Source organism: Saprospiraceae bacterium, assembly GCA_016719615.1.
In the GTDB taxonomy this organism is placed as follows: Bacteria; Bacteroidota; Bacteroidia; order Chitinophagales; family Saprospiraceae; genus Vicinibacter.
Genome location: JADJYQ010000001.1, coordinates 1 through 57,671, shown reverse-complemented (window position 1 = coordinate 57,671; position 57,671 = coordinate 1). Strand labels below are relative to the sequence as shown.

Sequence of the window (57,671 nt, the reverse complement as noted above, 5' to 3'; positions counted from 1 at the left end):
TAAAAATTAAATTTATCAAACCAATTCCTACAGATTGAAGAAGAGAGGCTTCTTGTCCCAAACCCGTCAATTCAAAAATTCGGGGTGCGTAATACAGAATAGCATTGATACCTGAAAGTTGATTGAAAAACGCAATAAAAAATGCAAGCAAAATGGGCTTCAATAAAGTTTTGGTAAAGAATGGTTTTTTGTATTCTGCATTTCCGGTCGATGCAGAAATACTTTCGACCAAGTCTGCAATTTCCTTTTGATCAATACCGGGATTCATGTTTGAAAATATTTCTCGTGCTTTCTTGTTGTCTTTTCTACGAAGGATCAACCATCGTGGACTTTCAGGCAAGTTCATACATAAGAAAATATAAATTGCCGATGGGATCGCCAGCACTCCCAACATATATCTCCAGGCATCGGGACCTAAATGACTTAGTAATGCATTTGAAATGTAGGCTATTAAAATTCCAAAAACGATATTGAATTGAAACATCCCGGTAAGTTTTCCTCGCTTTTCCGGTGGCGATATTTCGCTAATATATAAGGGTGCTGCTATGGTAGAGATGCCAATTCCCAGCCCACCCATAAATCTGAAAATGATAAATGTATAGACATCGGTTGCGAGGGCTGTTCCGAGGGCAGAAATCAGGTATAGAAAGCCAACGAGTATGAGTGCATTTTTTCTTCCCCAAAGTTCTGTTGGAAATCTTCCGATAAATGCTCCAAGCAAGGTACCCCAAAGAGCCATGCTGATGGTAAGGCCATGCATAAAGCTGTCGAGATCCCAAAGTTTTTGAAGAGTTTGTTCGGCACCTGAAATGACAACAGTGTCAAAGCCAAATAAAAATCCGGAAAGTGCGGCAACTACGGCGCAGTAGTATAAAATATATTTAGGACTGATTTGAAACATTTGTTTAGTGTTAAATGGCAATGACCAAGATGATGAATTATTTTTTCAAATATACTTTCAGATCTACACATTTTACATCGCTGGTGTCTTTATAAAATATGGGTTCTGCTTTGTTATCCCCTTTTACTTTGAGGGATTCAATATTGAGACCATGTGTATCGTCGATTACCATCGCCGGGCGATAATCCGGTTTTTTAATTTCGAGTTCAATATTTTTAAAGGTCAAGCCCTTTACATGTCTAACGTAAAAACCCCATGCGGGTAGCTCTCCAAACATGGAAAATTCAGGATAGCTTGTTTCGAGTTCCGGGATGTCTTTGATGCGATATAAAGGCATGTGGGCATAAGCTTTATTCCCTCTGCCCGGATAAATAATTTTTACATTTTCTATGGTTACATTTTCTACAAAAACTCCGGGGTTTCCTGTAATTGAAGAAGGCAATACATTGTGAAAGGTGGTAAAACCAGGACCTCTGATCTCGTAATCGATATCAGGTGTTTCAAAAGGTACCGTCACTTTCATATTTCTGATGGTTACGTTGCGCAAAGGGCCTGCTTTTTCGGCACCACGTACTCTGCCAATGCGCATGAAGATGGCATTGCCCGTATTCGTTGCGACAATATTTTCAACCAACACATTTTCAATAAAACCGCCCTGTGTGGCTTCAATGGCAATAGCTGAGCGATACGTATCGTAAACTTTAATATTTCTGATCACTACATTTCTGGCCCCACTAACGAGAGATGTACCAAATTTGATGGCTGAAGCACTGGATCTGATTTTGCAATCGGAAATGTAAATATTCTCGTTGATTTGTTTCAAACTAAAATCTTCTGATTTAATGCAAATACCATCATCTGAAGCGTTGATATCGCAATTTGTTATTCTAACATTCTGACAATCTACAATATCGATTCCGTCGTTGTTCCAGTAGGCATCGCTATCGACGGTCATCCGATCTATGACAATATGATTGCATTGTTCGAATGACTGGACCCAACTGGAAGCATTTTTAAGGGTAACATCTGTTAGCCGGATTTTGCTGCAACGAAAAAACTCAATGATCTGCGGTCTGAATTCGTGCCAGACTCTTTTTTCAGTAAAATGGTAATGTCTGCTTTCAATTTTCCCGGCATAAAATAAACTGTCGGTATGTAGCCCCAAAGCAACGCCACTGCCATCAATAGTGCCTTTACCAGTAATTGCAATATCTGTTACGTCTTGAGCCAATAACAAAGCTAACCACTTATAGACCCTCGAATAATCCTTTAAATCTGTACTCCCCATCAAAACAGCCCGTTTTTCCAAATGTAGGCTTACCCCACTTTTCATATAAAGTGAACCCGAAACAAAAACTCCTGACGGGAAAATCACGACACCACCGCCATCGGAATGTGCCTGATCAATTGCCTTTTGGATGGACCTTGTATTAAGGGTGATGCCATCGCCAATGGCACCGAACGACCGGATGTCGTAGTGTTTTGAGTATAAGGAGCAAGAAATTAAATAGAACAATAAAAGTAAGTATATTCTGTATGGCATATCGTTCATTTACTATACAAACATAGGTATAGTTTTACTCAAAGTGGTATCGAGTTTGGATGGCTTTATTGAATATTCAAGTAATGAAATTAAACGGATTTGTATACCATCAATTCTTCATTTCAACAATTCTAATTGCTACCTACAAAATAATAACTTCTTGCCTTTAAAAAAATGGCAAATCATCCTATTCCATTTTCATAAACCTCCCTACAAACTTCTTAGCTCCTAAGGATCCCCCTTTTATAATATATTGACCTGGCAAGAGCGACCGTACGGATATCTCTGCATGTTTTGATCTTAACAATCCCGAGCTCACCCATTTTCCATCGATATCAAACAAATTATAAAATAATAATCCTTGCGCCATCGCTTCCGGCAGTTGCAGCCTTATCTGTTCTTTTGCAGGGTTTGGATAAACTCCTATCTCGATTTGATCTTCCGGTAGATTAGATGCTGACGTGAGTGAATCGATGCTGTATTTAATCAGCACAGCATCTAGTGAACCGTCAGTAGTATCGTTTTTGAGTATGGTATCATTAATCATTAATTCCCTGCTTCCGAACATTCCAAAAATATATACACTGCGCCCATCAGATGCTACCTGTTGTTCATAATCATTATTCTCTCCACCATATGTTGTCCCTGTTATAATTTCACCATTATTATTTGCCAATAAAATAAAAGAATCTGAACGCCCTTTATTGCTTAACTGTGCGTTTCCAGCTTGAAAATTCTGCGTTGAGTAATTGCCAGAAATAATCAGATGATTAGAACTTATTAAATGAATGCTCATATTATCGGCTAAACCTTCAATCTTTCTCTCTATTGTTTTAGCCCATTGACATTCTCCGGTTTTATCATACACACTATAAAAAATATCAAAAAAGTTAGATCGGACTTTATCCTTATGTAAATATATATTTTCAGAAAACTTTAAAGTATCACTACCAAACATGCCACCCAGGTATATATTATTTTCTTTATCAAAACTTATGTCATTATATGCACAATATTCAACATCCTTACCTTGTACAGATTTTAACCAGATCGTTTCGCCATCTCCATTTAATTTAAGTATATAAACCTCATCCTGGCCAAAATCTTCCTGCAAATAAACCGTCTCCGCATTGCGTACTGTAAATGAATCAACTGTTAATTCTCGACCGCGGAACATCCCGTATACTATAATATTATCCTCACCATCTACTTTGACATCGCCAAAATATCCATCTACATTATAATATTTTTTGATCCAGATCGGATTAAAATCCTGGTCTAATTTGAATAATAATAAATATCTTCCTTTTGTAAGATCTGAGTTGAAAATCGTATCCTTATTTTTGTCGATAATACTTTTTCTCGTTTGAGCAGGCAAGTAATAATTGCCCGATTTATCTATTGCGATGCCACCTTGGTTGTTTAAGGTACCACGAATGACTTCTGCAAAGGTTTGGTATTTTAATAACTCCCCCTCCTCATTTAATTTCAAAATAAATGCAAATGAATTTACATTAACACTTGAATATAGTTTCACTGTATCCAAGTAAATTTCATTGCCCTGGTGAAAACCGGATATGATTACATTATTGTCCTGATCTATGACTATGCCATAAGCTTCGATTCCTATAATGTTTGTTTTGAGTGCCCGCCCCCATAAGAGCTCACCTGATGGGGAATATTTCAACAACACAGCATTGCTGGGATAATTTTCAGGATTTATCCAATCAAAGAAAAATCTATTGTCAATGGAAAAATGAGAGGAGTACACCTCACAGAAAAGATAGAGGTCTCCTTTCTTATCCACTTTCATGACGCGATCTATTTCATCTTTACTCCCTCCAAATGACCGCGCCCACTCAAACTTAAATTGTTGGGTGAATATGAAGGAATGACTAAACATTATCAGCCATAATAAAAATGGCTTTAAATTTTTCATAGTATCAGAGTTTTAAAAAAGTGGAGGTCAAATCATTTTGACCTCCACCTATGTTTCATTAATGACTTACAACAAACTTGAACAATTTCCTTTGTCCGTTTTGTTCAGCCGAAATAAAATACACACCGTTGGGCAAATGCCCTACCGGCAGGCTGGCTGCATAAGGATCTAATCGCTTTAGCTCAACATCCAAAGATTTACCTAAACTGTTAATCACCCGCAAATCATCAGGCCACTTCTTTTCACCAGAAGGCTCTGTACGAATGATCAATTCATCCCGAACAGGATTAGGACTTAATTGCAGTTCAAAATTCTTTCTGAGTCTGGTTTGTACTCCTCCAAAATTATTGCTGCAGTTTTCCTGAGCATAGTATTCGCCCAACAAAGTCAGACAGAGATTTTGGGCATCAAATACTGCACGACCACCATAAGCATAACAATACTGCGCTATCGCCCGAAGATCATCTTCTTCAGTCATCGTTAAAATCTCTGCCCTCCAGATCTTCAGGATGATATCATTGATCTTCTTTTCGTTGAGTTCATCCAGAGTAGTGGCAGACAGATTGTTGTTGGTCATTTGAAAATCGTTGATCGTAGTCAGGTTTGTTTGCTCGTTAGACTGCATCTGGCTTGAGATGCTCTGGATCAAATCCTCCATTTGCAACTCGATACTGCCCATCTGGTTGAGCAGGTTTTCAATGATCACAGGATCGCTTTCATTCAATAACTGCAGATCCAAAGCCGTTAATTGACCGGCTAGGCTGTCGTATTGGGCATACAGCGCATTCAATGCAATGGCCTGAGCCTCGAGCACCAGCAGAAAATCCTTCATTTGACCACGCAGTGTTGAACTTTGGCCGATGAATCCATTGGTATGTGCAGTGTAGAATGCTGCAATATTGGGATGCCCGTTGATCCAGGCTGGCCACAACAAGATCAGCTCGTAAATCGACTGTTTCAAACTATTGGCTAAAGGCAAGTCCAGACTATCAAACAAATCGCTCGTACCCAGCAGTTCGTCATAAGCAAGCGCTGCTAAAGAATCATTGATGTGGTATTGCAAATAATTTTCGCCGCCTGTTCCTATGGAACATTCCTGTGGAAATCCGGCAACAGGACCTTCTAGTTTAAATAAAACATCAACAATATATTCCGGCAGATGGACAGAAGGTTTAACCTCATCAATTGGAGCCCAAAACTGGCATTGAGCAGCATTAAAAGAGTTTGGGTGCCTAGCCTTAACAGAGCTCACCACGGGCAGCCATGAATTGTACATTTGATGATGCTGAATCCCGGTCAATGCGTTAGCATTATACAAAGAGCCTTCCTGAGAGTTGCTCTGAAATTTGTTTTCCGCGATAAAAGAGCCTGTGATAGCCTGACAATTTCCGTTGAAATGTATGCCAATCACATTCGCATTACAAGTATTGTTTACAATATCATTTTCCGGAGATATGTTAAACAAGAGGCCTTTAGTACCAAAGTTGATCCCATTGCACTGGATCAGTGAACCACCGCTGTTTGAAAATTCGATGCCGGGTTTGGGTGAGCCCATGGTCAGCGTATTGTCAGTCACACTGGAAGTCTTCCAGTTGCTCACATAGATGCCGGCTCCGGGATCCAGACCCACTGCCGTTATTTCATTAAATTTTAATACGGCATTTTGCTGGTTATCCACATCTGCCAAAAGACTGATGCCCATACAACTGCTTCCTCCCGATGCAACAGTGATTTGGTTGTGATCTGCCGTAAATTGGTTGCCAATACTACCCGTAAGTGATACTTTGATACCAAAGTTAGTTGCACCTCCGTTGGTTGCTATCTGATTGTTGTTGATGGTTCCGCTAAATTGACTTTGATCAATGCTGACATCATAGCCTCTGAATATTTCTGAAAATTTAAGGCTGGAATTTGGTTGTGGAATAGATGCTACCGCCGTTAAGGTATGAGATCCTCCACCACTGATCTGATCTCTAACGGCTGTCGGTATATTTTGAAATTCCAACAAATCCATTGTGAGATTAAAAGGATTCGCCAGGTTTTTTACAAACCATAATCCAGTGTTATCAACATCGTGTATATAAAAATTCCTGACAGACAAATTGGTATTGATGGCATGAATGCCGTACTCGAAATTTTTAATAATATTTCTCGATCCGGTCACAGGAAAATTGGTCGGTAAAGAGGTAATACCATTCATGTCGAGATATATTCCGGTACCTTCATCACAACCACAAAGTACCGTGCAGTTCTTACAGCCCTCAAACGTATTGTTGTGAAAATTTACGAAGCGGGGCCGATGTCGAAATGATCTTATTCCATTTACATTTTCAAGAAAATCATTGTCGGTGAAATTCAAAGTGGCTCCTATACTAATATACGGACTCAGAAGTTCAAGCATGATCTCAGCATCAGTGATGGTTGCAGAAGTCCAATTTAATGTAGCCCTTGGATTTGCTTTAATCCCAACCCACCTGCAACATGGAAATCCAATATTGACTCGTCGGGCGGTTTGAATTGTGGTCCCGTTAAGCCCAAAAGTCCTGTTGTAATTCACAATAATTTGAGAACTCCGTGCCATATTCCAAATACCTTGATTAAAATTGGAATTGATATCGACGATTAAATTACCCTCAATATACAAAGGAGCGGCCGGGTTACTTGCATTTTGAGTTATAAAATCAAAGACCGTGATTCCACCCTGGTTGCTTAATACATCCGACATTTCGAGGTCTTCTCCAGCTTTTCCGAGATAGGCCCCCGGATAAAAGGGCAAACATTTAGTCACCTCATCAATAATTTGGTTATCACATAAGATCTGATGAGTTACACAAACCTGACCGCTTGTATTGACATAATTAGTAAATACATGGTCAGGAGGAGCGCCATTGGGAGTGCCTGTATTAATCACTGTACCGTCTGAGTAAATCCATCTATTTACAGTCATGCCCGGTCTGTCACAGACAGGTGCACATTTATACACATTGCCCATACAGGACAGGTAATTGGTGATGGTCTGAACATCAAAAGAAAAATCAGCGCTCTCACAACAATCACAGGGCGGCAGATCGATCCATTCACAACAGGTGTAAGGATGATCTTCAATTGTATAAGTGACGCAAATGTAATACGGACCTCGACCAATGAAGTTGTGTTCTACCATTTTGGTTGTAGTTGAGACCGGTGGACTTTGATCGCCAAAATCCCAAACGTATTGCGGTGAATCATAAGGCGAATTGAAACTAAACTTAATGCAACATTCTTCTCCAGCCGGCGGGCACTCTTCCCAGGAAATGGGATCGGGCTCGCATTCTGGGCAGGGTGGTACAAACACTTCAAAGCAGCAAGTTTGATAATAATATTCATCAAAACGAAGCGTGACACATACCTGATAGGTTCCCGGTACTGAGTACAAATGAACAATTGATTTTTCACTAAAGGGATACTGAATGGCATCGCTCCCATCACCAAAAACCCAGGTGATATGATCTGCATTAAAGTTTGGGTTGATGCTAAAGGTTACAGAACAGTCTGAATTAAATACGGTACTAAAATTCCATAAACTACAATTCGGGTTGCAGGATGCATAAACATTTTTGGTACAAGATTCTGGCAGTCCTTCTGACGGAAGGAAAGTATGATCAATTTGAATATACCCATTAGCGGATAAAGTGCATTGAAAACAAACTTTCCGGCCGGTAAAATTGGTTTGAGCACATGACCCGCCGATAGCAGTGATGACCCATTCATGAGTGCCGGGAAAGTCCAGACCCTCAACACAAATTTCTTTTAATCCGTTTTCCAGGCAGATCGCCTTTGTTACAATAAATTCGCAACTGCTGGATTGAGCAGTTGTTTTGTTGCTTACCAAAATAAATAAGGCCAGCAACGGAATGAAAATTAATTTTTTCATTGTACATGATTTAAATTGTTAAATAATATGGTACCCAACAATTTCATAATCATTAAAATTAGCCTAAATTGCAGTCTATTTTCGCGAGTAGAAGGCCTGCATCCCCAGTCGATGGGTGATCGTGGGCTTTTTTAATTATATGAAACTGAAAATAAAACCGAAACGGGTGTTACAATATGTTCAATGGGGTATTGGCTTAGGTTTCATCCAAAATCGCTTAAATTTAAAAACTTAAATTTTATTTATTATAAAATTAGATGAAAAAAAAAAAGTACTTAACAAATAATTAACACTTTTAAACACAAAATAGCTCATTATCCCAGGACTCATTTAGTAATTCTATTCCAAAAATATTATTATGTTTAAATGAATATTTAGTTTTGTTTAAATGTTTCCATAATATTTGAGTTATTGTTTGCATTTTATTATTTATTCCACTATCACAATAAAAAATTTACCCTCTTATCCCAGTCCATGCTTCATCATTTCAACACCACTCATTTGTTCATTTCCATTTTCTTCACATTGTTGGTCTGTTTCATATCTTGCTTCTCTAAATCATCTGAAAGTCCACGTTTCCACAGAGCATACATTTCAATGAATCCACAAAATGAAGTCTTTCCAAACAGTTGCATTGATCCTTTCAAGATAAAAACCAAAGCCCTGCTTTCCACCCGCTTCCAAAATCTAAATGATTTTAAAAAAAGCGTTTCAATCCAATATGCAGAAACATATTTACAACAGGACAGCTCACTAAAACGGCCATCTACGGTCACTTTAAAGTATGTGAGTAACGGAGAAAAGATTACAAGAACATTGACATCCGGTTTGAATCAGGGGGATTTGGTAAACATTCAAAAGCAGGATTATTTTTCAAAAGCTAAATTTATTTTTAGACATCCAAGTGCAGTCAGGCAAAGAAATGAATTGGAAAAAATGCATATCCTTAGTCGCAGAAGAGCCGACATTTTTGGTTCAAAGGATGTTGCCTTTTACGATCTTGCCGAAACAACATTCCGCCATATTCATACACCGGATTTAGCCTATCATACGGCCAAAGACAGTTCGGAAAAAGGTTTTATAAATACGTTTAATCACGTCACGGCTCAAGCCCTCATTACTTCCTTTTTTTCTGAAGAACTAGCCGATCTAATTGGAGATATGCACGAAAGACTTTACATGCCAGAACTTACCACGGGTATATTTAAGGAAAGTCAATTGAAAGATTCAATCAACAATCCGGTAGATAATTATGTAGATATTCTGAATAATGAGATTGGACAAAAACTCGGTCTAAAACTGAAAACCAAATACGGACTGGATGAAAAAACAATATGCTCACCATCATTGCTGACCGCTTACCTCAACGACCTTCAAAGTTATTACATGTGGGCTTTGGAAATTGGCATGGAGCCTTTTCGGGAAACAGATCCGGTGGTGATCAAATTCTCGAAAAAAATCAATTCGCTGTTGGAAACACTTTAATGAAATTTTGCCTCGAGACGCACTATAATAGAATCTTTTACCGCAGTACTGTCGCGAATCACATGATAGTTTGTTATAATTTCCTGCACTCCTTCGTTAGATTCTTTGCTTAACAATTGAAACCAGTCATCCTGTATGATAACATTGCTCAGTATAGTTCCAATGAGATTTGCTTTTCTGAAATCGGGGTCTTTCAAATTCGATTTCGATAAATTGGCATGACTAAAATCAGTGCTGATAAAAAATCCATTACTCATATCTGAATCTTGAAGCAGCGCATAACGCATCATCGTATTTATATAAGTAGCATATTTTAAATTGGATTTGCAGATAGTGGCATTCGAAAAATCGGCGCTATCCAATCTGGCATAATTCATTTTAGCCTCATTAACTTTTGCCCAATTGAGTTTAGCGCCTATAAAATTGGTCTCCACCAAAGTTGTACGATTCAAATTAGTAGCTATCAGATTTGCCCCGCGAAATAAGGCATAATCTAACTGTGCTCCTTCCAGATTGGCCTGCTCCAAATTTGCGTAACTCAGATCTATTCCCTGCAAGTTTTGGCCGCGCAGATCTGCGTTTCTCAGATCCGCATAGGAAAAACTTAGTTGGTCTTTTATATTTTGAAAAGTAGCAGAGTCCAATCCGGAATTTAAAAAAGCAAGTAACAACATCCCCCGCATCGAACTCAATTCGCGATAGGATTTGCTTTCAGAATCCCATTGCTTCTGTACTTTAAATGTTGAACTCAATGATACCAGTCGCCTGGTCATTTGTTGCAATACAAAAGTGTCTTTTGTTTGAACCCTCATTGAATCCATTGTGTGGATTAATTCAAGCAACAAGCTGATCTTATTCTTTTGATCATCGAGACTCGCCTGCATTCTTAATTCTGCCAACTCCGTTTCGAGCTGATCCAATTTTCGCATTTTACTTTTATTCCATGCGTATCCAATGTATCCTGCTAATAAAATGAGGCCTGTAAGAATAAAAAGCACCCAAATATTCCTTACAAACGCTTGTTTATTTTTATTATGATTGCCGGAAAGAATATTTTGAATGGACAGATTTTGATTTGAGTTCTTAAAAGAATTTAAAATAATTAGGAAGAGAGTAAGCAACACCAGTCCGGCGACAAATCCCAGGTAAAAAGTATATTTCACTTGTAGGTATGGGATTTTAATAAAACCCAAAAACCAGCCCAAAAGTGCGGTCAGAAATAGAACTAAAACTGTAGTCAAGTTTAATTTCATGATTTGCAAAAAGAAAACTTCCCGGTTTCAAAAATTAAAAAACATCCGGGCACAAAAGTAAAGCTTAATCATTAGAGTCAAGCATCTGTAATACAAATCCAATAAACAATTCTTGTACAAATAATGCATATTTGTTATCATTGCATAATGAGTATGTTACAGATTATTTTTCTAAGCTTGTATTTATTGCCCGGGATTTCAGCATTTGTAAAGCCAGCTGAATCCAATAGGTCAAGGCCACCGAATTCCTATTACCAATCCTCAAAACCCATGGCTCGCTGGTTTTGGTTTGCAACCGAAATTAAAGAACGCGACGTCAAATATCAATTGGATTGGGCAAAAGAAAACAATTTTGGCGGACTCGAAATTGCATGGTTATTTCCCTTACACCGATATCAATTCTGGTATCAAAGAGATTTCAATCGCCATTACCCGGTCGATACCAGTGCGCAAAAATGGTTGAGTAAAGAATGGATTGAAATTGTTGCCTACACAAAACGCTATGCAGATACGATTGGAATGGCTTGTGATTTCACTTTTGGAAGTGCCTGGCCTGTTGCCGGACATAATATTGAAAAACAGTATGGCACTCAAATTTATGGCGATACTTCCTTTAGCCAGTTGCTAACGTTTTCATGGTCGTGGCCTGAAAATATGCGCGTCATCAATCACATGGATCCAAAAGCATTTGAAATTTTTGCAGAGCCCATACAAAGGGCTTTTAAAGATATCTTAAAAGGAGCTAAAACAGTATTGTTTACCGATTCATGGGAAATTAAGCTCAATAAGACAAATAAATTATGGACTCCGGGTTTTGATAAAACATTTAAAGAAAAATTTGGCTATGACATCATTCCATATATGGATATGGGACTGGATTCTTTTCCCGATGTACGTTACGATTATATGATGTTGCTTGATGAATATGTAACCAAAGGATTTTACATTCCTTATGTAAATAAGTGCAAAGAAATAGGTGCCTGGTCGCGGGTACAATGTCTGGGCGCGCCGGCAGACATCATGACGACCTATGCCCTACCGGATATCCCGGAATCTGAAGCGATGTTAAACGATCCGAATTATTCTAAAATTGTGAGCTCAGCCGGATGTTTAGCTTCTAAACAAGTAGTTTCGTGTGAATCCTTTACCTGTATGTATGGGTTTCCTAATACGTATCTTCGTAAAGAGCAAACTGCAGATTTAAAAATGGTTGCCGATGCTTTATTTGCCAATGGGATCAATCATCATATTTATTGCGGAATGCCTTTTAACCCAAAAGGTTCAGATACCATTGATTTCTTTGCCACCTGTTATATCGGTCCCGGAGGAAGTCTGACGGAAGAATTACCGGCATTCAATGCCTATGTAGAAAAAGTGTCGGGTATTTTGCAAAAGGGAAAAACATATACGGATGTTGCGGTGTACATTCCCTATGAAGATGCAGTAATGAAGGGTCCTTTACCGAAGGAGCGCCAACGGGTTTGGGTCTGGGGTGAATATGAAATGCGGTATGTTCATACTCCTGAAGAAGTTGCCGGCTATCATCCAATGTGGATCAACAGACATTTTTTGGAAACGGCAAAATTAAAAAACAAACAGTTGTTAGTTGGAGATGCTCATTTTTCACTTTTGTACATTGATGTCAAATATATGGACATTCGTGCGTTAAAAAGGGTTTTGCAATTGGCTCAAAAAGGTCTGCCCATATGTATCAAACAAACGCCAGCACAACCAGGTCTATCCAAATCATCTGCATTTTCCAAAATGCTCAAACAACTTTATGAATTAGAAAATGTTTTCTCAAATTTTGAACAAAACTATAATAAACAAGCACTCATTCAAGGCAACAGTTTACCGGAATACTGGTGCCGAACTACAAAAGACGGAACCAAGTATTTATTTTTAGCACAATGGCCTTCAAAGAATTTGCAATATCCGGTCTATTCCGGACAATCGTTAGTAACGGAATCGAAAATCATGGATTATAAAATTTCAGCGAACGGAAAAACACAAAATATTAAAATCGAATTTAAACCCTACCAATCGGTCATGCTGGAAATTACACCCGACGGCAACATAAAATTTATGGATATTTCATTTACCCCAAAAACTCCGATAGTGCGGCCTAGAGAAGTTCAGAAGAGTTATTTTTAGGATGTGCATTGGGTTATTTGGTGGATGGGTTGATTTACGGAATATAATTATTTGCGGAATGGGATTATTTACGGAATGGGTTGAAACCCCATTCCTAGTTATAGGGCGGGGTTGATTCATGGTCGGTTTTTTTGGTTTTCGTTTCCAATTTTTAATTTTTGGGTTTGCGTTTTTGAGTCCGGCTGAAGCCGGCTTTGGGTGGGGATGTTTCCAATTTGATTCGGATTTCTTAATAGCTTACAGCTTCAACTGGAAAATTGGGATGCGTACTGATTGGGATGGATTCATTTTACGGTATATAATTATTTACGTAATGGGTTGAATTTGCGGAATGGGGTTATTTACGGAATGGATTATTTACGGAATGGGTTGAAACCCATTCCTAGTTATAGGGCGGGGTTTATTCATGCTCGAATTTTTTGGTTTGCGTTTCCAATTTTTAATTTTTGGGTTTGCGTTTTTGAGTCCGGCTGAAGCCGGCTTTGGGTGGGGATGTTTCCAATTTGATTCGGATTTCTTAATAGCTTACAGCTTCAGCTGGAAAATTGGGATACGTAATGATTGGGATGGATTCATTTTACGGAATATAATTATTTACGGAATGGGGTTATTTACGGAATGGGGTTATTTACGGAATGGATTATTTACGGAATGGGTTGAAACCCATTCCTAGTTATAGGGCGGGGTTTATTCATGGTCGGTTTTTGGGGTGGCGTTTTCTGTTTATAATTTTTGGGTTTGCGTTTTTGGATCCGGCTGAAGCCGGCTTTGTGTGGGGATGTTTCCAATTTGATTCGGATTTCTTAATAGCTTACAGCTTCAACTGGAAAATTGGGATGCGTACTGATTGGGATGGATTCATTTTACGGTATATAATTATTTACGTAATGGGTTGAATTTGCGGAATGGGGTTATTTACGGAATGGATTATTTACGGAATGGGTTGAAACCCATTCCTAGTTATAGGGCGGGGTTTATTCATGGTCGAATTTTTTGGTTTGCGTTTCCAATTTATAATTTTTGGGTTTGCGTTTTTGGATCCGGCTGAAGCCGGCTGAGAAATCTAGAATTTTTAGCTTTATAAATAGCACCATTTGTTTTAAAGAATGGGGTTGCACTAATATTGATCAAAGATTATTAATTCTTGAATCCAATATGCATGAATGGTTAACTTTAATGAATCCGGCTAAAGCCGGTTGTAGTTAAATTTTATCTTAAGAAAAGAAAAGGACTTTGATTAGAAATGTAAACTCTTAAAAAATATTAGATTTTATTTGAGCGCATTTCAATCAAAGTCCCTTCTTGAAAATTCTATTTTACATCATGAATAGTTTTTAAAAACTATTCATTCTTTACAATCCGAATACTTTTCATATTTTCTGGCGTAATATAAATCAAGGTATATAATCCGCTCTTCAAATGGCTCATGTCTACAGAAAAAACATTGTAGCCTTCGTTTACAGCGTACTCTTTTGACCAAATGATTTTACTATGAATATCAGAAATTTGGACGATGCCTGTAGTTGAAAAAGAATGATTCATTTCTATTGAAAAAATATCATAAAACGGATTAGGGAAAATAGAAAGTAGGCTAGCAGTCTTAATTGCTTCGGGTTGTAACTGACAAGGCGTTGAAATCGTTATTTTCTTTTGCAAGCCAAGGCCACATGCATTTTCAACCTTAACGGTGATGTCACCGCCTTGATTTCCGATCAAAACTTTAATGACATTGGTGGTTGCTCCACTAATGATAGTGGTGCCCGGTGGTACTGTCCAATGATACTTTATTGCACCCGGGATATTTGCAATATAATAATTCTGGGTAGCACCAACGCATGGATTTAATTTTCCGAAAATCTTATTAGCAGCTGCTGGAATTCCATAGACCGTCAAGTTTTTAACTTTGCCCGATCCGCAAATATTTTTTGCAGTGACCTGAATGCTGCCGCTTGAAAATACCGGAAAACTAATACTCGCAGCGGTGTCTGAAGAATTTGGAACTTTAGTTACTACCGCACCCGCAATATCTGTAGCCCATGTATACGAACTTGCATTGGCTACTTTATTAATTTTAAAAACTGTAGTGGCCATACAATTGGAATACAGGTTACCTGAAATATTTCCGGGAATTCCCGGCACATTCATCACTTGAATCACAATAGATGCTGGCATTGACTTGCATCCAAATCCATTGGTCACCGTCAGATTGTAGGTTCCGCCTTTAGAAATATTTATTGTTTTTGTTGTTGCACCTGTATTCCAGGAATAAATGCTTGCTGTCGTATTTGCAGTGAGGTTCATCGTTCCGCCAACGCAAATATTGGACGAGCCGTCTGATGTGATATATGCCAAAGGCATTGGATTTACGGTAATATTCAATGTGGAAGCGGCTCCCTCTCCATATACATTCTTGCCTACCACTACAATTTTACCTGAGACCGCAGTGTTGTTTACTTTTACCGTAATGCTATTTGTTGAACTACTTCCTGTAAATCCGTTTGGAAGCGTCCAGATATAACTTGTAGCATTGAGGATAGCAGGAACGGTATACGTAATGAAACTTTGCCCCTGACAAACCGTGGCATTTCCTGAAATAGCGCCTGCACAAGCCGGAAGGTTTTCAAAAAGCACCTGATAAAGTATTGCAGTGACGCCATCTACGCCTGATGGATTTGAATTTGACAATCCGCATGCAATCACTTTCATGCATGGGTCGTAAATCATTCTCGTTCTGTAACCTATTGTATTTCCGCCATGACCCCAAACGGATTTATTAAAAGCAGCCAACAAAATTTTACTAATACCCAGGCCATAATTTCCAGGAGATTTAAAATCCGTCATTTGGGCTAAAGAATTTGAATTGATGACTTCGCCATTCATCAATTTAGAATACCACATGAGCATATCTGAAGGCGTTGAAAATAAAGATCCCGCTGCACCAACTGCTGAGTGCAAAGAAACCAGAGAAGTATCGTGATAATCAATTGAATTATACCATCTGTGGGCAATGACTCCCGGAATGGCTTCTTCCAGATCATAATATGTGTTGTTCATTTGCAATGGTGTAAGTATATACTCCCGGATCAATTTTGAAATGTGCTTTCCGGTAGCCTTATCAGCTACCATCCCGGCCAGGATGTAATTTGTATTCGAATAATAGAAACCTGCTCCCGGCGCAAATTTTTTGGGGCCAATCCACGAAAGAACTTCTTGTGGTGTCCATTTTCGACTTGGATTTTTAAAAATGGAATCTATTTGCGCCTGTGTACTGAACATATCTTCAACACCACTGGTATGGTTGAGCAGTTGCCGAATGGTAATATTTGGATCTACATTTTTATAAGTCGGTAGCCATTTGCTGAGTTTGTCTTCCAGCGTTATTATATTTTTCTCAGCTAACACAAGCATGACCACGGCCGTAAATAATTTGCTATTACTGGCCAGGCCTAATTTCATATCGGTAGTAAGAGCTTGCCCTGCAAAAGACACACCACTCGCCCCGGTCCACATGCCCTGACCCGGAACATAAACACCGGCCGAAACCCCTTTTGTAATTGGATTCCCGGCAACCAGTTCATTTAGCTTGTTTTGTAATTTAAGTGCCAGATCGGGATTGAAATTCTGTGCCTGAGCACTTTTGTCTAAAACTAAAATAAATAATGCAAAAAATAATTTCTTCATAATTCCATATTTAAAGTGAATAAATAAATACAAGAAAAAAATATGGCAAGGTTAGAGGATTCATTCTTTTTCATTGATCTTAAGTATGATTTCCAATCTCCATATTCCAATTCAGCTGTGATTGCTTGAAAGATGAATCCCACAGCAAACATCCACATTAAAATGGATTCGTCAAACTTGAATTGACAAGTGGTAAAGACTGTTGTACAACTGGAAAGAAATGAGATGAATTTTTACTTTTTGGCAAATTGCTTCAGAAATTTTTCTTTCTTTCGTTTTGAAACTTCGATCTCCTGGCCATTGCTCATAATGACAGAACCCCCTTCACCGCGAAGATACTTTTTAGCTTCATTGAGGTTGATCAGGGAGGAATGATGTACCCTGAAAAAATTAAAATCCTTCAAGAGGTCTTCATATTCTCCGAGGTTTTTGGATGTCACTATTTTCTCACCAGTTTTAGTATAGAAAATAGTGTATTGTCGGTCCGATTTCAAGTATAAGATATCCTGAATTTGAATAAAGTTCAAACCATCAGACGAAGGTAAGGCCAATTGGTAGTGGTCGGTTTTCGCAAGCTGCATATTTTGCATAAAAGTTTCCAAACGCTTGTTCATCTTTTGATGTTGACCGTTTTGTTCGACCTTTGCCACCGCAAGTTTGAGTTCTTCGATGTCTATAGGTTTCAAAAGATAGTCCAGAGCCGAAAACTTAATAGCCTTTAAAGCATAATGTTCAAATGCAGTTGTAAATATGATTTCAAACTGGATTTTTGAAAAGCGGTTTAATAAATCAAAACCCGTTTCCCGCTGCATTTCAATATCCAAAAAAATGACGTCTGGTAAATTGTTTTGAATTAATAAAAAAGCATCCTCCACCTTTGTAGCTATTCCCAACAATTTAACTTGAGGACAATACTCCCCGATTAAATTAACCAGCAATTTTAAACTTCTGGGTTCATCATCAATTAATATAGCTCGAATCATGACATGAATTCAACAGGCATTTCAATAACGACCCGCGTTCCCGCAGGAATTCCATCTTCATTTTTCAAATCCTCAATTTTAATTTGCGCTTTTTTATTTGTGATTGTCTCCATCATTTTGATCCTATCTTCGGTTACCTGTAAGCCCAGCGAATGGTGCGCGTTCACTTTCCTTTTTTTAATTTCTCCGGCGGCAGCACGGCCAATTCCATTGTCTTCAATGATACAGATGAGTTGACCAGATTGCCGGTTGATAGAAATGTTGAGATGCCCCGGTTCCAACTTATTGAGTAAACCATGAATCACTGCGTTTTCGACAAATGGATGCAACAACATTGAAGGAATCTCTGCTTCAGCTAAGTCCATATCATCTCCAATCTGAATATGATAAGTGAATTTATTGGCAAAACGCAATGACTCCATTTCAAGATATAATTTCAACATTTCCGTTTCCGATGCTATTGTAATATGTGTTTTACTGGAATTTTCAAGTACCAAGCGCATCAATTTTGAAAACTTGGATAAATACTTATGCGCGTCTTCTTTGGCAGATTCAGAGATCAGATGCTGAATGGAATTCATAGAATTGAAAATAAAATGGGGATTCATCTGAGCTCTCAAGGCTATAGATTTTGCCTCTGCAATTTTTTTCTCAACTTCTGCTTTTTCTTTTTCTTGTTTTTGAATTGTTTTTATTTTTTGAGAATATAGTACCGATCCAGACAATCCTATCAGTAAAACAATGAATATTCTGAACCAAATGGTCTTCCAATAAGGTGGATGGATTGTTAAATTTAATATGGCTCCTTCTGCATTCCACATCCCATCATTATTGGATCCCAGGATTTTCAGCTGATAATTTCCGGGAGGAACATTTGAATATTGACCCATTCTATTCCCGGCGTTATAGTTGATCTTCTTATCATATCCAATAAGCTGATAGCCAAATTGATTTTTAGCAGGATTATTATAATTCAGCGCTGTCATCTCAAAGGAAAAATCATTCTGATCATAATTCAGATTGAGGCTTGTTCCATTTCCGATAAAATCCGCCACTGGAGTATCCCGATTTTGCAATTTAAAACTGGCAAATTTAATTGGCGGTAAAAATGAATTGTATCTAATAGTGGAAGGATTAAAAATATTAAAACCATTGATCCCCCCAAAACAGAGTTCGCCTGAAGCCAAACGGATTCCAGCGAATGTATTAAACGCCTTACTTTGCAATCCATCTTTATCAGTGAAAATTCTTAAGCTTAGAATATTCATGTTTTGATCCAAAGTAAAATGCACTAAACCCGATAAGGTGCCGACCCAAAACTTACCATCTTCATCTAAGACGATCGATTTTATATCGCCGTTTAAAACAGCATTTGTACTTTTCAATTTCCGTACTGTTTCTTCTCCGCTTTTTTTGTAATAAACACCCATATCAGATGCCATCCACAATGTACCGGAAGAATCCTCTTCAAATTGGTGCACCGTATTCGCATGAAAACCTCCTGATTTTCTATAAGAACTTATCAGATTAAACTGATCATCTAACTTAAAAAATCCAGATTTGGTTGTAGATACCCACATTGATTGTTGACGGTCTTCAAAAAGAGTTGCATAAAAAGCATGGTGTAAATTTTCAATAGCCGGAGTATTATGCCTGTTTTCGAATGTTCCTGACTTCGGCACAAAACGGCAAACTAATTCAGCGGTAGCCAACCACACTTCACCATTCTTTCTGATTCTCACATCTAACACCAGTCTGCTTGCAATTCCATTCACGTTTTCCTCCTGGTATGGATACCGGGTCCATCGATTCAGATCAGGCTCAAAATAGTTAAGGCCATTCTCAGTTGCAATCCAAAGGTTATCCATCGAATCTATGTCAATACTGTAAATACAATTATCAGTAAGGGAATTGGAATTTTTAATATCGTGCTTGTAACATTTGAATGTGTTGAGCGCTCTGTTATAAAACATGAGTCCGCTTTTGCTACCCATCCATAAATTATGGTTTTTATCCTCATGAAAACAACTTATATCATTTTCACAAAGAGAATGAAGTTTACCCGGTTGAAGCATGAAATTCATAAAATTCTCACGCACTTCAGGAATTCGATCAACACCCTTACTTGCGGTCCCGACCCATATCATTCCAGACCGATCTTCATATAAACTGATCAATTTATTTTCTGCTAGGCTTTTAGAATTGAAAACATCATGCTGATAATGTTTCCAAACATTTAGCTTTGAATCGCGATAAATTAATCCGTTAAAAGAGCTCGCGATCCAAATATTATTTTTGGAATCGCAGATGATCGAATTCATTCTGAGCGCAGCCTGGTTCATATTTTCATCAGAGAAAATGACCTTTGTATATTTTTTAGAATACACATCAAAGCGGTACAGTCCACTTTCATAATAATTGATCCAGATCGTGCCACATTGGTCAATACATAAGTACTTACTTTGATTTGCAGTGCGCGATTTAGTTTGCTTCGGATTCAAAAGGAAAGGTGTAAAATGTTTACCTGTCAGCGAGAATTGATATAAGCCGGCAAGTGTGGCCAACCACAAATTTCCACTGCGATCGGAAACCATATCAATAATTCTATTCCTGCTATAAATTTCATATGTATTACCAATGGTATCATTGTAAAATCTGGTAAAATCATGTTGGACCTCGTCAAACCTCACCAATCCACTGCGCGTTCCTACCCAAATATTTAAATGCTCATCTTCAATGATACAAAAGACATCATTACTGGGAATGCTTCTGGTATTCCCAGCAATATATTTGTATGTGGTGAAACTTTCATTAACAGGATCACAAAGAATCAAACCATTTGCCCCAAACCATAACCTCCCTTTGGAATCTTTAAATGAGCATCCTAGACTGGTATTTACGATGTTGTTGGAATCAAGCTTATTGGGATAAAATAACTTTGATGTATATCCATTGAACTTGTTTAAACCATCGTTGGTTGCAATCCAAATGTATCCTTCATCATCCTGAACGATACTATTAATTGTATTGTTGGAAAGCCCATTTTCAATATTCAAATGTTGAAAACTCGCATTGTCGACTTGCGACAAAAGTTGAACAGGGATTATAAAAAGCCCATAAAAGCCGATAATTAAAGTGCGCAAGTCTAAAATAAGTGAAGCAAAACTCATTGCCCGTAAAGCTACAAAGTTATGTCATGATCTGCTATAGGCTAATTGGATTCCAATTGATAAGTGGGTGCTTCTAATTGACAATCGGAAGCATTTTTATGCATTTTGAAAAAAATAAAGTATAAATGCGAATATTATATTCGTGTTCAACTTTTAGATTTAAAAAATATCCAGATTTGTATTTATTATTTTAAAATAAAATCTCTTCGACAGAGGACAACCAATTAGTGCCTCAAAGAATTACTTCGAGCTTACTTGTTGCTTATGAAAGTATATTTAGATTCCAAGTTAGATTTACGGAATGGAATTATTTTTTTTTGGAATGGTTGATTTACGGGATGGTTGATTTACGGAATGGGTTGAATTTACGGAATGGGGTTATTTACGGAATGGGTTGATTTACGGAATGGGTTGATTTACGGAATGGGTTGAAACCCATTCCTAGTTATAGGGTGGGGTTTATTCATGGTCGGTTTTTTTGGCTTGCGTTTTCAATTTATAATTTTTGAGTTTGCGTTTTTGGATCCGGCTGAAGCCGGCTTTGGATGGGGATGTTTCCTATTTGATTCGGATTTCTTAATAGCTTACAGCTTAAGCTGGAAAATTGGGATACCCAATGATTTGGATGGATTCATTTTACGGAATGAAATTATTTACGGAATGGGTTGAATTCACGGAATGGGTTATTTACGGAATGGATTAATTACGGAATGGGTTGAAACCCATTCCTAGTAATAGTGTGGGGTTTATTCATGGTCGGTTTTTTGGCTTGCGTTTTCAATTTATAATTTTTGAGTTTGCGTTTTTGAGTCCGGCTGAAGCCGGCTTTGGATGGGGATGTTTCCTATTTGATTCGGATTTTTTAATTGCATACTGCTTCAACTGGATGATTGGAATACGTAATGATTGGGATGGATTCATTTTACGGAATATAATTATTTACGGAATGGGTTGAAACCCATTCCTAGTTATAGGGTGGGGTTTATTCATGGTCGGTTTTTTTGGTTTGCGTTTCCAATTTATAATTTTTGAGTTTGCGTTTTTGAGTCCGGCTGAAGCCGGCTTTGGATGGGGATGTTTCCTATTTGATTTGGATTTGTTATTAGCTTCCAGCTTAAGCTGGATGATTGGAATACGTAATGATTTGGATGGATTCATTTTACGGAATGAAATTATTTACGGAATGGGTTGAAACCCATTCCTAGTTATTGGGTGGGGTTTATTCATGGTCGGTTTTTTGGTTTGCGTTTCCAATTTATAATTTTTGGGGTTGCGTTTTTGGATCCGGCTGAAGCCGGCTTTAGGTGGGGATGTTTCCTATTTGATTCGGATTTTTTAATTGCATCCAGCTTCAATTGGAAAATTGGAATACGTAATGATTGGGATGGATTCATTTTACGGAATATAATTATTTACGGAATGGGTTGAAACCCATTCCTAGTTATAGGGTGGGGTTTATTCATGGTCGGTTTTTTGGTTTGCGTTTCCAATTTATAATTTTTGGGGTTGCGTTTTTGGATCCGGCTGAAGCCGGCTTTGGGTGGGGATGTTTCCAATTTGATTTGGATTTATTAATTGCATCCAGCTTCAACTGGAAAATTGGCAAGGTTGATGGACGGGATGGGGTTATTTTACGGAATGGAATTATTAAATTGACAGATGCAACATCAGAAAGTTTGGAGTAAATAAATTATAAACTTGCCAAATGGGCGCAAATTATTGATTTATATAAAGCTGACCGCAAATTAGAATAGTTAGCTAATGCTGGTAGGTTATAGTTTCATTTGTACATTTTGGAATTCGAGCTTACAAATATTTCGGATTAAGTGCTATTTGCAGCTCTTGCTTTTAGAATATATTTTATACTTATCACATAGATTGTTCATTAAATGTATCTGGAGTTGATTACATGGAACTGTTAATCATCCTCAATCAAGTATTCCAGGAATAATAGTTATGTTCTTCATCCAAAACAAAATCAGTCTTAGGGTAAAGTTTATTTCCGATGAAGTTTGATTTTGCAGTTTCGAGAATCAAGCCAGCAGATTGTGTATGAACAGCCAATTCTTTGGCTTTATCAATTAATAAAACGGAGATCCCCCGACCCCGGTAATCAGGATGAACATATAAATCATTCAGCAGCCAAAGTCTTTTCATACGAGTTGACGAAAATATGGGATATAGTTGAACAAAGCCGGTTAATGCTTTATCCTGAGCTTCCGCGACAAATATTTCAGATTCCTTATTCACGAGTCTGTCTCTAAGGAATTCACCCGCGGCTAGGACATCTGTCTCTTTTTCATAGAAGACCCGATATTCATCAAATAGTCTTGCCAACTTGCCCAAATCCTCAAACGTTGCCTTTCTCGTTATCATTTATTAATTGTTTCGCCACCTAATGGGCCATAAAACATAACCCAGCATAAAAAATCATCAGTGAAGTTTACAAACCTATGCTCAACTCCTGCAGCTACAAATATAAAATCCCCTGATTGAAATGAAGTCATCTCAGTTCCATTTATAAAATCTCCCCTTCCGGAAATAATGATATATACTTCATCCCGGTCATGCGGCATTTGTAAATCAACTATAATATGCATTTGAAATAATTTAGAAAATGCTTATGTTCTTGTTGTTCCTGAAATTGTAGAATTCTGATGACAATACTCCATAACCCAAACGATTGAAGGTCATTCTACTATATTTAAAACAAGATTGGTAAAAAAAACCACATACACCTATCAGTTGATTGAAGCATTATTTAATCAAAAGAAACCGTCCAGTACTGCCGGCACGACTTACATTCCAAATTTACTATTATTAAATTTTCATTATTCTACAATAGTTCTGAAAGTTAGATTTATTCTTGGTTTATGGATGCGCTTTGTGGGCGGTAGACGATGTAACCAAAATGACTGTGTCGTGTCTTTCATTACCAGTAAACTTCCATGGTCCAGAATCAATTCGATTTTTTCCTGGCTTGTTTTATGTTTAAAAGCAAATTTTCGGTTTGCACCAAAACTTAACGAAGCTATGGCCCCATTTTTTTCAAATCGGTTTCGCCATCACTGTGCCAGGCCATTCCCTCATCTCCGCTGTGATATAAGTTTAGCAAACATGAATTAAATGTTTCGCCCGTTTCTTTTTCAGTGATTTCTTTAAGTTCCAATAATTCTTGAGTCCAGGGTAAAGCATATTTTGCGACATTAGAATAGATATATTCAAATGGTTTTTCACCGTACCAGGCCACTTTTCGCTTTGTAATAATTTTCTTTCCGAAAATGATGGCCTCATCATTTCGCCATTCAATAGTATTGAACAACTTTTCAAAATAGTCATCGGCAGTTCCTGACGCAAATATCTTTCCGTAATAGTTTACCGTGCCATCTTGCGGCAAGTAATTTTTTGATTTGTCAAAAGTGTCCTCAAATAATTCCACTCTTCTAATTTAAGATATTTTTTAAGTAATTTAAAGTTTAGAGACCGCGCTTCTTTACTCCATTTCTTTGTCAAATGAACTCCAGTTTTCACATTTGGATATATTTCATCCAGCTGAATTTCTAAAATAAATTTACTGCATTTTCATGAATCTTGAAATTATACACAGGAATGCCAAAATCCAGGGCCGAACACCCTGCTTCATTTATACACAATACAATATCTCAAGTCGATTTAAATTCTTCTTTTAGTATTCTAATGGACAATGCCTTATTGGTTGATTGTAAATTCCCTCAGATTGTTTTTAACCGTATTATTCCATTCCTCTTTTAAAATACTTAAGACGATGCTGTCACGTCTATTGCCGTTTGGTTTACAGGTGTTGCTTCTTAACACACCTTCAATGACACAACCAATACTTTTCATAGCATTGATACTTCTTTTATTCTCATTATCGGCTCTAAATTCTACCCTTTCGAAATTCAATACATCAAAAGCAAATTCCAAAAGTAAATATTTACAATTCTTGTTTAGTCCCGTTCCCTGAAATTGCTTTCCGTACCATGTATATCCAAGTTGTAAGCTTGCATGTTCATTTTGTATGTCATAAAACCTGGTTGAGCCTGCATATTGATTTGTTCGTTTATCGAAAACCGTAAAAGGATATTCTTTTTTGTGCTCGCGGCCCTTTATTGCTTTGAGTCCATATACAATTTCAATTTTTCAGGAGTATAAGCTTGTTGCAAAGAATATTCCCATAAATTGGGTTCATTGATTGAAAAATGGACTAAATTTTCAAAATCCCCTTCTTTGAGTGGTGTCAATCTTACCACTTTATTTTCGAGCACATATTCCTGATCAAAGCTTATCATAAATCTCCGTGTTACTTTAATTTTATTGCATCTATGCAAAAGGCGTCAATAGGGGTTTGCGGAATTTTGCTCGCTAAAGCTGGAAACCCCTTCTTGAATGCAGGTTTACTGATTGATTCCCGCTTCTATTTTTTCAGCTTCGTTTCATAAATTTGGATCCATTGTTCCACACTTACTTTCTGCATTAGATCCCCAATCAATTTATAAGGAATTTCATCAAACTTTTTAAAGCGGATACAACTTTTTCCCATATCCAGTTTTTGTTTGCTATGCTTTGGATATTCCGTTACGAACCAATTCAATAATTTAGGGTCAGCATATATTCCCATATGATAAAAATTAATTGAATTTTTTTGGGAGGCAAGCCCTGCAAAAGGAAGCGGTTCACTTGGCTTACAATGGTAACCCCCCGGATAGATCTTATGCGGAACTACATAACCCAATCCACCATAACTAATAGCTGCTTCAAATCCTTTAGGCAGATTTTTTAAGATAACATCATGCAGTTTATTAAAAGCCTCGATTCTTTCATCCGGAAGGCTTGTCAGAATTTCATTTACTGTTTTTCCTTCTGCTTTCATTTATATTATTTAACGATGTTGGTCCAATAAAATTACATTCCCGTCAGGGTCCGTTAAGGTAAGACTGGCAGGACCCGTTGTTTTTAGGTCAGCCTGACTTGTGAGCGTGAGGCCGCTGTTGAGGAGGTGTTTTTGAATTTCGCGAATGTCATCAAAGTTTTCAATATTGCCGGCGTTTTCATCCCATCCCGGATTAAACGTCAGAATATTCCCTTGAAACATTCCCTGAAAAAGTCCGATAAGTGCGTTGTCGTTTTTCATGATGAGGTATCGGTGCTCCATACTCCCGGCAAATACCTGGAAACCCAATTTTTCGTAAAACTCTTTTGAAGTCTTTAAATCTTTTACACTGAGACTGATTGAAAATGCGCCTAATTTCATGTGGTTTGGTTTTTCTGATTTAGTCGTTATCGAAATACTATTTAATTGGTTTTGGGCCTTAACTGTATTGTACTCCATTCCTGTCGCAATGATTGCGAAAAGTACAACAATGATAAAATAAGTTTTTTTCATCGGGTCGTTTTTATATTTATTTTATTAATATTTCTTTATTCTTATGTATTACATACGGTAAGCGTTAAGGAAACATTTCTGTTTGGCACACTTCGCCACATTGAATAATCTTGAATCCCTATTTTTTCAATCCAATAAACCAGTCGATCAATTCCTTTTCGTCAACGATACTCCAGGAATGCGGGTATCAATGCAATAGCTCATTCATGGCCTGATTCAGACGTTCAATATCCCGATCGTTAATGTATAAGTGCGGTGCAATTCGAATGGATTTGGATCTTTGACTAATGTAGATATTTTTAGTTTTAAGTTCTGCTACCAGATTCCCAGTATATGCATCCGGAATGCGTGCTCCTAAAATATGCGGGCTTCTTTGGGATTTATCCAATAACTGAAAACCCAATTTGTCTAAATTCAATTCTATGCGCTGAGTAATAGATAGTAGGGTTTGTGCTATATTTGGTATTCCCCAGGTTTTAATTTGTTCCAGAGCTGCAATAACACCAGGTAAAATCGTTGGAGTACATTTTTCGCCCATTTCAAAGCGTCTTGAACCAGACATATATACATCGGAATAATTGACCAAATTAGCAAAATCTTCCGCATTTTCCCGACCAATCCAAGTTTCTTCGAGAGGCCTTTCATTACGCCATTTTTGATCTATATAAAAAAGACTAAACCCATACGGACCCAAAAGCCATTTGTAACCTGCAGCAATAAGAAAATCAGGTTTAATCTCGTTTATTGAAAAAGGAATTACTCCCAATGTCTGTGTTGCATCAATCATTAAAATAGCATTTATTTCATCGCATTTATGTCTGATGGCTACCAAATCTATTAAAGCACCATTTGTCCAATGACAAGAAGATAGGGCCACGGCTTTTACAGAATGGTCCATATTATTTAATATTGCTGCTGTCCAGTTTCCATCAATGGGAGTATCTACTACATCTAATATGATTCCAATCTCCTTTGCAGCGCGTTGCAATGGAAACACGATGCTCGGAAATTCCTCAGCAACTATCAAAACGCGATCCCCTTTTTTTAAATTAGTTTCTAAAATCCTGCCAACGGTACTCATTCCATAACTTACGGAAGGGATGACTGCAAATCCATCCACATCTCCACCAAATAATGAGCAAGATAATTCTCTGATGATCTCAGCCTCCTTGAAAAAATCTGCCGGTACTCTTTCCCAGGGATGCTTTTTTGAATCAACGCCGAAATGTAGTCTTTTTGTGGATTCCAATAATAAAGGTGAGTAGTAAGCACAATTGAAATAAGCTATCTGATCCGGAATATCAAACAGTTCTCTTTGCGAATGAATAATGCCCATATGTTTAAATATCTAGTTTATAAAGGACAAATATTTTGTCGGGTAATTTTAATAAATTAAATAATATACCTCACACCTTGAAATCAAAATTAGACTAAATATTTTAAACGACACCCTTTGTATTGAGTTTTTGAATAAATATTTATAAACGACATTGGCGTTTAATAAACACTTATTATTTCAAATCAAATCGCGCTTACTTGCACACCTACTTTCGACAAAATATTATAAACCCTTAGGTTCTGTTTTGTTAAACATGTATCTCGCAATTTTCCATTCGCCATCTACTTTTTCAAATACAAAAAGCTCTCGGTTTGCTTCCGGAATTTCCACACCATTTGCAAGAATTTTAACTGTTCCTTTTGAACTTGTTACGGCAAATGCCATGTTTCCTTCCACTTCAATTTCTTCAATAAAAAATTCAATGTTCAGCTGAATTTGGGAAAATACAAATTCATAAGATTTTAAAATTCCTTCTGAGCCTATTCCGGAGGGAGCTTCTGTTGGCATAAATATCCCATCTTTGGTGTAAAGCGATTGGGCCAATTTGGCATCTGAGGTGTTCAATGATTTTTTATACTCACTCAGCAGGACTTCTATTTTTTGCTTTTCAACTTTACTCATGATTTCACTATTTTCTGTTTTATTTTTATTTGTTTCGCCCGATTCTTGTTTTGGATAACATGAGGCCATAAATAAAATGGCAAGAGCAGATATTGTTAAGTTTTTCATATTTAATTTTGTTTAATCCATTCTTCAAAACTTGTGAATTCTGCATTAGCTATTTCTTTAGCCAGCTGTATTTGAGGATCAGTTCCTTCACCCATATAACTGTGAGCTTCAAAATAGGCCATCATCTCAGAAATCTCCTTTGCTCCTTCAAAGAAAGTTGAAAACAATTCTCCGGGAACTTGCGTAAAACTATACTCTTTACCATTTGCCCGGAATGCTGCAATAATATCATTGAAACTGTTAAGTTCTGTTGCCAATGAAAGGTAAGATCCTTTACTCAGTTTTTCCGGGTTTAGGAATGCACCTATAACCACTTTGCCCAAATCTTTAATGTCGGCCATGTGAATTACTTTTTTAGCCGGGTCAATGGGAAGTGTCCAACCTGTTGATCCATCTGCTTGCGGCAGAGGTGACAACATTCCAGTAAAGTTTTGAAAATAGAATGGCGGCTGTACAAATGTGTAGTTTTCAAAGCCAGCATCCCTTACCAAGGCATCTACTTTAGCTTTACCGGTAAAATGTGGAACATTAAACTTGCCATTACTTATCTTTTCCACATCTGGAAGCGTTGACCATATAAAATGATTCACTCCTGCATCCTTAGCTGCTTGAATGGCCATCTTCCCTTGCGCTATTTCGTCTGCTCCTTCCCAAAAATTAGTTACCACAAAAACTCCGTGTGCGTTTTTAAACGCTGTAGTTAATGAAGCTAAATCTGTAAGATCGCCCTGTGCAACTTCATCTGCGGGACCCGAATACTTTTCAGGATTCCTCGTAATCGCTCTGGCCTTAAATGAGCCTTCTTTAATAAGTGAGTCTATAACTCCCTTCCCTTGTAAGCCTGTAGCGCCTATTACGGCAATGATTTTCTTTTCCATTTTTATATTTTTTAATTATTAACATCACAAAGATGGGATGATAAAACGAGTCGTACCTATAAGCTATATTAAGAAAAAGCCTTAAACTAGTTTAAGGCTTTGCGAGCTTTTTACGAATAGTACTCAAAAACTCTGGAGTTACACCAAGGTAAGATGCAATCTGGACGTTGGAGATAAGATTAAAAAATTGGGGATGCCTCTCGAGAAAATCTAAATATCGCTCTTCAGCTGTTGAACTTATATTTTGCAAAACTCGTCGCTGCAAACTGATCATGGCATTTTCGGCGAGCACTCTAAAAATGCGATTGAATTTAGGATAATCCACGAAAAGTTTCAGTTGATCTTCTTTCTTAATCTGGAGTACCATTGAGTTTTCAAGTGCTTCAATATTCAATTTCGATGGAGTGTTGCTATGAAAACTTCCAATATCTCCAATCCACCAATTTTCGATAGCGAACTGAAGGTTATGTTCTTTTCCATGCTGGTCAACCAAATACATTTTAAAACAACCCTCAATAACGAAGGTGCTGTGTTTGCAAATTTCTCCCTCCTGAAGAATAAACTGCCTTTTTTTAATGTTTCGCGCTTTAAAGCTTTCTTCAACAAAAGCTATTTCCCTCTCATCTAATGGAAGCAAGCGATTGAAATATTCTATAAGGGTTTGTGTCTTCATGGTGTATTTATTCAACGCTTGTTAAAAAGCTGATTATTTATGCGCTATGAAAATGATGTGTGTTTCAAATTCGTTTCCAGATTTTGCATATTCAACGTTAAAAACTTTTATATTCTCAAAATGGTTTTTTTGAAGTTGAACCCTAAGGTCTTCTTGATTGTAAAAATAGAAATATGATCTTTTGCCACTGGAATCCACCTGAAAACCGGATTGCCCTTGGTCTCCTTCGACAAAGCTTAAATACAACAGTCCATCTGCATTCAAAAGTTGATAACAGTTGGCAATCAGTTTTTGGCTGTCTATAGGCGAAAGGTACGGCAAACAAAAACCACAAACGATGCCATCATATTTTACTGTTATTTTATCCAATTGTCTACAGTCCATTACAGCAAAACTTGCGGTTGGATTATTTATTCTCGCAAGTTCTATCATATTGGCTGCAATGTCAATTCCGAAAATATCAAAATCGGGTCTTACAGATAAAAGATACTTTGCAATGTTTCCCGGTCCACAAGCAATTTCCAATATTTTCGCATGATCTCTTGCAATGGAATTACAAATAAAATCATAAGTGTCATTATACAAGTCCAGGTCCATAAACTTGTCTTGATATTGGGCTGCAAGTTTGTTCCAGGTTTCAAATGTTTCTTGATATCTGTCCATTAGATTGTCGGTCGCTAAAATGATGATTTAAGGATTGGTATACATTCGGTCCAAGCTCTAGGAGACAGCTAATTTACAAATTTTTTTTGAATTCATAGCAGCCATCTCGAGCTGATTCATCGGGAGTAAAAAATTAAACCCTGCTCAGCAGTAATGAACGAATAGAGTTTTAACCGCTGCTGCTATTAAATGCTTACTACGATTGCTATTGCAATATATGTTTCATTCAGCAGATCCTCGATTCTTATCACCCACAAATCATTCAAAAACCAATTCCAGTCATCGCGCGAAATTCCCATAGATTAAAATTCACTTCAGGTTTCCATATATAAACTACGGCTGCTTGCGCAATAAAACTTAGTTGCTATGGGAAGAAATTTTTTCTCGTTAGTTTTAATTCTGCGATATCATTTAAGTTCTGAAAGAATTATCTTTTTCTGCTTAAATGTATTCTTCATTGCCTTTTCTCTGACTTTAGGATCATCGCTGTTAATAAGGTCAAAATATTCAACAGGAACAACTTGCCACGATAAGCCATATTTGTCTTTACACCAGCCACAAGAACTTTCTTCGCCACCATTGGCAGTCAAAGCAGCCCAATAATAATCTACTTCTGCCTGGTCTTTGCAATTAATCACAAATGAAACAGATTCATTAAATTTGAAGTAAGGACCTGCTGCCAAAATATTGAATTCTATCCCATTTATTTCTATAATTGCAGTTTCAAATTCACCCCCACCTACTTCTGGTGGATTTTGATATTTGCGATGCTCTTTCAGTTTACCATCCTTGAAAATAGAGAGGTAATAATCTACCACTGCTTTTGCATCTTTGGTCTCAAGCCAAAGACAAGGTGTTATTTTTTGACTCATCATCGCATTTTTTTTTGTTGAAGTTTGATTGGAATTTGTATCTTTCTTTGGGGCACTTTGAGAAAATGCACAAGCCAGAAAATGTGTTATTATGAGTACTGGTAAAAATTTAAGTATATACTTTTTCATTTCGTTATTTATTTAAAATTGATAATAAGCCATCTAATTCATTTAAGGTCGCAGTAAACCCTTCTTTAAAGCCCATTTCTAACATTTGTTCCATACGCTCCAGTGATTCGTTATAAATTGTGATACTAAGTTTTGTAAGTCCATTGTTTTCACTGAAATTCAAATCCCAATTTGAACCCGGTAAAAATGGGTTTTCATCTTTGTCGGCAAAAGCATTCAAATATTTGAAATTGCTTTTTGGGGTAATTGAAGTATATTTTTGAATGGCATAATGTTCTTGCCCTTCTGGACTAACCATTGCGTAAAATCTGCTACCACCCACTTTAAAATCCATATTTATGGTTTTCGACAAGTATGGTTTAGGTGCCCACCATTGGTCAAGAATTTCTTGTTTGGTAAATGCGTCCCATACAAGTGAAAGATCTGCATTAAATTCTCTGTCTATAAACACCGTTTTACTTGTCTTGTCAAGCTTAAAGTCAAATTGTAAATGATTCATTTTTTATTTTTTTGAATTGTTGATAATACATGGTCTAATTGATTAAATCGGGTTTCCCAAATCTTCCTGAATTGTTCGATCCACTTATCAATTTCTTTCATTTTGTCAATTTCAAGGGAGTAATAAATTTCTCTACCCCTGTGCTCTTGCTTTACAAGTTCACATTCCGTTAAAATGCGTAAATGTTTAGATATTGCTTGTCGAGTTGTTTTGAAGTTATCAGCAATGACGTTAGGAGTCATTGCCTGCAATGCAATTAAAACCAATATGGCTCTTCTTGTTGGGTCTGCAACTGCTTGAAAAATATCTCTACGCATTGGTCTGATTGATTTAATGAAACTAATCGGTTGCAAATATATGCGCAACTTTTCGGTTTCGCAAATATTTTCACTTTTTTTATAAAGTTTGGAATTTCAGGCGGGCCTGCCTGTTTGAAAAATGTCATTAAAACGTCCTAAGGGTCGTAAGGATCAAAGAGTTGTCATCTTTGTTGGGCTTTCCGGCTAAACTCCTGAAGTATCCATCACTCTGCTATAATTGAATGGCTTTTGCTTTTAAGCATAACAAACTATTTTCCATTCAGAATAATTTATGGCCTAAAAATGAAACTCAGATCAAAATAATCATATTCAAAACGCGAATGTTATGCAAATCATGCTGTAGACAATCCGAACTTTCGCCTGAAATCCCCATAGATTAAATTTCACTCCAGGCATCCAAACATAAACTACTGTAAGTTTTCCCGCAGAATTGCGGGACAGGCGCTCAACAGTGTTTTTATTGTTCGCACTGTGTGCGTTACGAAAACTCAGTTTTTAGATGCACTACTGTTTTTGATTACCGAACAAGGCTCTTCTTTTTAAAATTTCTTTTAATCTTATTTTAGCTGCATGTGCTACTGTTCGTTCAAGGCACAAATAATTGAAGTTCCGACAAAAGTTTGTTTGATACAGTGTCCGTTTATTCATTGTTATGAGTCAACTTGGTATAAGATAAGTGAAGTGCCATCGTTGAAACTATTAAAGCAACAAAACCAAACACCACTCGAAGGTGTTCACCAAACACCCACTTGTTTACTAATTCCATTGTCAGAGTTGGATCCAAACTTATTTCCTTGTTCCAGAACAAGTATTTGTTGATTGGAAGAAAATAGAACATGGTGAACAGAAATGCACCCAAGGTAAGGACGAGGTGAACACTTAGCATAATTTTAATCTGCTTGTCGGATTTCCAATATGCAAAAAAGCTAATTACCGAGAGCACAACAGAAACTGGGACAACTATCCGAAAAAAATGCCCCGGGTCTGCATGAATGAAAAAAGTTCTATAACTAGTAAGTAATTCCACAGTACCAGCCCTCCAGTTGGACATCACGACAAAAAAGTCAAACAAGTGTCCTGTCAAATAAACTGTAGAAATAATGGTATTAAGCCAAAGAAAAATTCTTTTTGTCATGTTGGTTAATTTTAGTTTGTCAAATTTAATTTCTTGAAGTCAGTTTAAAATAAGCATTGTTCCCAAACATTGCGGCTAACACAAAGGAAAGTTGATGATTGCCGGATAAAATTACGGAATGGAAATCAATTCTACTAGCAGTTTTCAACTTTTCGAGTTGAACGAAGCCGGGCTTTGCTATAGGGGAATTGTGCCTGTATGCCCACTCTCCATAATCTTGTTTGGAGTCACGGAATTTACATTCGGGTATGTCGAACTATTTTGTGCAGCGCCTGGTGGTGATCTGCCTAAGGTTTTGCCCATGATGGGTGTCCATCAGATTTTATTAGATCCTCAAAATTGTACTCAAATCATATTGCCATGAGTGGCTCAGTTTGCACCGGAATTGGTGGCTCACTTTACTCTGGAATAGGTGGCTCAATTTGGACGGAATACTCTCTTGCAGTATCCATCACTCTGCTCGGCTTAATGACTTTTGCTTTTAGGCATGGCATATTATTTTCTTTTCAGAATGATTTATAGCCTTTAAAGCAAACTCTGATCAAAATATTCATATTCAAAACGCTAATCTCTTGCCAATCATTCTGTAAACAATCCGATCTTTCGCACGACATCCCCACAGATTACAATTCACTCTAGGAATCCCAACTTAAACTACCGCAGGTTTCGTTCAACAGCGTTTTCATTGTTCGCACTGCGTGCGTTACGAAAACTTAGTTGTTAGCTGTAGTTTTCTTTCAGTCATGACTCTCTGTCTTTGGTGTATTGTCCTCGTATTCTGGTTCTTCTGGCGGAATAAAGAACATAATAAAAGTAAATGCAGTTATTATGATAGCAATAATTGGAAAGAAAAACGACGCAATAAGTGCGCTGATTATCATCACGTTCCCTATAAGAATTTTATTCCTGAAGCGAGTCATGAATTTGTTGGATAACGAAGGGTCTACAAGGCGATGATTGCCAAACGCATAAAGTACCATAATTACGGCTGCCAATGAAGGCAGGTAATAACCAATGCAATAGGTGGTTACAGCAACCTGACGAAACTCGGTATGAGTTGTATACTCACCCATAATTGCTGTCGTAAACGGTATAAAAGCGATAGTCATTAAAAAAAAGATATTGATAATATTAAACGTGTGGTTTGTTTTTTTTACCATCAAATGAAAATGATTCATGCTGCTCCACCACACACCTATGATAAAAAAGCTTATTACGTATGATAGATAATGAGGCCAAATGCTCAATAAATAATTGCCTAGTCCGCCAGCCTTTTGTAGACTCTCATATCCCGGAACTTTTATTTCAATAACGAGCAATGTTATCGAAATAGCAAAAACGCCATCCATGAAAAATTCCAAACGGGAAAATGGTAATGAAGGATTAATTTTCCTTGCCATAATAATCTAATTTTCTAGGTTAATATAATTACTGCTAACACAAAGTAAAGTTGATGATTGTCGGATAAAAATACGGAAGGGAAATCAATTCTACGAGCAGTTTTCAACTTTACGAGTTGAACGAAGCCAGGCTTTCATATAGGGGTTTGTTCAACGTGCAGGCATAGACGCTTCACCGCCTACCGATAGCAGCCAAAATTAACAAATTAGATTTTCACTAACAAATAAAATTATCCCGATGTATCGGGAGAGAATGATTATTGAAGGTTGGCTGTGTATTGTCTATGCCATGATATGAGAGGTGCTATTTCACTTTTTATCAACACGCTTAATTGGATTTTGGCGAAAGTCCCATATTGATTCTATGAATATTGCTTCTTCGGTTTCTTTATAAATTATTCCATAATTATTAAATGGAAGCAGCCTAAATAATGATAAATCGGTTTCCCTTCCAATATTTGGATAAATTGAAATTACTTCAATTCTTTTTTCCAATTCATCAAGCAACCAAGAAGAGAATTCAACACTTCCATTTCGTTGGATATAAAACTGAAGGATGCTATCAAGTTCTGAGATTGAAGTCTCGGTCCAGATTACTTTCTTTTTAAGCATTCTTTAAAATGTTGCAAAGCTTCATCATTGGACATAATTCTTCCATCTTTAATGTCAGATTCGGATTTTGCAATAGAAGATCTAATTTCATCGCTTAGGATTAAGACATCTTGATTCTCATTTCTAAGGTTAAGAATTATTTCTTCCAATTCATTTAAAAAGCTTTCATCTTCAATTGAAGCAATTTTGCCGATTAATCTATCTTTTACCGTAATAGAACTCATTTAAAATAATTATATACAAATTTAAGGTATTTATTTTTATGGTGTAAATACTTTTTGGCATCTCTCATAAAGTGGCGAAATTGACGAAGTGCCGCATTTGAGGTATGCCAAAAGTAAAACTTTCCGTTTTCTTTTCCAAACCTGCCAAACAAAATTCCATGAAGGCTGCATTGGGCGGCTGGCGTGCATGCTGTGTTAGAGCCTGTACCTTCAATGTTATGCATTTACTAAGTTTATTGTGGATAGTTCAATTCCAATTTCATGTATTGCATTAATTATTCTCTCAGTTTGTTGCTGCGACGGATTCTTTTTCCCTTGTACGTACTGAGAAAGCAATGTCGGATTCATACCGATTTTTTCAGCTATAACTTTAGCATTTAAAACTCGGTAATATTGAAAAAATTGCTTAAAGTCGATTGTATATCGAATGACAAATTTAGGTGAGTTGTTCTTTTTATCTTCAAAATATAATTCAGTAGCTTCGTAAGCATTTCCAATTAATTCAGCCAAGTTCTTACCTGTTGTATAAATAGGTAACTTTTCCGAATAAGCTGAGAATCCTGTTCTTGTTTTCTCAATAACTATTCCTACTTTTTCAATTTTCTTCATTTTGTCTTTTTATTTATACCTGCCTCTTTAAGAATCTTTGCTTCAAGCCCTTTGCCGATTTCCTGGCTTCCATGATTGGGAAACACTATTACATTCGTTTTTAAGAAATGTTTAAGTTTAACATGCGATCCTTTCTGACTAATTGGATACCATCCAGCCTTAAGTAAGATTCTGTATAATTCTGAGCATTTCAATATTGCAAAGGTAAATAATTATTTACCTAAATAAAAAATTATTTTGAATCAGTTAGGGTATTGGCTCAAACGAAAGGGTGCACACGCAGTCGCCCTTGCGCATGCGCCGTGCACAGTGTTATATGGAAGTTTGTCAATCCTTTTGATTGTTAAATTTTTTACCAGTCTTCGGGAGTAATGAAAATGCAAACTTTTCTAGTTTGTAAATCAATCCTATATTTAATGAGACGTCATTTGTGTTGATAAAACAGCCATAATTACCAAGTCCTCCATCAGCAGAATTTATTATTCCTCTACTGTATGAATTGTTCACAACCAATTTAAATTTATCTCGGAGCGGAATTTCTATGCCAATGTTTAGATATATTCTTAAATCAAGAGTATTAAAATCATTATTTGCGCTACTTTCACTTGGCCAGTAAATTCTATTACCATGGAAAGTTTCATATGAAATCCCCCTTCTTCGCGAATTTATTAAAGTTCCAATAGAAGGCCCAAAATTTAGATTGAATGCAAACTTCTTTCCTAATGAGAGTTCTGGTAATAATGAAAAGTATAAATAATTAGCATGAATATGGTCATCACGTATTGTTTGAAATCCAAGTCCACCATAACTTGCTTTTAAATTCAAAACTTTATTAATAAAGGAAATTTGTGAACCCACCGTAAAATACTTTTTATTTCTTGGCTTAAGGAATACAGAGAAACAAAAAGTAGGTTGAGAATTATATTGAGCCCCATAGTGCGTTGGCAATGTTGTTGATCTATCGAAATAAGTTGATCTATTATAGCCTCCGGTTATGCCTATTATAGATTGTCCATATGCACAATTTACTAAATCAACAAGTATAATAATCATACATAGAGTGCATATTTTCATTTAAATATATTTTTTTCCAGAACAGACAGCTTGATTAAGGTATTATTTACATTTAATCGGGTCATGCAGGGGAATTGCACCCCTACATTCCCTCGGAACCGTACGTGAACCTCTCGATTCATACGGCTCTTCTAGTTTAGTTACAAATTTAATTACTTATCATTTTGGATATACCATTTTATTGGTTGTAACATTGTCTAAAATTGAAGATCATCCCATTGCTGGTTGTCAGTAAATTGTAGACGTAAACTAGCTTAGTCCTTCGCTCCTCTTTCATTACAAAAGATTCATCACTACTACGACTAGGTCTGCCGCCTATATCTCATGCACATCCTTTTATGTTTACTTCCTCTTTCTCAATGTTATATTTCTACATGCCGCCTTCGCGGTTCCCTCACTTTCTTCATTGTCGTGAAGAACTCGCTGTCGCGAGATCGTTCGGTCATCCTTATTACAGCCTATGTAAATGTCTTGCCAACTTAACCCCGGTTGTCATGTATCCAATAATCAGGTAACCGATACATTCTGCCGCAGATACAAACGTAACTACCTGCTTTTTACAACATTTTTGCCCTTACGGAGCTTCATCATTGGTTCACTTTCGTTCAACTCAGTTACACTCACCTAAAGTAATCAAGTTACCGTTTTTGCTTTATCGCTCACCACCACATCGTTTCCTTTGCAGCAGCATAAAGTGGTTTGATGGCTGTTCCTGAAAACCGCCATCGAGAGACCTTCTCTCATCTGTTTTAAAGCATCAGCAATTCTTTAATTGCTGTTCAAGTCACACACGTGTTAGTATTGACGACGTGCCACCATTTGATTAATGCCAAAAGTGAAAAATAGTTTACCTTAGCCAAGCTTGAAACCTCTAATATTTTGGTGGCATGATCGTCAATACTGTGTTAGTGACGTTTACTTTTCCAATTCTTATTTTATGTTAGTTTTAAAGAACTGTTTTGTTAAAATTTTTCCATCAGAGAAGATTTGAATCCAATATAGCCCTTCAGGTAGAATAGAAATATCAATCTTCTGATTTGTAACTTGCTGAAAAAATAATAGCTTTATTCCTTGTGTATTAAATATTGAAATAGATTTCATCTTATCAACATCACTCAAGTTCAAATAATCAGTGCTCGGATTAGGCCAAATATTAAAAACTTCAGTATTCTCTAAATCTTCAGTAGCTACATAAGACTTAACCAACTTTCCCCAATTATAAATCCTATGTCCTCCTGTCATGAATGGTTGTATAAATAAAATTTCTATGGTACTATCAGAATGTAATTTACCCCAATAATTTAACCATGGAACTGAATCTGGATATCCCACCATTATACTATCATTTCTAACTTTCATCCAATTATATTTAGAAAATACTGAAACTACAGTATCCGCATCATTGAAGTAATTAATATTAAATTATAAGGCACTTTAATATCAGGTCGTAAGTAGAGTCCACTTGATAACCTGCATATTCGCCAACCACCCAATCCCTATTTTTAACCCAATTATGTTGGCCTAATACTAAACTTGGAATTATAATTAACAAATTAAGTAACTTATTCATATCAATCCATTTGTCTTGAAATTTCAATATCGTGCATTAATTTATCAATCATTACAGGAGGATCAGCAAAGCTTTTTAAAACTTGTTTGACCGGCATGGCATGATTTTGTGGAAACAAGTATGGTTGAATTACTGCCACTTACTTCAAATCCTTCTTGTAATTGTACAAAGTCTTGTGCCGCCAGATGATGATTTCCAATTGAAAAGACTGCCGAACCTCCTGTGCCTCCAATAGTTAAATTTTGCCATAAAGTACTAATATAACTGCCGGAATTCGTTGTAAGGAATGTTTGCGGAGTACAATTCTGACGAATTTGCCATACTTTTTTATGTAATCAAGGTCATAATTAAAAGGCATTTGTGTTGTTCCTTGGATGAATGGAATACAATATTGAAATGCCGGCGTATAACTATCTATAATAAAAGGCATGGCAGTTAACTGTTCTACATAAATCTTCTCCTTTGTATAACGATGAAAAGTATCAGATGTGTTATAAAAAACATCAATAAATGAAGGGTTCCAATCGCAGCCTACTTTAATCCAATTACCTGGAGTTTCAGGAGGTGATGGTGTTAAAATATAAGGGTATGGTGCTGGATTACCCGCTGAAGATTCATAAAGCATGAAAAAATGTAGTATCAAATTGAGGTCCTGAATAATTTGGCGTCGGCCTTTCTTTTCTAAAATGGATGTTTAAGTTTTTATTCCAAAATTGTCCAGTCATTTCAAATATATCTAACTCACTATATTCTGCAGATGTATCGCTAGCCCACATCCACCAATTGGGACCGTAAGAATTGCTTAAATGTGCTACAAAATTACTCGTCCTATACCGCAATTCAAAATAACCATATTTAAAGAAGTTTTTGCCATATAGCATTCCAGAACTGAATCGAAATGGCACATTTTGAGTTCCAATAAAATTTCCATTATTATCATACAGCCAAATAGCTGCATTAAAGTCCTCCCTCCGGCTAATCAATCTCTGAAAGCCTGTACCTAAAGTGAGTATTCCGGCCAAAATGAGCCACTGATTCCGGTGCAAAATGAGCCACCGATTCCGGAGTAAAGTGAGCCAGGGATTCCGGAGCAAAGTGAGCCACTCAAGGCAGTATGATTTGAGACCTATTTTGAAGTAAAAATTACTTCAAGATGGCCAATCAAATTGTATCTATGCAAAAGCTAAGAAAACTATTAAAATTGACTTTGGAAGCCTTATCTGATCGTAAGATTAGTCAGCTTACCGGAATGTCGAGGAATACCATTGATAAATACAAAGAGGTATTCGATAAGCATCCTTTGAGTTATCAACAATTACTTAAACTATCGGACAAGGAGTTATATTCTATTGTCTACCCTCCAGCTGAGCAAGACCCCAGTCATGATGAATTATATCGTTTGTTCCCAGATATGGAAAACGATTAACAAAAGTTGGAGTGACCAAACTTTTGCTCTGGGAAGATTACAAAAGGGAGTTTCCTCAGGGTGTTCAATACTCCCAATTTTGTGAACATTTTAAACGCTATGAAAAAAAGTCAGCAACTCAGTTATGTGTTTGATCATAAAGCCGGGGATAAAATCATGATTGATTTTGCAGGTAAAAAATTGCACTTAGTGGATCCCGATTCTGGTGAACTTATTCCAGTTGAAGTATTTGTTGGTATTTTGCCCTGTAGTGGATACACATTTGCAATCGCTATTCCAAGTCAAACCACACCTGATTTTTTATACGCATTAGAATCAGCTCTACATTATTTTGGGGGCGTTCCACAGGCGATCGTTACTGACAACCTAAAGCCTGCTGTAAACCGTGCCAGCAAGTACGATCCTGAGTTGAATAAAAGTATGGCAGATTTTGCGGAGCATTATGATGCCGCAGTATTACCTACACGCGCACGCAAACCAAAGATAAAGCCTTAGTTGAATCTGCCATTAATATCCTATATACCAGAATTTATGCTCCGCTCCACGACAAAATTTTTCATAGCCTTCGAGACTTGAATGAAGCCATTCGTTTATTGCTTGATAAGCACAATAGTATTCTTTATCAACAAAAACCATTTAGCCGCAAACAACAATTTGATTCAGTAGAAAAAAATCAACTAAAACCATTGCCTGAACTAAAATTTGAATTTAAAAAATATCAACAAGCAAAGGTTCAACCCAATTGTCATGTATTGCTTAGTGAGGATCGCAAGTATTACTCTGTACCATACAGTTATACTGGTCAAAAAGTTGATATTGGGTATACCGCCACAACCGTGGAAATATTTTCTAAACATGAGCGAATAGCCCTACACCAAAGGAATAGAACATGGAGCAAGTATACTACCAATGGAACTCATTTGCATCCCAATCACCAATATTACCGTCGCTGGAATAAAGATTTTTTGTCCAGGAAGGGGCTAAGATAGGAGAACATACAATTCGTTTTATGGAACAACTATTTGCGCAGAGCAAACATCCTGAGCAAGCTTTTAAGCTGTCAGGGAGTGCTCCATCTTGCAACAAAAAACGGAAACGATAAGGTAGATCAGGCTGCTGGAATCTGTCTACAATTTGATTATGTATCATACCGGAAATTGGAACAAATTCTCTCAATGGATTTTCAAAATATCAAATGGGACGAAGCTTCTCCAACCCAATTGGATCTTTTTCATGAAAATATCCGAGGTCAAATGTATTATAAGTAATCTTTTAAATTATCTATATGAATCAACAAAGTACTTTAGATGCCATGCGCAACTTGCGGTTAACTGGAATGGCCGATCGATACGAAGCCATTATTCAGTTACCAGCACACCAAAAACCAGATGAATCCATTTTAATTGGCCAATTGGTAGAAGCTGAATTTTTGCACCGTAATCATCGCAAAACTCAAACTTCTGTAAAGAATGCAAAGTTCAGGTATCAAGCTAATCTTAACGATGTGATTTGTACACCACAAAGGAATCTCTCAAAAGAAATAATTTCTTCAATATCGGATTGCTCGTTCATAGATCGTGGTGAAAATATTATCATTACCGGAGCTACAGGTTGCGGGAAAAGTTTTCTTGCATCTGCTATCGGATATCAAGCTTGTATTAAAAGGCAAACGTGTCGCTTATCTTTCATTACCTAAACTGTTTGCAAAAATTAAATCAGATAAATTGGATGGGGCATTCCGCAAAAGACATTGATAGACTTGAAAATAAAAATCTTGTTATTTTAGATGACTGGGGTTTGACTCCCCTCGATACTCAGGCTCGTTTAGCTTTGTTGCAAATAATGGAAGATAGACATAACAGATATTCCACCATAATCGTCTCTCAACTTCCTGTAGCTGCATGGCATCAATATATTAATGAAAATACCATTGCCGATGCTATCCTCGATCGTATAATACATCAAGCTCATAGAATTGAACTAACCGGTGAATCTTTACGCAAAATGTCAAAAATTAATCAACAATAATTACTTTTGGCTTATGGTCTTTTATCTACTTATTGAGTGGCTCAGTTTGCTCCGGAATGGGTGGCTCACTTTACTCCGGAATTAGTGGCTCAGTTTAGACCGGAATGGGTGGCTCAGATTGGCCGGAATATTCAGTTTCATCTCGGCATTGTGCATAACGGATTTGGCATAGACGCTGCATCGCCAAACCATTTGCAGCCAAAACTAAGAAATAAGTTTTAATTACCGAAAAAATTAAAATAGAATGATTTTTGATGCTTGGCGGTGTAGAGTCTATGCCGTGTTAGTGGCCGATTAATTGAATATATCAAGGTAATTCATTCCATATAATTTTATTATTTCACGAATAGTAAATATTCTTTCCTTAATTCCAGTGGAATAATAAAGTTTGCATTTGATTGTATAGTCAGCATAATTAATAAATGAATGTCGAAATAATGAAAAAGCTGCTCTTATTACTGTAGTCTTTTCATTTTGAAAGATGGGGCTCGTATTTGGAATTGAATAAATATTTTTATTTGCTTCTTTTCTTATGAAATATTTCTGAATGGGGTTATATGGTTCATGTGAACTGTGGAAATATAAATCCGTTTCTACTTCCAGTTTATAATTTGATTGAGTCTTTAAAATATTTTGTGTTTAGCCGAACAGAAGCATTCATATAAAATTACTTAATTCTGTTTTCAAAGTAAATATACAATTGATTGTAAATAATAGGCCAGTTAAATCTGGATTTCTTCCATTTTGGCATAATCTGCAATGCGGCCAAGTAAATTGATTTTAGAGCTGATTCATCGTTTGGGAAGACCTTTTTATTTCGTGTAAATTTTCTTAATGAGGCATTAAATGACTCGATTATGTTTGTCGTGTAAATGAGTTTTCTTATTTCCGGTGGATAATCCAGGAATGGTTAGGGCATCCAATTATTAGTCCAGGATTTAACCGATTGGCTGTATTTGTCTCCCCATATTGATTTAAAACGTTCTAAAGCAGCTTCAGCTTGTTTGACATTATCTGCCTGGTAGATCGCTTTTAAATCTGCGGTTACTGATTTCCGATCTTTAAAACTTACATGTTTTAAAGAATTCCGAATTTGATGCACTATACAGATCTGGTGGATGCTTTGAGGAAAACATGATTCTACCGCCTGCTGTAAGCCGGTCAAATTATCAGAACACAAGAATAGAATATCCTGAACTCCTCTGAGTTTTAAGTCATTAAAATTTTGAGCCCAGGATGCTGCACTTTCATTCGTTACAATATGGATCGCCAAGATGTCTTGTCGCCTCAAATCGATTCCAAGTACCAGCATTGATGCTTTTGAAATGACTTTGCCTTCATGTCTGATTTTATAATGAATCGCATCAATCCAAATTACGGCATATATCGATTCTAAAGGTCTTTGTTGCCATTCCTTTATATCTTCCAATAAATTATTGGTGATGAGTGAGACTTTCATTGCTGAGTATTTTACTCCGTAGGTTTGTTCGGTAAACTCAACAATATCTGTAGTACTCATTCCCTTAGCATACAAAAGGAGAATCATGTCCTCAATTTCTTGGACCATACTCTTGTGCTTGGGAACAATCACCGGCTCAAAAGATGCTTGCCGATCACGAGGAACTTTAATGGTAACTTCACCATTTTGCGTATTTAGTGTTTTTTTTCGAATACCCATTTCGGATATTATCATAAGGAGGAGATTGTCCTTTAGAATAGCACAAATGAGCGTCCATCTCCGATGAAAGTAAGGTCTGTACAACACGCTTAAAAAGCTGGTCTCGTAGGATATTAAATTCTTCTGGAGTTTTGAGTTTCCTTTAATAAGGAATCCAATAATTGGTTTGTTTTTTCATTCATAATACAAAGATTTTAAATTGTTGATTATGAATGCAATAAATTCAGCTTATTTATTTTACTTAGTCCGGAGTTTCCCACATTTCAACAGCACCTAGTTCCATGTTTTAAATTACAGGACCTGTGCTATTGAAATATGGAAAACTCTCCATAACTTTTCAAAACACAAAATTATTTAGAGTCCCATTTGATTCAATACTTCCCTAACATTTTCAATTTGAAATCCTAAATAAAATTCAAGATTTTGTAATCTTGAAGGACTCTCACCTGGATAATTAGGAGTTGGTGACCAATTTTCACCTCCTGATTCAATTATAATTTCTGATATTTCTAGATTTACAAAATTTGCTCGATTATATAAATCTCTTATTTCATATTCTTCCATTTGAACAGATTCGAAATTGAATCGCTTATAATATCTTTTATCTGTAGTCATGTGAGGGGCATCTAGACTTCTCGGAATATTAACAACATATATAGATTTGGTGATATTTCCTTGTATTCTAATAGGGTCAATTACAATTTCAGATATTCTTCTATTGATATTTGTATTAATTACTTGTTCTAACCATTCTTTCGTAATAGTATTTCCATCTACTGTAACAATCTTTGAAGCTACGTGATTTATTTCTTCAATTCCATAGATAATTGTTCCACCATCTGAGTTTGCAAATGATGAAACATCTTTAGCTAATTCTCTTTTGCATTCCTTATTATTGCTTAACCCATCCCCTCTTTTAAAATCAAGATGAATTGATTCTTCTATTTGATTTGTAATTAATTCTAAAATATCTTGTTCTGTAATAAGCTTCATAAATATTCTTTTTATTGGCCACTAACGGATTGGTTATACACGCTGCACCGCCAAACCAAGAGCAGCCAAAACTAAAAATTTATTTGTCATTCCGGGAAAAAATTAAAAGAGAACGATTTAGGATGCTTGGCAGTGTTGAGTCTATGTTGTGTTAGGCAGAGTTAATCTGTTTCGCATACTATTTAAATACTTAAATGTATCTTTCTTTTTCATTCTTAGGTATTTTTCATCTCTGAATCCTATTCCTAATTCATATTGATGGTTGAAAATTTCTAATGCTTTTGGGCCAGGGTAGAAACTTTTACCTTCATCTGGAGGAATCTCAAATTGTGAATTCATAATGAACGTCGCCCATATTGAAAGCTCTTCTGTGGTTCTTAGCTTTCCTTGCATTTTTTCTCGAAGTCGCAGATACTTTATTAGCGTAGATATATCTTTATTCAATTTTTTAAGTGTTAACAATATGACTTCAAAGTCGTCGATACTGATAGACAAAGGAAAATTGTTATCAGCTTTATTTAGGTCTAATAATTCGTTCGTATTAATTTGAGGCGTTCTGAATTCTTCCAGTGTTAATACTATAGAAAAAACGTTGGGATAGTCAGATGTTGTAACAGTAAAAATCGATTCTCCTTTGTTATTTTGGACTTCAAATTTTTCTTTCTCTAGAAATTTTCTCTTGACTCTCCAACACTGATCATATCCTTTTTGAATTGAATTTTTTAAATCTTGCCAAGTATTGTTCAAAAATAACCTTGACATTTGGGACACCACTAAATTTTACTTCATTATGAGCTTTGTTCTCAATGATTAGGGCTAGGTCCTTGGTTAGAAGTAAAACATCCTGTCCTTGACCATCAACTTTATATTCATTGAATGCTCTGGCTTGTTTTCCAAAGTAAAATTTTAGAAGTTCAACAGTTTTATTCTGTAACCATTTTCCCCGGTGTATGAAGAACTTCTCTTGCCTATCTGAATTTGTTACTAAATCATATAAAAATCTGAAAATACTATGTATTAAATGTTTCTGAAAAACAATTAAATATTTATTAGGGGAATACTTATAAATGGGCTTCAGTAGCAAAGGATTGATTTCAGTATAATATTTGTAGCTGGGCTTTTCACCTCTCTTAATCGTAAATAAATCGAAAAATATTTCTAGTTTTTTAGGAGATATGTGCCTTTCTAATACACACATATCTGGAGTATATTTAATTCTTGGGTCTGTATGATACTCAACTAGTCTTAAAACATCTGGATCGTCACCTTTATAGTCCCATGTGCTTGGTGGGGCTCCATTATGTTTTAATAACTCTTCTTTTACTGTTAGGGAACGAACTAAAAGATTATACGATTCTTTCATTCTCTCGGATAAAGTATAATCGATAACATTGTAAATCCCCGTAAAATCTTCAACTTTTAGTCCTGAAATTGATTCAATCACAGAGTTAAAAGGCGTGAATAAATCAGTTACTTTGTTAATTTCCTGCTCTTCAAAATTTACTGTTGAAGTGTCAAAATGAGAGTCGAATACTGGAACACTTATTTTATATAAATCGTAATACTCGTCAGATACTTCTCCTTCTTTGGGCATCATTTCTCCATAATAGGCAGCCCTCACTTTGATTGCTTGAACTACAATATCTTTCCAATCATTGTTTTTTTCATCTACCTCTTTTTTTGAAATTAATTCGGCATTAGAAGTTACATTTAATGCGCCAAGATGAGCAAGTTGTCTAAAAGGTGAGCTAAATCCGTTGAAAGGTGGTAAATTGATTCGTGGATTAGCTTGCATGCTTGCAAGGATAGCGATATTTGCAAGAAAGTATTGACTATCGTAAATACTCACTAATTCCTTCAGTTCATTTGCATCTTTATCAACATTAAATTGTATTTCTGGTAATTCTTCTAAATTAATTTTTTTTCCAATATTGCTTTTTGGCAACCAAGATAACAACATTCTTATTTTAGTTTTTACCGTTTGCATAAAAGAAACTAGTAGATGCATTCTTAATACTTTATCTTTTAATTGCGCCAAACGGCGGATTTGGCATACACGCATTCATGCCACATATCGGAAGCCAAAATTAGAACATTAAATTTTATTAAACGAAAAATATTAAAGCCAAATAATAATAATCTTTAGGCTGGAATGAGTGTACGCCGTGTTTTGGGCATTGCTATTTCTCAATTTTAAAGGATTCCTTTATAAAATTATTATTTTCTAATATTATTAATTCACAATTAATATTTAGTGGATCGTTATAATAAGATATTAATAGCCCAAATTTATACTTATAGTTCATGTCATACATAATATCTTCAACATGATTTCGATCTTTATCACTAATTTTTCTTTTTTTAGCTTCTACAACAAGATAATGTGGGATATTTTCGTATAGTTTAATTCTCTTATGAACTATTATATCAGGTCTAACCTCAATCAGTTGGCCTGTTTGTAATGAAGTCACCAACTTTTGATTATTGATGTAACGGTTGTATTCTATATCACAATGATAGCTTTGCATGTTATATTTATCTAAAAAATATTCAAAGTGACAAGCGAGTCTATGATTAATAGTTGTTTCATGAAGTTCTCTATTTAATTCTTTTGCATCTGAAATATTAGAAGATTCTATAGCAATTGGAGCTAATAATTCAGGATCTCTTTCAATTAATCGATTAATGGAATCATAGATAAATTCAGTTGCTTCATTCTTTTCTATTTCTGAATATATATGATACATAAGATAATTTTGCATTATCCACAACGGATTTGGCATACACGCATTTCCGCCACATGCCGGAAGCCAAATATTAGATTTGTTGTGTACATCTATGCCAAAAGTGAAAAATAATTCTTCAGGCGGTATGGTCGGTAATACATTGTTCCATGCTTTTTTTAATTTAATTATCCTAATCATAAAAATCTTGTTACCATTCAATTTGTTTTTTTTGCAAATTTTGGTACCTAGTTTTTTTTAATATTAAACAAATGTGAATGAGTTTGGAAAATAGTCTTTACATATTTATTTTCAAAACTACTATTAGTTGAAAATATATTTTGTTTCAAATTTGTTAATTCTGTGGCATCCATATATAAGTACCACTTTTGTCAATATATCCAAGTTTACTATCTACAATTACTCCAGCCACCCCACATTTGAAATCAAGTGCGTTTTCGAACTGCGGACTAATTACCATAATTCCAGACTTGTCAATAAAACCGACTTTATCATTTACTGTTACACTTATCAGGCCGTCAGAAAAAACTCCTGTTCCATCAAACTTTGGAAGGATTTTCATTTTTCCAGTTTTGTCAATACAGCCCCATTTCTTATCAATTCTTACAGAAGCCATCTCTTCAAAAATGAATTAACTTTTTCAAACTGTAGGTTGATTACAATCTTTCCTGACCTGTCAATATAACCCCATTTTTTATCTATACATACAGGAGCCAGTCCATCTTTAAATGAACCCGAATCATCAAACTGTGGGCTGATTACAATCTTTCCTGACCTGTCAATATAACCCCACTTTTTGCCTACAAGCACACTAGCCATACCATCAATAAAAGGACCTGCACCATCAAACTTAGGTTCAATTACCATTTTTCCCCGTTTTATCAATAAAGCCAGCTTTATTGCCAACGCCTAAATTGCAATTCCTTCATTAAAATCACTTCCATAATTAAATTTCGAAAACTCAATTATAATTTTTCCTGTTTTATCAATAAAACCAGATTTATTGCCGATGGCTGCTCGGGCCATTCCTTCTTTAAATTCAGAAACTAAATCATACTGCAAATTTATTGTGATTGCACCTTGTTTATCGATAAAACCATATTTGCCATCAACAGCTACATAAGCTAACTCTTCAGAAAAACTTCCAACACCATCAAATTCTGGATTTAAAACAATTTTACCTGAGTCATTTATAAAACCAGATTTATTGTTTTGTCTAATTGGAAATAAGCAACTGGTTAGCTTTTTTGAACCTTTCACTTCGTCACTGGAATTTAAACCTTTCACTTTGTCACTGGGATCTTTACAGTTAAAAAGGAATAAAGAACTGATCGCGAAGAGTCCTATTAATAGAATCAAGGATTTACGAAGAAATTGCGGAATAATAATTTTTTTCATAAGCTTTTTTTATTGATAAAATATTTAAATTTTTGATTTAAATTTAGCAGTATATGAAGCCATTTTTTTTAATAATATTACTAATTTGAAGGATTCCATACATATCTTCCCATTTTGTCAATCATACACCATTTTTTATTCATTTGTACAGGAGCAAGCCCGTCAGTAAATGATAATGCAGCATCAAACTGTGGCTTTATTATCATTTTTCCTATAGTGTCAATATAACCCCATTTTTTACCTACAAGCACAACTGCTAATCCTTCATTAAAACTATAGGCTGCATCAAATTGGGGCGTTATGACAATTTTGCCTGACTTGTCAATATAACCATATTCAATGCCTAACTTTATCTGACTTAGTCTTTCATTAAAATTACCAGCAGCATCAAATTTTGTTGTTATGACTATTTTACCGGACTTGTCGATATAGCCATATTTATTGCCTAACTTTATTTTTGCTAATCCATCATTAAAACTAGAAGCGTCATCAAATTGGGGCGTTATGACTATTTTACCGGACTTGTCAATATAGCCAAATTTATTGCTTAACTTTATTTGGGCTAATCCATCATTAAAACTAGAAGCGTCATCAAATTGGGGCGTTATGACTATTTTACCGGACTTGTCAATATAGCCAAATTTATTGCTTAACTTTATTTGGGCTAATCCATCATTAAAACTAGAAGCGTCATCAAATTGGGGCGTTATGACTATTTTACAGGATTTGTCAATATAGCCATATTTATTGCCTAACTTTATTTTTGCTAATCCTTCATTAAAATAGTCAGCGTCATCAAATTGGGGCATTATGACAATGTTGCCGGACTTGTCAATATAGCCATATTTATTGCCTAACTTTATCTTTGCTAATCCTTCATTAAAACTTGAAGCTTCATCAAATTGCGGCGTTATAATAACTTTACCGGACTTGTCAATAAAACCCATTTTATAGTTTTTTACTACAAGAAAAAGACAACTCGTTTCTTTTTTTATATTTGAACTATCGCCACTGTAATCCTGACTAAAAAGTAATGAAGTAATGATTGAAAAGAATCCGGTTAATGCTACCAAGATTATCTGAATGTATTTTGGCATAATTATTTTTTTATATAAATTGCATGTAACGGATTGGCTATACATGCTGCACCGCCAACCATTATCAGCCAAAACTAAAAAATTAAATTGACATTACTGGAAAAAATTAAAAGAGAATGATTTAAGATGACGGGCGGTGTAGAGTCTATGCTGTGTTAGTGGCTGTTATTTTAGATTTCTCGAGTTAGTATTAATACTCAAGTATATCGCAAGATTGAATACCTGTCTGTAGAAGGTAGGTTTGTTGCTCTTCAGTAAATTCATCTAGTTTTGTTGGTTTAATTTTAATTCTACCATATGATTCTCTTTTTGCTTGCGTGTTTTCAATAATTTCTAACTGTTCCGCTTCTTCATATTGGGGCCAACCAACAACGTAACCACCCAGCATTTTATAAGCTTCAGAATTTACCTTTAGTTTAAATATTACAGTCCTATGATGTGTATTCCAAAAAATTGTTTCCCTTGACAAACATTCTCCACTGTTAAGACTTTCAAGTATTTGCCTTATAATTTCCTTATTTTCCTTGACCTGTTCAAGTTGAATTTCCAGTGCCGCTTTCATAAATTCATCAGATGTTTCCTCGATTAAGCTAGTTAAGTTCTTTTCTTTTCCAATTGAAGCCTCATAAAGAATTCCCATTGCTTTTGAAGTAAATACTGTCTTTAATGAATCTAAAAATCCTTGATCGATATTTTTCATAATTTAATTTTTTTAATAATAATAGCCACTAACGGTTTGCAGCTTGGCGAAGTGGCGGAAATCGAAGCACAAATGTTCAGTTCATTACAAAAGTTCAATCGAAGTACTGCTTTTGAATTTAGCACTAAACCCGCCATTTTGCCAAACGTTGTTATGCACAGTCTTTTTTATTCGGTTAATTTTGGAATAAATTGCGCTATTATTTTCCATTCATTTTCATAGTAATTGTTGTGAACTGATTTTCCTTCTGCTGTAAAACTTGTGAAGACTAAGCGTCTTATATCTTCATAAATGTTTTTTGGTAAAATTTTGTATTCAATATTTTCAACCGTTTGATAAACAACTTTGTAACCTTGTAAATGCAAAAGTTCTCTGTTTGAAATATTTTCAGTTTTATGAGCTTTAAAAATAGTTTCTAAACCTCGTTTTTATTTTTAAAGCAATAATTGCATCCTCTTCAATCAATTTTAGATAAAGAATGTTAGCATTTGGATTTTTGCCATTAGAATAATGATAATTCATTCTCTTTTCTAGTATAGAATTTACATAGACTTTGTTTATATGTCCATTGTCGTAGCATTGAAGAAGAAAGCCATCTTTAAACCTTTCGTCAATAGGTAATGAAAACAAACAATTCTCTTCTGAATGTTCTTGTACTTTATATGTGTTGTCACTGAAAAGATTGAAGTAGCAAGAATTTTTACTATCATAGGAAAATAGATTTACCTGATTTGATTCTTCCAAATCTTCTTCAATCATATCAATGAATGACTTGTGTTTATGATTTGTTGTCGTGCCATTTAATTGGTTTATAGAATCAGATGTTTCACTATTTTCCTCTAAAATGTCAATGTATGATTTATGTTTAGGCAAAACATATTCAGAAATTTCTTCCTCATTTTCAAATTCTATTTCATCTTCAAATTCTTCTTTTAATTTAATTGGTTTTTCAATAGTTGTTTTATGGTCTTTCTTCGTGTTTTTTTCAATAAAATCAATGATTTTTTGTATTTCTTCTTGCGGACTTCTTTTATATGCTGAATAAAGTACACGATATACTTTCCAACCAACACGTTCTAAAAATTCCTGTCTTTCAATATCGTAAGCCACGTCTTCAGGAAGTGAATGAAAAGGGTCGCCATCACATTCTATAGCAATCATTTTTCCGTTATTGTGAACGACTAAATCAATTTTAAAGTTAATATAAACTTGTTTTCCAAGTTTGTGATTATAAAAAAGTTCAGCTTCTTTTACATTGTATTGTGGTTGGATATAACTAAACCCATTTTCAATAAGTGCTTTGGCAATATCACATTCAAACCAGCTGTCAAATGGTTCAGGCACATTGTGTCGGTATCTTTCAATATTGTTGTTATCAATTTGTAATTGAGAAATTGGTTTTGCCTCATCTTTGAAGAAACTCAATATTTTATTTCTAAAGTCATTTGTTTGTAAATCGTTATGCTCAACAGAATGAAATAAAATCATTTGTTCTTTTGCACGACTTAATGCGACATTAATTTTTTTAAATTCATCTTGGTCACTAATAATTGCTCGAGGTTTTGCATTTTGGTTTTCTTTCAATTTCTGAAAATCTAATGCAACTCCAAGAGAAACAATCATAACATCTCTTTCATCTCCTTGAAATTTTGGAGAATCTTCTATGATAAGTTTATGCTTATCTATTTTCTCCTTTCCAAATTCATTGGCTAAATCCTCCTTTATGTCTTTTAGTTTTTCAGTATGCTTTGTCAATCCTAAACTTACTACACCAATGGTTTTATTTGCATATTGTTCGTCTTTTAGAATTTTTTGAAGAAATTTTTTGATTTCGTCAATCTCTTTGTAAACAATTTTGTCTTCTGTAAATGCATCATTTACAAAAACAGTTTCTTTTGGATTAAGTCTGTTTGAGTTAATTTGTTTCAGAGGTCGTAACGAATTGTCATAAAAATGAAATTTTGAGAATTCAATAATTTCAGGAACACATCTGAAATGTTCTCTCAAAGTTAGATTTGCAGTCCCCGCAACCATCTTTGAAAGCATAAATAAACTATTATCACTTTTTATATGCAGTGCATTTGCTCCTAAAAATTTAAGATGTTTATTTTTAATTGATTCAAAATCCTTTTTCGTCTGCTCCAGTTTAGACTACTTGGAGATGTTTGTTTGTCATCGCCAACAATTATCATATTCTTCCGCATAATAGCTTAAAATAAGACTGTTAAAGTCTAATTGACTTGTTTCGTCAACAATAACTTACTAAATCAAAATTTTCAGGTTCAAGTCTTCGAATTCAAAACATCATTGAATTTCATAACCCAGCAAGATAAACGCTTACTTATATCAATGCTATTTTTTCGTGTTAGAACTTGATATTGTGTTTGATTCCGAATTTTTCTAACACTTTGAGATAAATTGTATTTATATTCTTCAAGTAAATTTATAAAAGCATCAATTTCATTACTTTTAAATTTGCTTTTAAAGTTTGACTTTGCTAGATCAAACAAAATATCACATTTAACTTGGAATATTTTTTTGTTGATAAATGATAGCTCTTCTTTGCATTTTTGTAAATCAATAAATTCGTTTTCTTTAATAAATCTATTAGCAGAAGCAAATTCAAAATTTTCTTTTGAAATATAATGAATAGGAATGTTTTCAAGTGAATCAAAAGTATTCGGAAGCAAATCTCTCAAAGATTTTTTTAGGTTGAGAAAGGTTTGCTCTACCTCAAGTTGCTTGCCTATTTCTAAAAATTTAGTTTTTAAAAGTTCAAAATCTTGTACATCTTCAATTTTTTCAACAGGTAAAAATTTTGTGAATTCAATTTTTAATGAAGATTGTTCAATTATTGAATCAATGTTTTTTAATACTTCAAGTTTCTCAATTAATTGATGATTTATTCTTCCTAATTTGTCAATGTCGTCTTTAAATGAAATTGCTTTTTTTGATAAATTATCTATATCAAACAAATTGATTTGTGTGTGTTCTGAAAAATTGATAAAGTCCGCATTGAATTGAATTTTGGAAACAACTTCCTTGTTTGTTTCAATCTTCTTTAAAACTTCATTTAAAACCAAGCTCTTTTCATTCAGATTGGAGTTGTCGTCATAAGAAAATGAGTAACCATTTTGTTTCAACAACGTGAAATTTTTGCTGATGATAATGAGGTTTTCAATTGCCGATTTCAATTGCAATATTTCGGTTTTAGTATTACACTTTTTGCCGTTTATAGTAAATTGCTCTAAATATGAAACTTGCTTAAAATTGGAATTGGTAAGTTTTGTGAAAAATCCTGCTTTACCATTTTCAGCAAATGATAGGTAAGTTTCAATGTCTAAAAGATATTTTGTTCCATTTTCAGTAAGATTGCTGAACGATTTGTTTATTGTGATATTTTCTTGAGTAAACCTATTGTTTATTTGTTTCTCTAGATTCTCTAATTCTTTAATGTTTTTGAGAACAATATCCGAGTTGGAAAATTCATTTGCAACTTTTGTAATGTTTTCTAATTGAATTTTTAACACCTTATCTTTGGAATACTCATTTAATCCCAAATAATTTGATTGCTTGATGTATTGCTCTTGAATAGATAGGACGTGTTTAAAATCAAAATCTTCTAAATTCTTCAATATTGTTGAAATGTCAATATTGATAACATTATTGTATCGGATTTCTATTCCAACTAATTGTTTGTATTTTAAAATCTCATCTTTTATAATTTCAAAATTGGATATAATTTCATTGGATAACTCATCTTGAATCCAATTCCATTCTTCGGATTCTTTTGATTCAAATTTTTCAACAATTTGATAGGCTCTCAAATTCTCAAAAGAATCATTAATTCTGATTTGAGTATATTCTTTTTCAAGGGCTCTAATAATTTCGGATTTTAATTTTACATATTCAGCTTTTAAATTATCTAACTCTTCAATTTTTGTTTCAACATTTAGATAAAAGTTGTCAGTCAGAATTTTTGAAATATTGCCAATACTTTTTTCTAAAGAAAACCGATTTTGATTGGTTTCCAATTGAATTTTTGTGAATATCAAATCATCAAAAGTTTCAGGGATTTTATCAAGTAAAGATTCTAAAGCCTTATCCGTTTGAGCAGTAACAAGTACTCTTTTTCCTTGTGCTAACAAAGAACAAAGTATGTTTACAATTGTATGAGATTTTCCTGTTCCAGGTGGTCCAGTTACAACTGTTAATCTGTTTTTAAGATAATTTTCATAAATTTGTTTTTGTTCTTTGTTGAATGGAAGAGGAAAAAACACAGAAAAGTCGTCATCTCCATTTAAGTTTTTAGCTTTGGATTTATGAGTTTCAAATAGTTCGTCTTTAAAATAGTTAGGTTTTGTATAAGAATTGCTTCCTGATGATTCAGGGTTTCTAACTAATAAATTAAATAGTTTTGCTTCTATTTCATTTTCATCATTGTGTTTGATAATTGAATCCGTTAATTTTTCGAAGAAACGTGGTTTTCTTTGTTTAATATTTACTGCAGGAGAAAACAACACTTTAAAATAATCTTCTCTGAAATGGTCACTTTCTGGTTTGTAAACTGAATTTTCAAATTCTGAATTACTCGAAATTTTCTGAATAGATTTTGCAATTAAATCTTTAAATTCGCTTTCAAAAATATACTCATAACCAAGTTCAGTAATTCTCTCTTCAAATCTATCAATGATATTTGATAATACTTCTTTCTCAATTGGAGTATTATTGAGAAAGAAAAAATCTGCATAAGGATTTTCTAAATCAGAAAATGAAATTTTTACAACATTATTTGAATCAATATCTAATGATAAAGGGAAATGAAATAAGTGTTGATTGGTTTTTGATAAATTTCCATTGTTATTAAATTTGGAATATTGTATAAATCCAAGACTTAAAACAATTTCTAAATTTGAATCATTTTTAATATCATTGTAAGCTCTGTAAAGTTTTGAGTATGTTTCTTTATTTTTCTTAAACTTTTTTAATTTTTCTATTTCAATTTTTCCCTCTGTCGAATTTTGAAAACTGACAAGTTCTTCTTCGTCTCCGTTAATACTTTCAAACTTGTTTTTAGCTTCGTCAAATTCAATAATTTCTAAGAATCTATTAGGGATTTGTATATTTGGTTTATACGGTTTTTGTAGTGAGAAAACTAGAGGTTGTCTTTTGAATTTTGAAGAAAAAATATCAATTAAAGTTGATTCACATATTCCTGATTCAATGAAGTGTTCTATTTCATCAATCCAAATAAAGTTGCTAGAAACAGTTGAATTCAGAACGTCTTTTACTCCTCTTTCGAGTAGCTTTTTATATTCTTTTAGAAAGGTTATGTATTGGTTGAGTACGTTCATTTAATTCAATAGTAAAGTTTTCTGTCAAATTTACATTTTTTTTCGGAGTGCGGTTTTAAGATTGTGCATAACGGTTGCTCTCCCGCCCGTGCCGCCCTTCGTTGGCTTTGCGTGTTTGGGCTTAGGCGGCATGGTCGGGAGTGCGTTGTTCCATGCTTTTTCTAATTATATTTTGCATTCTTAAAATCTGGTTGGTCTTTAATAATTTTTATCTTAAACTAAAAGTGAATAGGTTCGAAAAAAATGAAGTTGCGCATATTTATGAAAAGCTGAAAAATAAAATTAAACTTATTTAGAGCTTGTTAATTCATAGGATTCCATACATATATCCCATTTTTGTCAATATAACCAAGTTTACTATCTACAATTACTCCAGCAACCCCAAGTTTGAAGGCATTTGCTTTATCGAATTGGGGATTAACTACAATTTTTCCGGTCGTGTTAATAAAACCAACTTTACCTCCTAAAAGAAGGGTAGCCATCCCTTCGGAAAAAACGCCTACGCCATCAAACTGTGGATTAATTACAATTTTTCCTGTTTTGTCAATAAAACCCCATTTTTTATCCACAGATACAGCTGACATCCCTTCGGTAAATGCATTAACTTCATCAAATTGTGGATTGATTGCAATTTTTCCTGTTTTGTCAATAAAACCCCACTTTTCACCTATTTGTACAGGAGCCATCCCATCGGTAAATGATCCTGCGTCATCAAACTGCAGATTGATGACAATTTTTCCTGTTCTGTCTATATAACCCGATTTTTTACCTATATTCACAACTGCCATCCCATCGATAAAAGGACCCGCACCATCAAAATGTGGTTGAATATTCATTTTGCCCGTCTTGTCAATAAAGCCAGCTTTATTCCCAACACCTACAATAGCAGCCCTTCGTAAAAATCACTTCCATAATTAAACTGGGAAAATGAATTACAATATTGCCCGATTTGTCAATAAAGCCAGATTTATCATCAACGGCCACACGAGCCATCCCTTCCTTAAAATCAGATGCTTTATCAAATTGCAGATTAATAACAATTTTGCCAGTTTTATCAATAAATCCATATTTGCCATCAACTGCAACATAAGCCAACTCTTC

52 protein-coding genes and 4 pseudogenes (1 of these 56 running past the window's edge) are annotated in these 57,671 nt (G+C 35.3%); 8 read left to right on the top strand and 48 right to left on the bottom strand.

Annotated elements, in window-relative coordinates; genetic code table 11:
* The 4 genes from IPM92_00280 to IPM92_00265 all read right to left on the bottom strand — a co-directional run.
* Positions 1 to 892, bottom strand: partial view of a sugar porter family MFS transporter gene (locus IPM92_00280; GenBank protein ID MBK9106840.1) — the 5' portion only. The gene continues 437 nt to the left of window position 1, outside the view; 892 of the gene's 1,329 nt are visible here — the first part of the coding sequence; its start codon is at positions 890 to 892; its stop codon lies off the left edge, out of view.
* A 46-nt stretch (positions 893 to 938) separates the two neighbouring features.
* On the bottom strand, positions 939 to 2,444 hold the full coding sequence (locus IPM92_00275; protein ID MBK9106839.1) for a right-handed parallel beta-helix repeat-containing protein: 1,506 nt from the start codon (positions 2,442 to 2,444) through the stop codon (positions 939 to 941).
* Positions 2,445 to 2,631: 187 nt separating this feature from the next.
* Positions 2,632 to 4,383, bottom strand: a complete 1,752-nt coding sequence (locus tag IPM92_00270) for a hypothetical protein (GenBank protein MBK9106838.1) — start codon at positions 4,381 to 4,383, stop codon at positions 2,632 to 2,634.
* A 58-nt stretch (positions 4,384 to 4,441) separates the two neighbouring features.
* A complete protein-coding gene (locus tag IPM92_00265) occupies positions 4,442 to 8,296 on the bottom strand; it encodes a right-handed parallel beta-helix repeat-containing protein (GenBank protein ID MBK9106837.1) in 3,855 nt (1,284 codons plus the stop codon).
* Between the two features lie 597 nt (positions 8,297 to 8,893).
* Here IPM92_00265 and IPM92_00260 point away from each other — a divergent pair.
* Positions 8,894 to 9,781 carry a hypothetical protein gene (locus tag IPM92_00260; GenBank protein ID MBK9106836.1) on the top strand — a complete coding sequence of 296 codons (888 nt, stop codon included), beginning with the start codon at positions 8,894 to 8,896 and terminating at the stop codon, positions 9,779 to 9,781.
* Here the strand turns inward: IPM92_00260 and IPM92_00255 are convergent.
* Positions 9,778 to 11,034, bottom strand: a complete 1,257-nt coding sequence (locus IPM92_00255; protein ID MBK9106835.1) for a pentapeptide repeat-containing protein — start codon at positions 11,032 to 11,034, stop codon at positions 9,778 to 9,780. The genes IPM92_00260 and IPM92_00255 overlap by 4 nt on opposite strands.
* A gap of 153 nt (positions 11,035 to 11,187) precedes the next feature.
* Between IPM92_00255 and IPM92_00250 the strand changes: the two genes are divergently transcribed.
* Positions 11,188 to 13,188 carry a hypothetical protein gene (locus tag IPM92_00250; GenBank protein ID MBK9106834.1) on the top strand — a complete coding sequence of 667 codons (2,001 nt, stop codon included), beginning with the start codon at positions 11,188 to 11,190 and terminating at the stop codon, positions 13,186 to 13,188.
* Between the two features lie 1,341 nt (positions 13,189 to 14,529).
* On the opposite strand, the gene IPM92_00245 is transcribed toward IPM92_00250, so the two are convergent.
* The 18 genes and pseudogenes from IPM92_00245 to IPM92_00160 form a co-directional block, all read right to left on the bottom strand.
* Positions 14,530 to 16,869, bottom strand: coding sequence for a serine hydrolase (locus IPM92_00245; GenBank protein MBK9106833.1), 2,340 nt, complete (start codon positions 16,867 to 16,869; stop codon positions 14,530 to 14,532).
* A 233-nt stretch (positions 16,870 to 17,102) separates the two neighbouring features.
* Entirely contained in the window at positions 17,103 to 17,852 is a 750-nt protein-coding gene (locus IPM92_00240; protein MBK9106832.1) for a response regulator transcription factor, read from the bottom strand.
* Positions 17,849 to 21,022 carry a histidine kinase gene (locus IPM92_00235; GenBank protein ID MBK9106831.1) on the bottom strand — a complete coding sequence of 1,058 codons (3,174 nt, stop codon included), beginning with the start codon at positions 21,020 to 21,022 and terminating at the stop codon, positions 17,849 to 17,851. The genes IPM92_00240 and IPM92_00235 overlap by 4 nt, the downstream gene beginning before the upstream one ends.
* Positions 21,023 to 22,954: 1,932 nt before the next feature.
* On the bottom strand, positions 22,955 to 23,398 hold the full coding sequence (locus IPM92_00230) for a GNAT family N-acetyltransferase (GenBank protein ID MBK9106830.1): 444 nt from the start codon (positions 23,396 to 23,398) through the stop codon (positions 22,955 to 22,957).
* Entirely contained in the window at positions 23,395 to 23,622 is a 228-nt protein-coding gene (locus IPM92_00225; protein ID MBK9106829.1) for a cupin domain-containing protein, read from the bottom strand. The genes IPM92_00230 and IPM92_00225 overlap by 4 nt, the downstream gene beginning before the upstream one ends.
* A 231-nt stretch (positions 23,623 to 23,853) precedes the next feature.
* A pseudogene (locus IPM92_00220) lies at positions 23,854 to 24,461 on the bottom strand (alpha-ketoglutarate-dependent dioxygenase AlkB).
* A gap of 269 nt (positions 24,462 to 24,730) precedes the next feature.
* Positions 24,731 to 25,332 (bottom strand): annotated as a pseudogene (locus IPM92_00215) (GNAT family N-acetyltransferase).
* A 125-nt stretch (positions 25,333 to 25,457) separates the two neighbouring features.
* On the bottom strand, positions 25,458 to 25,913 hold the full coding sequence (locus tag IPM92_00210) for a DUF1801 domain-containing protein (GenBank protein MBK9106828.1): 456 nt from the start codon (positions 25,911 to 25,913) through the stop codon (positions 25,458 to 25,460).
* A 9-nt stretch (positions 25,914 to 25,922) separates the two neighbouring features.
* Positions 25,923 to 26,294, bottom strand: coding sequence for a VOC family protein (locus tag IPM92_00205; protein ID MBK9106827.1), 372 nt, complete (start codon positions 26,292 to 26,294; stop codon positions 25,923 to 25,925).
* 319 nt (positions 26,295 to 26,613) lie between these two features.
* The gene (locus tag IPM92_00200; GenBank protein MBK9106826.1) at positions 26,614 to 27,762 is read right to left on the bottom strand and encodes an aminotransferase class V-fold PLP-dependent enzyme; all 1,149 of its coding nucleotides are present in this window, start codon (positions 27,760 to 27,762) and stop codon (positions 26,614 to 26,616) included.
* A 225-nt stretch (positions 27,763 to 27,987) separates the two neighbouring features.
* Positions 27,988 to 28,494: a nuclear transport factor 2 family protein gene (locus tag IPM92_00195; GenBank protein MBK9106825.1), complete on the bottom strand. Its 507-nt coding sequence runs from the start codon at positions 28,492 to 28,494 to the stop codon at positions 27,988 to 27,990.
* 2 nt (positions 28,495 to 28,496) lie between these two features.
* The gene (locus IPM92_00190; GenBank protein ID MBK9106824.1) at positions 28,497 to 29,372 is read right to left on the bottom strand and encodes an NmrA/HSCARG family protein; all 876 of its coding nucleotides are present in this window, start codon (positions 29,370 to 29,372) and stop codon (positions 28,497 to 28,499) included.
* Positions 29,373 to 29,463: 91 nt separating this feature from the next.
* Positions 29,464 to 30,045, bottom strand: coding sequence for a Crp/Fnr family transcriptional regulator (locus IPM92_00185; protein MBK9106823.1), 582 nt, complete (start codon positions 30,043 to 30,045; stop codon positions 29,464 to 29,466).
* A 33-nt stretch (positions 30,046 to 30,078) separates the two neighbouring features.
* A complete protein-coding gene (locus IPM92_00180; GenBank protein MBK9106822.1) occupies positions 30,079 to 30,708 on the bottom strand; it encodes a class I SAM-dependent methyltransferase in 630 nt (209 codons plus the stop codon).
* Between the two features lie 407 nt (positions 30,709 to 31,115).
* On the bottom strand, positions 31,116 to 31,583 hold the full coding sequence (locus IPM92_00175; GenBank protein MBK9106821.1) for a VOC family protein: 468 nt from the start codon (positions 31,581 to 31,583) through the stop codon (positions 31,116 to 31,118).
* Between the two features lie 130 nt (positions 31,584 to 31,713).
* A complete protein-coding gene (locus tag IPM92_00170; protein MBK9106820.1) occupies positions 31,714 to 32,208 on the bottom strand; it encodes an SRPBCC domain-containing protein in 495 nt (164 codons plus the stop codon).
* A complete protein-coding gene (locus IPM92_00165; protein ID MBK9106819.1) occupies positions 32,205 to 32,525 on the bottom strand; it encodes a winged helix-turn-helix transcriptional regulator in 321 nt (106 codons plus the stop codon). Before IPM92_00165 ends, IPM92_00170 begins: the two co-directional genes overlap by 4 nt.
* A gap of 643 nt (positions 32,526 to 33,168) precedes the next feature.
* Positions 33,169 to 33,663, bottom strand: a complete 495-nt coding sequence (locus IPM92_00160; protein MBK9106818.1) for a DUF1772 domain-containing protein — start codon at positions 33,661 to 33,663, stop codon at positions 33,169 to 33,171.
* 118 nt (positions 33,664 to 33,781) lie between these two features.
* Here IPM92_00160 and IPM92_00155 point away from each other — a divergent pair, with 118 nt between their 5' ends.
* On the top strand, positions 33,782 to 34,027 hold the full coding sequence (locus IPM92_00155) for a hypothetical protein (GenBank protein ID MBK9106817.1): 246 nt from the start codon (positions 33,782 to 33,784) through the stop codon (positions 34,025 to 34,027).
* A 373-nt stretch (positions 34,028 to 34,400) separates the two neighbouring features.
* Here the strand turns inward: IPM92_00155 and IPM92_00150 are convergent, their stop codons facing one another.
* The 10 genes from IPM92_00150 to IPM92_00105 form a co-directional block, all read right to left on the bottom strand.
* On the bottom strand, positions 34,401 to 35,063 hold the full coding sequence (locus IPM92_00150; protein ID MBK9106816.1) for a DUF1211 domain-containing protein: 663 nt from the start codon (positions 35,061 to 35,063) through the stop codon (positions 34,401 to 34,403).
* Positions 35,064 to 35,372: 309 nt separating this feature from the next.
* Positions 35,373 to 35,675: a type II toxin-antitoxin system RelE/ParE family toxin gene (locus tag IPM92_00145; GenBank protein ID MBK9106815.1), complete on the bottom strand. Its 303-nt coding sequence runs from the start codon at positions 35,673 to 35,675 to the stop codon at positions 35,373 to 35,375.
* A complete protein-coding gene (locus tag IPM92_00140; GenBank protein ID MBK9106814.1) occupies positions 35,657 to 35,899 on the bottom strand; it encodes a hypothetical protein in 243 nt (80 codons plus the stop codon). The genes IPM92_00145 and IPM92_00140 overlap by 19 nt, the downstream gene beginning before the upstream one ends.
* On the bottom strand, positions 35,896 to 36,123 hold the full coding sequence (locus tag IPM92_00135; protein ID MBK9106813.1) for a hypothetical protein: 228 nt from the start codon (positions 36,121 to 36,123) through the stop codon (positions 35,896 to 35,898). Before IPM92_00135 ends, IPM92_00140 begins: the two co-directional genes overlap by 4 nt.
* Positions 36,116 to 36,508, bottom strand: coding sequence for a type II toxin-antitoxin system HicB family antitoxin (locus IPM92_00130; protein MBK9106812.1), 393 nt, complete (start codon positions 36,506 to 36,508; stop codon positions 36,116 to 36,118). Before IPM92_00130 ends, IPM92_00135 begins: the two co-directional genes overlap by 8 nt.
* Positions 36,505 to 36,702, bottom strand: coding sequence for a type II toxin-antitoxin system HicA family toxin (locus tag IPM92_00125; protein ID MBK9106811.1), 198 nt, complete (start codon positions 36,700 to 36,702; stop codon positions 36,505 to 36,507). The genes IPM92_00130 and IPM92_00125 overlap by 4 nt, the downstream gene beginning before the upstream one ends.
* A gap of 133 nt (positions 36,703 to 36,835) precedes the next feature.
* Complete coding sequence (locus tag IPM92_00120; protein MBK9106810.1) at positions 36,836 to 37,582, bottom strand: outer membrane beta-barrel protein; 747 nt, start codon at positions 37,580 to 37,582, stop codon at positions 36,836 to 36,838.
* A gap of 930 nt (positions 37,583 to 38,512) precedes the next feature.
* Complete coding sequence (locus tag IPM92_00115; protein MBK9106809.1) at positions 38,513 to 38,941, bottom strand: T9SS type A sorting domain-containing protein; 429 nt, start codon at positions 38,939 to 38,941, stop codon at positions 38,513 to 38,515.
* 446 nt (positions 38,942 to 39,387) lie between these two features.
* The gene (locus tag IPM92_00110) at positions 39,388 to 39,777 is read right to left on the bottom strand and encodes a hypothetical protein (protein ID MBK9106808.1); all 390 of its coding nucleotides are present in this window, start codon (positions 39,775 to 39,777) and stop codon (positions 39,388 to 39,390) included.
* A complete protein-coding gene (locus IPM92_00105; protein MBK9106807.1) occupies positions 39,767 to 40,246 on the bottom strand; it encodes a hypothetical protein in 480 nt (159 codons plus the stop codon). Before IPM92_00105 ends, IPM92_00110 begins: the two co-directional genes overlap by 11 nt.
* Positions 40,247 to 40,326: 80 nt before the next feature.
* Here IPM92_00105 and IPM92_00100 point away from each other — a divergent pair, with 80 nt between their 5' ends.
* From IPM92_00100 to IPM92_00080, 5 genes and pseudogenes are all read left to right on the top strand, one after another.
* The gene (locus tag IPM92_00100) at positions 40,327 to 40,578 is read left to right on the top strand and encodes a hypothetical protein (GenBank protein MBK9106806.1); all 252 of its coding nucleotides are present in this window, start codon (positions 40,327 to 40,329) and stop codon (positions 40,576 to 40,578) included.
* Positions 40,579 to 40,677: 99 nt separating this feature from the next.
* Positions 40,678 to 41,073, top strand: coding sequence for a transposase (locus IPM92_00095; protein MBK9106805.1), 396 nt, complete (start codon positions 40,678 to 40,680; stop codon positions 41,071 to 41,073).
* A 77-nt stretch (positions 41,074 to 41,150) separates the two neighbouring features.
* On the top strand, positions 41,151 to 41,567 hold the full coding sequence (locus IPM92_00090) for a hypothetical protein (GenBank protein ID MBK9106804.1): 417 nt from the start codon (positions 41,151 to 41,153) through the stop codon (positions 41,565 to 41,567).
* A 33-nt stretch (positions 41,568 to 41,600) separates the two neighbouring features.
* A complete protein-coding gene (locus tag IPM92_00085) occupies positions 41,601 to 41,846 on the top strand; it encodes a hypothetical protein (protein MBK9106803.1) in 246 nt (81 codons plus the stop codon).
* 17 nt (positions 41,847 to 41,863) lie between these two features.
* Positions 41,864 to 42,606 (top strand): annotated as a pseudogene (locus IPM92_00080) (ATP-binding protein).
* A gap of 667 nt (positions 42,607 to 43,273) precedes the next feature.
* Here the strand turns inward: IPM92_00080 and IPM92_00075 are convergent.
* From IPM92_00075 to IPM92_00005, 15 genes and pseudogenes are all read right to left on the bottom strand, one after another.
* Positions 43,274 to 44,466: pseudogene (locus IPM92_00075) on the bottom strand (IS256 family transposase).
* A gap of 172 nt (positions 44,467 to 44,638) precedes the next feature.
* Positions 44,639 to 45,277 (bottom strand): ATP-binding protein, encoded by a 639-nt coding sequence (locus IPM92_00070; protein MBK9106802.1) that lies wholly within the window; start codon positions 45,275 to 45,277, stop codon positions 44,639 to 44,641.
* A gap of 141 nt (positions 45,278 to 45,418) precedes the next feature.
* Positions 45,419 to 46,024, bottom strand: coding sequence for a hypothetical protein (locus IPM92_00065; protein MBK9106801.1), 606 nt, complete (start codon positions 46,022 to 46,024; stop codon positions 45,419 to 45,421).
* Complete coding sequence (locus tag IPM92_00060) at positions 45,975 to 47,315, bottom strand: hypothetical protein (protein ID MBK9106800.1); 1,341 nt, start codon at positions 47,313 to 47,315, stop codon at positions 45,975 to 45,977. The genes IPM92_00065 and IPM92_00060 overlap by 50 nt, the downstream gene beginning before the upstream one ends.
* Positions 47,316 to 47,457: 142 nt before the next feature.
* On the bottom strand, positions 47,458 to 48,222 hold the full coding sequence (locus IPM92_00055; GenBank protein ID MBK9106799.1) for a hypothetical protein: 765 nt from the start codon (positions 48,220 to 48,222) through the stop codon (positions 47,458 to 47,460).
* 133 nt (positions 48,223 to 48,355) lie between these two features.
* Entirely contained in the window at positions 48,356 to 48,583 is a 228-nt protein-coding gene (locus tag IPM92_00050; protein ID MBK9106798.1) for a WG repeat-containing protein, read from the bottom strand.
* Positions 48,584 to 48,624: 41 nt separating this feature from the next.
* Positions 48,625 to 48,927, bottom strand: coding sequence for a WG repeat-containing protein (locus tag IPM92_00045; GenBank protein ID MBK9106797.1), 303 nt, complete (start codon positions 48,925 to 48,927; stop codon positions 48,625 to 48,627).
* A 3-nt stretch (positions 48,928 to 48,930) separates the two neighbouring features.
* Positions 48,931 to 49,419 carry a WG repeat-containing protein gene (locus IPM92_00040; GenBank protein ID MBK9106796.1) on the bottom strand — a complete coding sequence of 163 codons (489 nt, stop codon included), beginning with the start codon at positions 49,417 to 49,419 and terminating at the stop codon, positions 48,931 to 48,933.
* An 80-nt stretch (positions 49,420 to 49,499) separates the two neighbouring features.
* Positions 49,500 to 50,588, bottom strand: coding sequence for a WG repeat-containing protein (locus IPM92_00035; GenBank protein ID MBK9106795.1), 1,089 nt, complete (start codon positions 50,586 to 50,588; stop codon positions 49,500 to 49,502).
* A 118-nt stretch (positions 50,589 to 50,706) separates the two neighbouring features.
* Positions 50,707 to 51,216: a hypothetical protein gene (locus IPM92_00030; protein MBK9106794.1), complete on the bottom strand. Its 510-nt coding sequence runs from the start codon at positions 51,214 to 51,216 to the stop codon at positions 50,707 to 50,709.
* A 167-nt stretch (positions 51,217 to 51,383) separates the two neighbouring features.
* Positions 51,384 to 51,581, bottom strand: a complete 198-nt coding sequence (locus tag IPM92_00025) for a hypothetical protein (GenBank protein MBK9106793.1) — start codon at positions 51,579 to 51,581, stop codon at positions 51,384 to 51,386.
* Positions 51,582 to 51,618: 37 nt separating this feature from the next.
* On the bottom strand, positions 51,619 to 53,262 hold the full coding sequence (locus tag IPM92_00020; protein MBK9106792.1) for a hypothetical protein: 1,644 nt from the start codon (positions 53,260 to 53,262) through the stop codon (positions 51,619 to 51,621).
* A 236-nt stretch (positions 53,263 to 53,498) separates the two neighbouring features.
* A complete protein-coding gene (locus IPM92_00015; GenBank protein ID MBK9106791.1) occupies positions 53,499 to 56,570 on the bottom strand; it encodes an AAA family ATPase in 3,072 nt (1,023 codons plus the stop codon).
* A 302-nt stretch (positions 56,571 to 56,872) separates the two neighbouring features.
* A complete protein-coding gene (locus tag IPM92_00010) occupies positions 56,873 to 57,406 on the bottom strand; it encodes a WG repeat-containing protein (protein MBK9106790.1) in 534 nt (177 codons plus the stop codon).
* 28 nt (positions 57,407 to 57,434) lie between these two features.
* Positions 57,435 to 57,671: WG repeat-containing protein (locus tag IPM92_00005; GenBank protein ID MBK9106789.1), on the bottom strand; the 237-nt coding region annotated here is incomplete at its 5' end.

Bases quoted from the DNA above. Each gene is read 5' to 3' on its own strand.
- IPM92_00270 (MBK9106838.1), bottom strand. From the start codon at position 4,383: ATGAAAAATTTAAAGCCATTTTTATTATGGCTGATAATGTTTAGTCAT.
- IPM92_00190 (MBK9106824.1), bottom strand. From the start codon at position 29,372: ATGGAAAAGAAAATCATTGCCGTAATAGGCGCTACAGGCTTACAAGGG.
- IPM92_00235 (MBK9106831.1), bottom strand. From the start codon at position 21,022: ATGAGTTTTGCTTCACTTATTTTAGACTTGCGCACTTTAATTATCGGC.
- IPM92_00010 (MBK9106790.1), bottom strand. From the start codon at position 57,406: ATGAATATTCAACCACATTTTGATGGTGCGGGTCCTTTTATCGATGGG.
- IPM92_00020 (MBK9106792.1), bottom strand. From the start codon at position 53,262: ATGCTTTCAAAGATGGTTGCGGGGACTGCAAATCTAACTTTGAGAGAA.
- IPM92_00200 (MBK9106826.1), bottom strand. From the start codon at position 27,762: ATGGGCATTATTCATTCGCAAAGAGAACTGTTTGATATTCCGGATCAG.
- IPM92_00230 (MBK9106830.1), bottom strand. From the start codon at position 23,398: ATGATAACGAGAAAGGCAACGTTTGAGGATTTGGGCAAGTTGGCAAGA.
- IPM92_00130 (MBK9106812.1), bottom strand. From the start codon at position 36,508: ATGAAGAAAATTGAAAAAGTAGGAATAGTTATTGAGAAAACAAGAACA.
- IPM92_00145 (MBK9106815.1), bottom strand. From the start codon at position 35,675: ATGCTTAAAAAGAAAGTAATCTGGACCGAGACTTCAATCTCAGAACTT.
- IPM92_00040 (MBK9106796.1), bottom strand. From the start codon at position 49,419: ATGAAAAAAATTATTATTCCGCAATTTCTTCGTAAATCCTTGATTCTA.
- IPM92_00245 (MBK9106833.1), bottom strand. From the start codon at position 16,869: ATGAAGAAATTATTTTTTGCATTATTTATTTTAGTTTTAGACAAAAGT.
- IPM92_00100 (MBK9106806.1), top strand. From the start codon at position 40,327: ATGCAAAAGCTAAGAAAACTATTAAAATTGACTTTGGAAGCCTTATCT.
- IPM92_00140 (MBK9106814.1), bottom strand. From the start codon at position 35,899: ATGAGTTCTATTACGGTAAAAGATAGATTAATCGGCAAAATTGCTTCA.
- IPM92_00205 (MBK9106827.1), bottom strand. From the start codon at position 26,294: ATGAAATTAGGCGCATTTTCAATCAGTCTCAGTGTAAAAGATTTAAAG.
- IPM92_00275 (MBK9106839.1), bottom strand. From the start codon at position 2,444: ATGCCATACAGAATATACTTACTTTTATTGTTCTATTTAATTTCTTGC.
- IPM92_00155 (MBK9106817.1), top strand. From the start codon at position 33,782: ATGGAAATCAATTCTACTAGCAGTTTTCAACTTTTCGAGTTGAACGAA.
- IPM92_00150 (MBK9106816.1), bottom strand. From the start codon at position 35,063: ATGGCAAGGAAAATTAATCCTTCATTACCATTTTCCCGTTTGGAATTT.
- IPM92_00250 (MBK9106834.1), top strand. From the start codon at position 11,188: ATGTTACAGATTATTTTTCTAAGCTTGTATTTATTGCCCGGGATTTCA.
- IPM92_00180 (MBK9106822.1), bottom strand. From the start codon at position 30,708: ATGGACAGATATCAAGAAACATTTGAAACCTGGAACAAACTTGCAGCC.
- IPM92_00170 (MBK9106820.1), bottom strand. From the start codon at position 32,208: ATGAATCATTTACAATTTGACTTTAAGCTTGACAAGACAAGTAAAACG.
- IPM92_00255 (MBK9106835.1), bottom strand. From the start codon at position 11,034: ATGAAATTAAACTTGACTACAGTTTTAGTTCTATTTCTGACCGCACTT.
- IPM92_00070 (MBK9106802.1), bottom strand. From the start codon at position 45,277: ATGAAGCTTATTACAGAACAAGATATTTTAGAATTAATTACAAATCAA.
- IPM92_00165 (MBK9106819.1), bottom strand. From the start codon at position 32,525: ATGCGTAGAGATATTTTTCAAGCAGTTGCAGACCCAACAAGAAGAGCC.
- IPM92_00120 (MBK9106810.1), bottom strand. From the start codon at position 37,582: ATGAAAATATGCACTCTATGTATGATTATTATACTTGTTGATTTAGTA.
- IPM92_00225 (MBK9106829.1), bottom strand. From the start codon at position 23,622: ATGCATATTATAGTTGATTTACAAATGCCGCATGACCGGGATGAAGTA.
- IPM92_00160 (MBK9106818.1), bottom strand. From the start codon at position 33,663: ATGACAAAAAGAATTTTTCTTTGGCTTAATACCATTATTTCTACAGTT.
- IPM92_00240 (MBK9106832.1), bottom strand. From the start codon at position 17,852: ATGATTCGAGCTATATTAATTGATGATGAACCCAGAAGTTTAAAATTG.
- IPM92_00115 (MBK9106809.1), bottom strand. From the start codon at position 38,941: ATGAAAGTTAGAAATGATAGTATAATGGTGGGATATCCAGATTCAGTT.
- IPM92_00135 (MBK9106813.1), bottom strand. From the start codon at position 36,123: ATGCATAACATTGAAGGTACAGGCTCTAACACAGCATGCACGCCAGCC.
- IPM92_00110 (MBK9106808.1), bottom strand. From the start codon at position 39,777: ATGCTTTATGAATCTTCAGCGGGTAATCCAGCACCATACCCTTATATT.
- IPM92_00015 (MBK9106791.1), bottom strand. From the start codon at position 56,570: ATGAACGTACTCAACCAATACATAACCTTTCTAAAAGAATATAAAAAG.
- IPM92_00265 (MBK9106837.1), bottom strand. From the start codon at position 8,296: ATGAAAAAATTAATTTTCATTCCGTTGCTGGCCTTATTTATTTTGGTA.
- IPM92_00030 (MBK9106794.1), bottom strand. From the start codon at position 51,216: ATGAAAAATATCGATCAAGGATTTTTAGATTCATTAAAGACAGTATTT.
- IPM92_00050 (MBK9106798.1), bottom strand. From the start codon at position 48,583: ATGAAAATCCTTCCAAAGTTTGATGGAACAGGAGTTTTTTCTGACGGC.
- IPM92_00095 (MBK9106805.1), top strand. From the start codon at position 40,678: ATGAAAAAAAGTCAGCAACTCAGTTATGTGTTTGATCATAAAGCCGGG.
- IPM92_00210 (MBK9106828.1), bottom strand. From the start codon at position 25,913: ATGAAAGCAGAAGGAAAAACAGTAAATGAAATTCTGACAAGCCTTCCG.
- IPM92_00185 (MBK9106823.1), bottom strand. From the start codon at position 30,045: ATGAAGACACAAACCCTTATAGAATATTTCAATCGCTTGCTTCCATTA.
- IPM92_00175 (MBK9106821.1), bottom strand. From the start codon at position 31,583: ATGATGAGTCAAAAAATAACACCTTGTCTTTGGCTTGAGACCAAAGAT.
- IPM92_00260 (MBK9106836.1), top strand. From the start codon at position 8,894: ATGAATCCACAAAATGAAGTCTTTCCAAACAGTTGCATTGATCCTTTC.
- IPM92_00195 (MBK9106825.1), bottom strand. From the start codon at position 28,494: ATGAAAAACTTAACAATATCTGCTCTTGCCATTTTATTTATGGCCTCA.